The sequence below is a fragment of the Mesorhizobium sp. M0496 genome, assembly GCF_040321205.1.
Lineage (GTDB): Bacteria > Pseudomonadota > Alphaproteobacteria > Rhizobiales > Rhizobiaceae > Mesorhizobium.
Genome location: NZ_JAMYRC010000001.1, coordinates 565,354 through 618,898 on the forward strand (window position 1 = coordinate 565,354; position 53,545 = coordinate 618,898).

At 61.4% G+C, this 53,545-nt stretch carries 58 protein-coding genes (1 of these 58 cut by a window edge); 33 read left to right on the forward strand and 25 right to left on the reverse strand.

All coding sequences use genetic code 11. The annotated features are described in order from the left end of the window. Nucleotides 1–663, forward strand: partial view of an isocitrate lyase/PEP mutase family protein gene (locus tag NKI73_RS02785; RefSeq protein WP_352627197.1) — the 3' portion only. 252 nt of this gene lie to the left of the window's left edge; 663 of the gene's 915 nt are visible here — the last part of the coding sequence; the start codon falls outside the window, past its left edge; the stop codon is at nucleotides 661–663. 26 nt (nucleotides 664–689) lie between these two features. Here the strand turns inward: NKI73_RS02785 and NKI73_RS02790 are convergent, their stop codons facing one another. Further along, a complete protein-coding gene (locus NKI73_RS02790) occupies nucleotides 690–911 on the reverse strand; it encodes a KTSC domain-containing protein (protein ID WP_352627198.1) in 222 nt (73 codons plus the stop codon). Nucleotides 912–1,066: 155 nt separating this feature from the next. Then, entirely contained in the window at nucleotides 1,067–2,065 is a 999-nt protein-coding gene (locus NKI73_RS02795; RefSeq protein WP_352627321.1) for an ATP-dependent DNA ligase, read from the reverse strand. Between the two features lie 283 nt (nucleotides 2,066–2,348). Between NKI73_RS02795 and NKI73_RS02800 the strand changes: the two genes are divergently transcribed. Together NKI73_RS02800 and NKI73_RS02805 are read left to right on the forward strand one after the other, a co-directional pair. Beyond that, nucleotides 2,349–2,948, forward strand: coding sequence for an alpha-ketoglutarate-dependent dioxygenase AlkB (locus NKI73_RS02800; protein ID WP_352627200.1), 600 nt, complete (start codon nucleotides 2,349–2,351; stop codon nucleotides 2,946–2,948). Between the two features lie 226 nt (nucleotides 2,949–3,174). After that, nucleotides 3,175–3,627 (forward strand): hypothetical protein, encoded by a 453-nt coding sequence (locus tag NKI73_RS02805; RefSeq protein ID WP_352627323.1) that lies wholly within the window; start codon nucleotides 3,175–3,177, stop codon nucleotides 3,625–3,627. 16 nt (nucleotides 3,628–3,643) lie between these two features. Here the strand turns inward: NKI73_RS02805 and NKI73_RS02810 are convergent, their stop codons facing one another. Next, entirely contained in the window at nucleotides 3,644–4,435 is a 792-nt protein-coding gene (locus NKI73_RS02810) for an alpha/beta fold hydrolase (protein ID WP_352627202.1), read from the reverse strand. Nucleotides 4,436–4,753: 318 nt separating this feature from the next. Between NKI73_RS02810 and NKI73_RS02815 the strand changes: the two genes are divergently transcribed. The 4 genes from NKI73_RS02815 (at nucleotide 4,754) to ku (ending at nucleotide 8,042) form a co-directional block, all read left to right on the forward strand. Then, nucleotides 4,754–5,371 carry a flavodoxin family protein gene (locus NKI73_RS02815; RefSeq protein WP_352627204.1) on the forward strand — a complete coding sequence of 206 codons (618 nt, stop codon included), beginning with the start codon at nucleotides 4,754–4,756 and terminating at the stop codon, nucleotides 5,369–5,371. Nucleotides 5,372–5,502: 131 nt separating this feature from the next. Then, nucleotides 5,503–5,667, forward strand: coding sequence for a DUF3309 family protein (locus NKI73_RS02820; RefSeq protein WP_352627205.1), 165 nt, complete (start codon nucleotides 5,503–5,505; stop codon nucleotides 5,665–5,667). A 116-nt stretch (nucleotides 5,668–5,783) separates the two neighbouring features. Next, nucleotides 5,784–7,043, forward strand: a complete 1,260-nt coding sequence (locus tag NKI73_RS02825) for an Nramp family divalent metal transporter (protein WP_352627207.1) — start codon at nucleotides 5,784–5,786, stop codon at nucleotides 7,041–7,043. Nucleotides 7,044–7,208: 165 nt separating this feature from the next. Next, the gene (gene ku, locus NKI73_RS02830; protein ID WP_352627209.1) at nucleotides 7,209–8,042 is read left to right on the forward strand and encodes a non-homologous end joining protein Ku; all 834 of its coding nucleotides are present in this window, start codon (nucleotides 7,209–7,211) and stop codon (nucleotides 8,040–8,042) included. Nucleotides 8,043–8,175: 133 nt separating this feature from the next. Here ku and NKI73_RS02835 read toward each other — a convergent pair whose 3' ends face one another. The 3 genes from NKI73_RS02835 to NKI73_RS02845 all read right to left on the reverse strand — a co-directional run bounded on the left by NKI73_RS02835 (nucleotide 8,176) and on the right by NKI73_RS02845 (nucleotide 10,054). Next, nucleotides 8,176–8,805, reverse strand: a complete 630-nt coding sequence (locus tag NKI73_RS02835; protein WP_502909535.1) for a DUF1236 domain-containing protein — start codon at nucleotides 8,803–8,805, stop codon at nucleotides 8,176–8,178. A 147-nt stretch (nucleotides 8,806–8,952) separates the two neighbouring features. Then, nucleotides 8,953–9,651, reverse strand: a complete 699-nt coding sequence (locus tag NKI73_RS02840; RefSeq protein WP_352627327.1) for an MgtC/SapB family protein — start codon at nucleotides 9,649–9,651, stop codon at nucleotides 8,953–8,955. Between the two features lie 142 nt (nucleotides 9,652–9,793). After that, on the reverse strand, nucleotides 9,794–10,054 hold the full coding sequence (locus NKI73_RS02845; protein ID WP_352627210.1) for a hypothetical protein: 261 nt from the start codon (nucleotides 10,052–10,054) through the stop codon (nucleotides 9,794–9,796). Nucleotides 10,055–10,354: 300 nt separating this feature from the next. Between NKI73_RS02845 and NKI73_RS02850 the strand changes: the two genes are divergently transcribed. From NKI73_RS02850 to NKI73_RS02865, 4 genes are all read left to right on the forward strand, one after another. Beyond that, nucleotides 10,355–10,549 (forward strand): DUF2934 domain-containing protein, encoded by a 195-nt coding sequence (locus NKI73_RS02850; RefSeq protein ID WP_352627212.1) that lies wholly within the window; start codon nucleotides 10,355–10,357, stop codon nucleotides 10,547–10,549. Nucleotides 10,550–10,625: 76 nt separating this feature from the next. Further along, nucleotides 10,626–10,811, forward strand: coding sequence for a hypothetical protein (locus tag NKI73_RS02855; RefSeq protein WP_352627213.1), 186 nt, complete (start codon nucleotides 10,626–10,628; stop codon nucleotides 10,809–10,811). Then, a complete protein-coding gene (locus NKI73_RS02860) occupies nucleotides 10,808–11,704 on the forward strand; it encodes an alpha/beta fold hydrolase (protein WP_352627215.1) in 897 nt (298 codons plus the stop codon). The genes NKI73_RS02855 and NKI73_RS02860 overlap by 4 nt, the downstream gene beginning before the upstream one ends. A 131-nt stretch (nucleotides 11,705–11,835) precedes the next feature. After that, the gene (locus NKI73_RS02865; RefSeq protein ID WP_352627217.1) at nucleotides 11,836–12,240 is read left to right on the forward strand and encodes a DUF427 domain-containing protein; all 405 of its coding nucleotides are present in this window, start codon (nucleotides 11,836–11,838) and stop codon (nucleotides 12,238–12,240) included. 27 nt (nucleotides 12,241–12,267) lie between these two features. Here NKI73_RS02865 and NKI73_RS02870 read toward each other — a convergent pair whose 3' ends face one another. Continuing rightward, nucleotides 12,268–12,687 carry an HD domain-containing protein gene (locus tag NKI73_RS02870; RefSeq protein WP_352627218.1) on the reverse strand — a complete coding sequence of 140 codons (420 nt, stop codon included), beginning with the start codon at nucleotides 12,685–12,687 and terminating at the stop codon, nucleotides 12,268–12,270. Nucleotides 12,688–12,990: 303 nt separating this feature from the next. On the opposite strand from NKI73_RS02870, the gene NKI73_RS02875 reads away from it, so the two are divergent. Beyond that, the gene (locus NKI73_RS02875; protein ID WP_352627219.1) at nucleotides 12,991–13,599 is read left to right on the forward strand and encodes a cysteine hydrolase family protein; all 609 of its coding nucleotides are present in this window, start codon (nucleotides 12,991–12,993) and stop codon (nucleotides 13,597–13,599) included. Nucleotides 13,600–13,694: 95 nt separating this feature from the next. Next, complete coding sequence (locus NKI73_RS02880; RefSeq protein WP_352627220.1) at nucleotides 13,695–14,951, forward strand: DUF763 domain-containing protein; 1,257 nt, start codon at nucleotides 13,695–13,697, stop codon at nucleotides 14,949–14,951. Nucleotides 14,952–14,989: 38 nt separating this feature from the next. Here NKI73_RS02880 and NKI73_RS02885 read toward each other — a convergent pair whose 3' ends face one another. The 5 genes from NKI73_RS02885 to NKI73_RS02905 all read right to left on the reverse strand — a co-directional run bounded on the left by NKI73_RS02885 (nucleotide 14,990) and on the right by NKI73_RS02905 (nucleotide 19,245). Further along, on the reverse strand, nucleotides 14,990–15,433 hold the full coding sequence (locus NKI73_RS02885; RefSeq protein WP_352627221.1) for a PPC domain-containing DNA-binding protein: 444 nt from the start codon (nucleotides 15,431–15,433) through the stop codon (nucleotides 14,990–14,992). Nucleotides 15,434–15,486: 53 nt separating this feature from the next. Then, complete coding sequence (locus NKI73_RS02890) at nucleotides 15,487–15,804, reverse strand: plasmid stabilization protein (RefSeq protein ID WP_352627223.1); 318 nt, start codon at nucleotides 15,802–15,804, stop codon at nucleotides 15,487–15,489. Between the two features lie 330 nt (nucleotides 15,805–16,134). After that, a complete protein-coding gene (locus NKI73_RS02895; protein WP_352627225.1) occupies nucleotides 16,135–17,721 on the reverse strand; it encodes a DHA2 family efflux MFS transporter permease subunit in 1,587 nt (528 codons plus the stop codon). Nucleotides 17,722–17,729: 8 nt separating this feature from the next. Continuing rightward, nucleotides 17,730–18,725 (reverse strand): HlyD family secretion protein, encoded by a 996-nt coding sequence (locus NKI73_RS02900; RefSeq protein WP_352627227.1) that lies wholly within the window; start codon nucleotides 18,723–18,725, stop codon nucleotides 17,730–17,732. Nucleotides 18,726–19,062: 337 nt separating this feature from the next. Beyond that, nucleotides 19,063–19,245 carry a hypothetical protein gene (locus tag NKI73_RS02905; protein ID WP_352627229.1) on the reverse strand — a complete coding sequence of 61 codons (183 nt, stop codon included), beginning with the start codon at nucleotides 19,243–19,245 and terminating at the stop codon, nucleotides 19,063–19,065. Nucleotides 19,246–19,410: 165 nt separating this feature from the next. Between NKI73_RS02905 and NKI73_RS02910 the strand changes: the two genes are divergently transcribed. The 3 genes from NKI73_RS02910 to NKI73_RS02920 are packed head-to-tail and all read left to right on the forward strand — an operon-like array spanning nucleotide 19,411 to nucleotide 23,335. Then, nucleotides 19,411–20,028 carry a (2Fe-2S)-binding protein gene (locus NKI73_RS02910; RefSeq protein ID WP_352627231.1) on the forward strand — a complete coding sequence of 206 codons (618 nt, stop codon included), beginning with the start codon at nucleotides 19,411–19,413 and terminating at the stop codon, nucleotides 20,026–20,028. 1 nt (nucleotide 20,029) lies between these two features. Then, complete coding sequence (locus tag NKI73_RS02915; protein ID WP_352627233.1) at nucleotides 20,030–21,052, forward strand: FAD binding domain-containing protein; 1,023 nt, start codon at nucleotides 20,030–20,032, stop codon at nucleotides 21,050–21,052. A gap of 3 nt (nucleotides 21,053–21,055) precedes the next feature. Continuing rightward, entirely contained in the window at nucleotides 21,056–23,335 is a 2,280-nt protein-coding gene (locus tag NKI73_RS02920) for a xanthine dehydrogenase family protein molybdopterin-binding subunit (protein WP_352627235.1), read from the forward strand. A gap of 16 nt (nucleotides 23,336–23,351) precedes the next feature. Here the strand turns inward: NKI73_RS02920 and NKI73_RS02925 are convergent, their stop codons facing one another. Continuing rightward, entirely contained in the window at nucleotides 23,352–25,064 is a 1,713-nt protein-coding gene (locus NKI73_RS02925) for an HAD family hydrolase (protein WP_352627237.1), read from the reverse strand. Between the two features lie 239 nt (nucleotides 25,065–25,303). On the opposite strand from NKI73_RS02925, the gene NKI73_RS02930 reads away from it, so the two are divergent. Next, nucleotides 25,304–25,810, forward strand: coding sequence for a YciE/YciF ferroxidase family protein (locus NKI73_RS02930; protein WP_352627239.1), 507 nt, complete (start codon nucleotides 25,304–25,306; stop codon nucleotides 25,808–25,810). Between the two features lie 255 nt (nucleotides 25,811–26,065). Here NKI73_RS02930 and NKI73_RS02935 read toward each other — a convergent pair whose 3' ends face one another. Then, entirely contained in the window at nucleotides 26,066–27,037 is a 972-nt protein-coding gene (locus NKI73_RS02935; protein ID WP_352627241.1) for an SDR family oxidoreductase, read from the reverse strand. A 282-nt stretch (nucleotides 27,038–27,319) separates the two neighbouring features. Here NKI73_RS02935 and NKI73_RS02940 point away from each other — a divergent pair, with 282 nt between their 5' ends. The 3 genes from NKI73_RS02940 (at nucleotide 27,320) to NKI73_RS02950 (ending at nucleotide 29,969) form a co-directional block, all read left to right on the forward strand. Continuing rightward, entirely contained in the window at nucleotides 27,320–27,541 is a 222-nt protein-coding gene (locus NKI73_RS02940; RefSeq protein ID WP_352627242.1) for a hypothetical protein, read from the forward strand. 217 nt (nucleotides 27,542–27,758) lie between these two features. Further along, a complete protein-coding gene (locus tag NKI73_RS02945) occupies nucleotides 27,759–28,547 on the forward strand; it encodes a GGDEF domain-containing protein (protein ID WP_352627244.1) in 789 nt (262 codons plus the stop codon). A gap of 195 nt (nucleotides 28,548–28,742) precedes the next feature. Continuing rightward, a complete protein-coding gene (locus tag NKI73_RS02950) occupies nucleotides 28,743–29,969 on the forward strand; it encodes an anion transporter (protein ID WP_352627246.1) in 1,227 nt (408 codons plus the stop codon). Here the strand turns inward: NKI73_RS02950 and NKI73_RS02955 are convergent. Further along, nucleotides 29,966–30,553, reverse strand: coding sequence for a TetR/AcrR family transcriptional regulator (locus NKI73_RS02955; protein WP_352627248.1), 588 nt, complete (start codon nucleotides 30,551–30,553; stop codon nucleotides 29,966–29,968). The genes NKI73_RS02950 and NKI73_RS02955 overlap by 4 nt on opposite strands. 88 nt (nucleotides 30,554–30,641) lie before the next feature. Between NKI73_RS02955 and NKI73_RS02960 the strand changes: the two genes are divergently transcribed. Further along, a complete protein-coding gene (locus tag NKI73_RS02960) occupies nucleotides 30,642–31,523 on the forward strand; it encodes a crotonase/enoyl-CoA hydratase family protein (RefSeq protein ID WP_352627249.1) in 882 nt (293 codons plus the stop codon). On the opposite strand, the gene NKI73_RS02965 is transcribed toward NKI73_RS02960, so the two are convergent. The 4 genes from NKI73_RS02965 to NKI73_RS02980 form a co-directional block, all read right to left on the reverse strand. Next, the gene (locus tag NKI73_RS02965; protein ID WP_352627251.1) at nucleotides 31,484–31,792 is read right to left on the reverse strand and encodes a cupredoxin domain-containing protein; all 309 of its coding nucleotides are present in this window, start codon (nucleotides 31,790–31,792) and stop codon (nucleotides 31,484–31,486) included. The two genes, NKI73_RS02960 and NKI73_RS02965, sit on opposite strands and share 40 nt — an antisense overlap. Nucleotides 31,793–31,803: 11 nt before the next feature. After that, a complete protein-coding gene (locus NKI73_RS02970; protein WP_352627253.1) occupies nucleotides 31,804–32,328 on the reverse strand; it encodes a DUF4142 domain-containing protein in 525 nt (174 codons plus the stop codon). Between the two features lie 116 nt (nucleotides 32,329–32,444). Continuing rightward, nucleotides 32,445–33,119: an RNA polymerase sigma factor gene (locus tag NKI73_RS02975; RefSeq protein ID WP_352627255.1), complete on the reverse strand. Its 675-nt coding sequence runs from the start codon at nucleotides 33,117–33,119 to the stop codon at nucleotides 32,445–32,447. 105 nt (nucleotides 33,120–33,224) lie between these two features. Next, the gene (locus NKI73_RS02980; RefSeq protein WP_352627257.1) at nucleotides 33,225–34,313 is read right to left on the reverse strand and encodes an HPP family protein; all 1,089 of its coding nucleotides are present in this window, start codon (nucleotides 34,311–34,313) and stop codon (nucleotides 33,225–33,227) included. Here NKI73_RS02980 and NKI73_RS02985 point away from each other — a divergent pair. Then, a complete protein-coding gene (locus NKI73_RS02985; protein WP_352627258.1) occupies nucleotides 34,312–34,437 on the forward strand; it encodes a hypothetical protein in 126 nt (41 codons plus the stop codon). The two genes, NKI73_RS02980 and NKI73_RS02985, sit on opposite strands and share 2 nt — an antisense overlap. Nucleotides 34,438–34,564: 127 nt before the next feature. On the opposite strand, the gene NKI73_RS02990 is transcribed toward NKI73_RS02985, so the two are convergent. Further along, nucleotides 34,565–35,749 carry a cystathionine beta-lyase gene (locus NKI73_RS02990; protein WP_352627260.1) on the reverse strand — a complete coding sequence of 395 codons (1,185 nt, stop codon included), beginning with the start codon at nucleotides 35,747–35,749 and terminating at the stop codon, nucleotides 34,565–34,567. Nucleotides 35,750–36,353: 604 nt separating this feature from the next. On the opposite strand from NKI73_RS02990, the gene NKI73_RS02995 reads away from it, so the two are divergent. The 7 genes from NKI73_RS02995 to NKI73_RS03025 all read left to right on the forward strand — a co-directional run bounded on the left by NKI73_RS02995 (nucleotide 36,354) and on the right by NKI73_RS03025 (nucleotide 43,375). Continuing rightward, a complete protein-coding gene (locus NKI73_RS02995; RefSeq protein WP_352627261.1) occupies nucleotides 36,354–36,989 on the forward strand; it encodes a DUF1326 domain-containing protein in 636 nt (211 codons plus the stop codon). Between the two features lie 9 nt (nucleotides 36,990–36,998). Beyond that, on the forward strand, nucleotides 36,999–37,874 hold the full coding sequence (locus NKI73_RS03000; RefSeq protein ID WP_352627263.1) for a DUF2182 domain-containing protein: 876 nt from the start codon (nucleotides 36,999–37,001) through the stop codon (nucleotides 37,872–37,874). Nucleotides 37,875–38,317: 443 nt separating this feature from the next. Continuing rightward, nucleotides 38,318–39,346 carry an amino acid ABC transporter substrate-binding protein gene (locus NKI73_RS03005; RefSeq protein WP_352627264.1) on the forward strand — a complete coding sequence of 343 codons (1,029 nt, stop codon included), beginning with the start codon at nucleotides 38,318–38,320 and terminating at the stop codon, nucleotides 39,344–39,346. A 63-nt stretch (nucleotides 39,347–39,409) separates the two neighbouring features. Further along, complete coding sequence (locus tag NKI73_RS03010) at nucleotides 39,410–40,597, forward strand: amino acid ABC transporter permease (protein WP_352627266.1); 1,188 nt, start codon at nucleotides 39,410–39,412, stop codon at nucleotides 40,595–40,597. Nucleotides 40,598–40,606: 9 nt separating this feature from the next. Beyond that, a complete protein-coding gene (locus tag NKI73_RS03015; RefSeq protein ID WP_352627267.1) occupies nucleotides 40,607–41,764 on the forward strand; it encodes an amino acid ABC transporter permease in 1,158 nt (385 codons plus the stop codon). Between the two features lie 78 nt (nucleotides 41,765–41,842). Beyond that, nucleotides 41,843–42,592: an amino acid ABC transporter ATP-binding protein gene (locus NKI73_RS03020; RefSeq protein ID WP_031260969.1), complete on the forward strand. Its 750-nt coding sequence runs from the start codon at nucleotides 41,843–41,845 to the stop codon at nucleotides 42,590–42,592. Between the two features lie 114 nt (nucleotides 42,593–42,706). Beyond that, nucleotides 42,707–43,375 (forward strand): TIGR02117 family protein, encoded by a 669-nt coding sequence (locus NKI73_RS03025; RefSeq protein WP_352627269.1) that lies wholly within the window; start codon nucleotides 42,707–42,709, stop codon nucleotides 43,373–43,375. A 214-nt stretch (nucleotides 43,376–43,589) separates the two neighbouring features. Here the strand turns inward: NKI73_RS03025 and NKI73_RS03030 are convergent, their stop codons facing one another. Together NKI73_RS03030 and NKI73_RS03035 are read right to left on the reverse strand one after the other, a co-directional pair. Beyond that, nucleotides 43,590–44,831, reverse strand: a complete 1,242-nt coding sequence (locus NKI73_RS03030; protein ID WP_352627270.1) for an FAD-dependent monooxygenase — start codon at nucleotides 44,829–44,831, stop codon at nucleotides 43,590–43,592. 19 nt (nucleotides 44,832–44,850) lie between these two features. Then, nucleotides 44,851–45,096, reverse strand: coding sequence for a zinc-finger domain-containing protein (locus tag NKI73_RS03035; RefSeq protein WP_023761953.1), 246 nt, complete (start codon nucleotides 45,094–45,096; stop codon nucleotides 44,851–44,853). Between the two features lie 244 nt (nucleotides 45,097–45,340). On the opposite strand from NKI73_RS03035, the gene NKI73_RS03040 reads away from it, so the two are divergent. The 3 genes from NKI73_RS03040 (at nucleotide 45,341) to NKI73_RS03050 (ending at nucleotide 50,239) form a co-directional block, all read left to right on the forward strand. Beyond that, nucleotides 45,341–47,542 (forward strand): RNA degradosome polyphosphate kinase, encoded by a 2,202-nt coding sequence (locus tag NKI73_RS03040; protein ID WP_352627271.1) that lies wholly within the window; start codon nucleotides 45,341–45,343, stop codon nucleotides 47,540–47,542. Continuing rightward, on the forward strand, nucleotides 47,542–49,077 hold the full coding sequence (gene ppx, locus NKI73_RS03045; protein ID WP_352627273.1) for an exopolyphosphatase: 1,536 nt from the start codon (nucleotides 47,542–47,544) through the stop codon (nucleotides 49,075–49,077). Before NKI73_RS03040 ends, ppx begins: the two co-directional genes overlap by 1 nt. A gap of 88 nt (nucleotides 49,078–49,165) precedes the next feature. After that, a complete protein-coding gene (locus NKI73_RS03050) occupies nucleotides 49,166–50,239 on the forward strand; it encodes a serine hydrolase domain-containing protein (protein WP_352627274.1) in 1,074 nt (357 codons plus the stop codon). 305 nt (nucleotides 50,240–50,544) lie between these two features. Here the strand turns inward: NKI73_RS03050 and NKI73_RS03055 are convergent, their stop codons facing one another. The 3 genes from NKI73_RS03055 to fumC form a co-directional block, all read right to left on the reverse strand. Next, a complete protein-coding gene (locus tag NKI73_RS03055) occupies nucleotides 50,545–50,949 on the reverse strand; it encodes a DoxX family protein (protein WP_352627276.1) in 405 nt (134 codons plus the stop codon). 157 nt (nucleotides 50,950–51,106) lie between these two features. Further along, complete coding sequence (locus tag NKI73_RS03060; RefSeq protein WP_352627277.1) at nucleotides 51,107–51,526, reverse strand: DoxX family protein; 420 nt, start codon at nucleotides 51,524–51,526, stop codon at nucleotides 51,107–51,109. A gap of 180 nt (nucleotides 51,527–51,706) precedes the next feature. Next, nucleotides 51,707–53,104 carry a class II fumarate hydratase gene (gene fumC / locus NKI73_RS03065; protein WP_352627279.1) on the reverse strand — a complete coding sequence of 466 codons (1,398 nt, stop codon included), beginning with the start codon at nucleotides 53,102–53,104 and terminating at the stop codon, nucleotides 51,707–51,709. A gap of 208 nt (nucleotides 53,105–53,312) precedes the next feature. Here fumC and NKI73_RS03070 point away from each other — a divergent pair. After that, nucleotides 53,313–53,545, forward strand: a 233-nt coding sequence (locus tag NKI73_RS03070; RefSeq protein WP_352627280.1) for a transposase family protein, incomplete at its 3' end; no start/stop codon positions are given.

A 53,545-nucleotide genomic window follows, 5' to 3' on the forward strand; every position in this document is an offset into this window, starting at 1 on the left:
GACGGCTATGGCGACGTCAAGAACGTGACGCGCACCGTCAGGAGCTACGAGGCGATCGGTGCCTCGGCTCTGTTCATCGAGGACCAGAAGCCACCCAAACGCTGCGGCCACATGGCTGGCAAGGAGGTCGTTGCGCCGGAATTCATGGAGCAAAAGATACGCGCCGCCGTCGCGGCACGCGCCGACCCGGATTTCTTCCTGCTTGCCCGCACCGATGCGCGGCAGCCGCACGGGCTGCGCGATGCGATCGACCGCGGCAAGCGCTATCTCGATGCCGGCGCCGACGGTGTCTACGTCGAGGGGCCGACCAGCGTGGAGGAGCTGATCCAGGTCGGCGAGGCGTTCAGAAACGTTCCACTGGCCACCAGCATCCTGGAGCGCGGCGGCAAGACGCCTTGGCAATCGCCTGCCGAGTTGCATGAAATGGGCTACGACATGATCCTTTATCCGACGACGCTTTTGTTCCGCGCTGTCCATGCCCTGCAGCAGGCGCTCCACGATTTGCGGCAAGGCAAGCCGCTGGTGCCGGAAGCAAGCGTCGACCTCGCGGGCTTCGAGGACATCGTGCGCATGTCTGAATGGGCCGGTATCGAGAACCGTTTCATGGGTCAATCTCACGACGGCATGATAAAGAAAATCAAGCAGAAGCTGTCAGGAGAGTGACCCTGCACGGCCCGCGATCGAGCACTTCATTTCCCGACGGCCCGCCGTTCCCCAAAGCGGCGATATTTGTGATGATCACGAATGAATTCATTGAAGAAACGGCCTTTGGATGAGGCCTTTCTGAAAGCGGCGTAGGTTGCCGGGGCCACGTCCTCATAGTCATAGCGGATACCGCTCGGCACGAACCAGACGGAGAGGATCCTGGTCGCGGGGTCGTAGTTCGTGTTGCGGATCACAGTCGACGGCATGTCGGCACCCGATGTCACTCGGACAAAACCCGCTGGGGATTGTCCGGTTCCACTCCTGCCACGCCTCACCACTACCGCTATCTGTCACGCGGATTGCTGAATATGGGCAGAGATGTGCCGGTACCGAAATCGTGAAAGAGCGAACGCAGGAGAGGCTATTTGATCTGCTCGAACGTACATTGCCGTGGTGCCTTGTCCGGTCGCCAGCGCAGCAGCTTGGTACCATGGCGGAACCGGTCGCTGGTAACATGATCGAAGCGAACCTCAACCACAAGTTCGGGTCTCAGCGGTTCCCACTCTCCGCTGCGCTCGGTACTCCAACGGCTCGGCCCACCGGGCGCCTTGCCGGTGAACCCAGGCTCGGCCCGTAGCCCCTCCAGCCTTCTCGTGAGCGCTGCCCTGTCATTGTTGCCGATAGTCGAGGTGAAGCCGACATGGTCGAGCTTGCCGTCATCATTGTAGAGACCGAGGAGCAGCGAGCCGACGTCACGACTGCCAGCGAGGTAGCGGAAACCCCCGACGACGCAATCGGCGCTACGCAGCCGCTTTACCTTTACCATTGCACGTTGGCCGGGCAGATAATGACCCTCGAGCAATTTGGCGACGATGCCGTCGGTCGACCCATGTCCGGCTCCCCTTAGCCACTGTGCTGCGGTGGCGTTGTCATGCGTGCACTTCGACAGACGAAGATCCGGATTGTCCGAGGAGGTCACGAAATCCTCGATCGCCCGCCTCCTCTCGGCAAGTGGTCTGTCCGTGATGATCCGACCGCCGGGTTCGGCAAGCACGTCGAAGAGGATCAGCTTGGCGGGCGTTTCCAAGCTCAGCCTACGGATTCTGCTCTGCGCAGGGTGAAGACGCATCTGTAACGCTTCGAAGGAGAGCGTGCCATCGACCTCGATGACGATCTCGCCGTCGATGACGAAATGCCCACTCTTGAGGTCGCGTACCGCCGCGATGATCTCAGGAAAATAGCGGCCGAGCGGCTTTCCGGACTTGGCGCGCAAGTCCACGGCATTGCCATTCTTGAATACCAGGCAGCGAAATCCATCCCATTTGGGTTCGTACTGCCAGGGCCCATTTTTTTCGGGGATCGCGTCGGCAATCTTCGCCTCCATTGGACGGATGTCGAGCGGCAGTGGAAAGATGTTCATTGATCTCTGGTCCCGAGGACGCGATGCCAAAACCTCAACCGTCTTGCGGCCGCTCCGTTCCGTTGGATAACGCAGGTGACGGAGCTCGGAGTGCCGCCTGTTGAAGCACACGGAGTTTTCCGATTGCCGCCGGGAATGCCGGCATTGTCATGGCGAGATTTCAGACGATCAGAAATTCGCTCAAGCTGGATGAGCGAGGCCCGACCGTTCTGGAAGATTTCGACAACGCCGTTGGAAACAATCTGGAGGTTGCCGGATAGGTTCGCTTCACCATCTAAGGACCATGCCGTCGCTCAAATCCAAGACTGCCGCTCCCGCGCGCCAAGCCGATCTCTTCGGTGCCACCGACGATCTGCCGGAGGGTTTCTTCTATCGGCCCGACTTGATCACACCGGAAGAAGAAACCGAACTCGCCCGGCACCTGGAAGGCCTGCCTTTTCAAGCGTTTGATTTTCATGGCCATCCGGCAAACCGACGCGTCGTCGGTTTTGGCTTGCGCTACGATTACGAGCGGCGTGAAGTCGTGGAGGCGCCCCCGATACCTGATTTTCTGTTGTCTCTGCGCAAGAAGGTCGCGGTCTTGGCTAGCCGGCCAGCCGAAGCTTTCGCGCAGGTGTTGATCAACGAGTACCAGTCTGGCGCTGGCATCGGCTGGCACCGCGACAAGCCTCATTTCGAAGACGTGGCGGGTGTTTCGCTGCTGGCGCCTTGCAGTTTCCGCCTCCGGCGAAAGAACGGCACCAGATGGGATCGAAAGACCATCCTCGTCGAGCCACGGTCGGCCTATCTCATGACCGGTCCCTCGCGCACGGAATGGGAGCACAGCATCCCGCCGCTTGCCGAGCACCGCTATTCGATCACCTTGCGGACATTGCGGGCTTAAGATCCCTGTGCCTCACGCTGGCCTTTCAGAATGCTGGGGCTTTGCGACGGGCTCTCACGATGAACGCCAGCTGTTCCTCTTCAACGCTGGTGCACAGCGCGACGTGACTTCCGCAACCCACTGCGTACTCACAGGCTTGCGGGTAAATCGGGCTTGGCTGCACAATTCAAACCACCTTTCCAACCATGCCGATTGCCCTAGCTGTCTCCTCGAGAGGAAATTGGATATGGCGATCTATGGTCTGAGGGTGATCAGCTTCATTTTCGTTGCATTGGCTTTCATCCCGGCCGGCGCGCATCTCTTCGCGATGTTCAACAAGATGAAGCTCGACGGGACGAGTTATCTGGCCGCGCAACGCGCCTATGATGGCTGGAGCCTGTTTGGCATCGTGGTGCTGGGGGCGTTGCTCTCGACGGCTGCCCTGGCCGTTTTGCTTTATCGGTCAGGCGGATCGTTTGGTTTGATCGTGGTCGCCTTTCTCAGCATCGGCGCCACGCAGTTTGCCTTCTGGACGCTGACATATCCGATCAATCGGGCAACGCGGAATTGGACTATTCTGCCTGAAAACTGGGAGTTGCTCCGGCGCCAATGGGAATATTCGCATGCCATCGCCGCGGGTCTCAATGCCTTGGCGCTGCTGCTGGTTTTCATATCGGCGCTTCGCACCGCAGGGCGCTGAGCAGCATTCGCATGTGCTATCTCGGTGCAAATTCCGCCAGCGCCCTGACGAATGCCTCCGGTGCCTCGATAGGCAGAAACTCGCCGCAATTGGCGATCACATGGCCTTGCAGGTTCTTCGCACCCGATAGCCTCAAACCTTCGAGATAGTCGTCGATCGATCCGCAGTCGGCGTCACCGCGGATGTAGAGAAGTGGAACCCCGATGCTTGCCCGAACGGCATTGGCCTTGGCATCCGCTTCAAATGCGCGATACCAGTCAAAGCCGGCCCTGAGTGCCTCCGGCCTCGAATAGGCCGCGGTGAATATCTGCCGCATTTCATTCGTCACGGCACCATGCCGGCCAGCGAGCAGATCGAAGAAGAAGTCGAAATACGCACGCTGATGGCCGGTCACCAACAATTCCGGCAGCTCCGGCACCGCATGGAACGCAAAGTGCCAGATGGCCGGGTTTGCGATTACATCAGCCCATGGATGAAGGCCGGGTATGACCGTATTCATCGGCACCGCGCCAACGATGCGGTCACCGTAATAGCGCGCTGCGGCGAAGGCGATCATGCCGCCGACGTCAAAGCCGGCAACCACCATGGACCTGGCGCCAATCGCCTCGGCGGCTGAAATCACGATATCTGCCAGGACTTTCTTCTCCGCCGATGGCGGGGCACCTCGCGATCCGCCAATCTCCGGAAGGTCGAAAGCCAAAGTGAAGTATCGCTTGCCGAGTTCGTCGAGCACTCCATCGTAGATTTCTCTGGAGTGGGGCCAGCCATGGAGAAGGATCAGGGCAGGCCGAGCCGGATCGCCGGCCATGGACACCGCCAGCCGCACGCCGCCTACTTCTGGGGTCTGGACGAGCATTGTCTATCCATTCGCAAGAACTCCGGGGAAACGACGGTCGGTCGAATAGGTTGCCGCCAGGGCCAGCGTTGCTCGACGTCGCCGCCCGTTTCCAGCAGGCGTCATTGGATGGCAAAAACCTGGGAATTCTCGTGCCAGGTCGAGTGGCCCGTCCACGGAACAAGCCTTTACCCTCAGCGTTAAATGCCAAGCAATCCCGCAACAAGTTGCATAAACGCGCCGCCGCGTGGCAGCCGCGGCAGTTGGCTGGCATAATGCAGGAGATCTCACATGCCACTTACGGCCTTCGCCCTCAATTGCTCGCTGAAAGCTTCCAACGACAGAGAAAAATCCTCCACGGACCGGTTGCTTGCCGATGTCCTGGCGGCGCTGGTGCCGTACGGCGTCAAAGGCGAGATCCTGCGTTCGGTCGATCACGATATCAAGCCGGGTGTGCTTTCCGATATGGGCAAGGGCGATGATTGGCCGAAACTCAGGAAGAAGATACTGGCGGCCGACATCTTCGTGCTCGGCCTGCCAATCTGGCTCGGCCAGCCCTCGAGCGTGGCCAGGCGCGTTCTGGAGCGAATGGATGCATTTCTGGAGGAGACCGACGACAAAGGGCGCATGCCGGCGGCAGGAAAGGTGGCTTTGGTAGCCATCGTCGGCAACGAGGACGGGGCGCATCACTGCCACGCCGAATGTTTTCAAGCACTGAACGACGTTGGCTTCACCATTCCCGCCAATAGCGGGGTCTATTGGGTTGGCGAAGCCATGGGTGATGTCAATTATGTCGACTTGCCGGAAACACCGGAAAAGGTCTCCGGCACGATTGAAATGGCTGCATCCAACGCCGCCCATCTCGCTGGATTGTTGAAAGGCCAGGGCTATCCAGGCGTCGCAGGGTGAGTTTGTTCAAGGCATGTTGAAACTGTCAAGAACCGACCCGGGAACAGGAAGGCTTGTGGCGAGTTCATAGTCTTAGCAGGCGGGCGCCGCTGCGTTTCGCAACGGAGGTAAGCTGCAGACGGGAGAACGTCATGAGTCTCGGCACCATTCTCATCATCATTCTGATTCTTGCATTGCTTGGCGGCTTTAGTGGACTTGGCGGCGGGCCATTCTACGGCACCGGCTATTATGGTGGCGGCGGTCTTGGTCTGGTGCTGCTTATTATCATCATCCTGGTCGTGCTCGGGCGCATCTAGCGTCACCTGACGCGAATGTCCGACCCGTCGCTTCTCAGGGAGCGGCGGGCCCTTTGTAATGCCCGGATTAAACGACAGCGAAGGAGCGAGCGCTGAACGCCGATGTTTCCGGTTGGGTGAGGGCACTCAAATCACGGTTTCTCACCGTCCTCGGGCCGGGCTTGATAACCGGAGCCTCCGACGATGATCCGAGCGGCATTGCCACCTATTCACAGGCTGGTGCGCAATTTGGCTACGGACTGACATGGACGATGCTGTTCAGTTATCCACTGATGTCCGTGATTCAGGAAATCAGCGCGCGCATTGGCCGGACCACCGGCCGGGGCATCGCCGGCAACATGCGGGTCTACTATCCAAACTGGCTGCTGCAGGCGATTGTTTTTCTTCTTCTCATCGCCAATACCATCAACATCGGCGCCGACCTTGGTGCCATGGCCGACGCGTTGCGGCTTATCGTTGGCGGCCCGCAACTGCTTTACGTCGTGCTTTTTGCGGGCATATCGGTGGTTCTTCAGATATTCTTGAAATACAGCCGCTACGTCTCGATCCTGAAATGGCTGACGGTTTCGCTGTTTGCCTATTTCGGTACCATCCTGTTCGTGCACGTGCCCTGGGCGGAAATCGCGCGCGGATTGTTCATCCCGACATTGTCGCCAGACCCGCAGTTCTGGACCACGGTCGTGGCCATTTTCGGCACGACCATCAGCCCTTATCTGTTCTTCTGGCAAGCCTCGCAGGAGGTTGAAGAAGAAAAGGCCAGTCGACGCAAGCCTCTGAAAAAGGCACCGCGGCAGTCAGCCCACGCCATTAAGCGCATTCGGCTGGATACTTATGTTGGGATGGCATTCTCGAATGTGGTGGCGCTTGCCATCATGATAACCGCAGGCGCCACACTGCATGCCGGGGGTGTCACCGACATAACATCCTCGAGCCAGGCCGCGGAAGCGCTGAAACCCGTCGCCGGCCAGTTCGCCTTCACAATCTTTGCCCTCGGCATCATCGGAACCGGGCTCCTGGCAATTCCGGTCCTTGCCGGGTCGGCCGGCTATGCGCTCGGCGAGGCGCGCAAATGGCCGATCGGGCTGGAGCGCGAACCGCTGAAGGCGAAAGCGTTCTACGCAACGATCGCGCTGGCGACGTTCCTTGGTGCGTGTCTCGATTTTATGCCTGTCAATCCGATCAAAGCCCTCTACTGGAGTGCGGTGGTCAACGGCGTGGTCGCGGTCCCGGTAATGGTGGTGACGATGCTGATGACGGCGCGACGCGACGTGATGGGGAATGCTGTTGTGCCGATGGCTATGCGCCTGGTGGGCTGGGTAGCGACAGGCATCATGACGTTGGCGGCGGCGGTCATGATTTTCCAATTGTTTTACTAGCAGGCGTTCATGTGCGGCAGGGCAACCGTGATGTGGCGGAACTCGTCGACGCTCGAGGTGCCGAGCCTCCGGTCGCTGTCGAAGTGAGGACGGGTCCGCAATCAAACCAGGAACCATTCGCGGCACCACTCGTTCAGAATCCATTGGCAAATTGTGAGGATTGCAATGGTTGCGCCGCGTGCTGCCTGGAAAGGCTTCCTGAAGGTCGGATCGGTTTCATGCGGGGTCAAGATCATCGGTGCCGTCACCGAGGCCGAAAGAATTCACTTCAGGATCCTGAACCGCAAGGACGGATTGCCGGTCAGGAGCGCTTATGTCGACGACGGAACCGGCGAAACGGTCGAAGCCGAAGACCAGCTGAAAGGCTATGAGACCGGAAAAGGCGACTTCGTCCGGATCGAGCCGGCTGAAATCAAGAAGCTCAAGCTGGTGTCGCAGCATACGCTCGAGGTTGGCGGCTTCGTGCCGACTGATGACATCGATGCCCGGTATCTCGAAAAACCCTATTACCTTGTTCCTGCCGATGCCGCATCCGCGGAAGCGTATGCTGTGATCCGGGATGCAATGGCACACAAAAAGGTGGCCGCCCGCTCCTGCGTGGTGCTGTACCAGCGCGGCAGGGAAGTGCTGATCCAGGCAGAAGGCAAGGGCATGCTTTTGACCGAGCTGCGCAATCACAACGAGATGATTTCAGCGCAGTCGGTATTCAAGGGCCTGAAGGACCGTAAGGTCGATCCGGAGATGCTGGAAATCGCCCAGCTTCTGATCGACAAGAAACCCGCCAAATTCGACCCGTCGAAATTCGAAGACACCTATGAAAACGCGCTCATCGCGATGATCGAGGCAAAGCGCAAGGGCAAGAAGCCGCCGAAGCCGACGCCAGAACCCAAGACCAACGTCGTCAATCTCGCCGACATTTTGCGCAAGAGCCTCGCGCAGGAGGGTGGCAAACCCACCACCAAGGCGAAGTCGACCGCGGCGAAGCGCAAGAGTGCATAGGACTTTCACCCATCACGCGTCATCATGGTGAGGGCGTCCTTCGTGCCCGGGGGCGATAGGAGATTCTCGCCAGCGCTCTCAGTGGGGCGGCCACCCCGACATGGGCGGGGCGGACCGCCAGTGGCAGGAATTGTTAGGTCAAAATCAGCACGATCTTGAGCGTATCCGGATCGACGATGACAATCCGACCGTCGGCAAGCAGGAAATATTCATAAGTTTCGTAAGCCGGGACGATTTTGACGATGCGAGCCGGCAAACGATGCAGCCTGATTTTGTGCCGTGGAATTTCCACGCCTATGGAAATGTCGAAATCGACATTGGCCACCGTTTCGATCTTCGTCTCCCTGATCACTTGGGTGATCTGGGTTTTCTGTTCAACCGTGACATTGTTGATCGAGCCGGTCGACGTCGTATCCTGTGCAGGAGTTTTGCCCTGGGCCTGCTCATCGGTCTGGACCTTGGCCTTGCCCTGCGCCTGCTGGTCCGTGGTGGCGCCAGCCTTGCCCTGGGCCTGCTCGTCGGTCTTGACCTTGGCTTTGCCCTGCGCCTGCTGGTCCGTGGTGGCGCCGGCCTTGCCCTGGGCCTGCTCGTCGGTCTGGACCTTGGCCTTCCCCTGCGCCTGCTCGCCCATCTTCGAGCCGGTCTGGCAGTTAGCCTTCCCGGATGCACAGTTGGTATCGGCTCCTGATTGGTTTTCGGCTGGCTGTTGTGTCTGAGCCATCGCCATCCCGCAGCCGAGACCGATCGCCAACATGCTGGTCATGAGAACGTGTTTCATAGGAAATCTCCTGTGAAAAGTTCGTCCCTTCGTTGGGTAAACTTGAACCAAAAAACTTTGTTCCGAGATGGCGATGCGTGACTGCCAAAAACGACAAAGGCCGAGCGCTCTTCGAACCGAAGGAAATTCCATTCAGTGCGCCGGCTCGCTGACCAGGCTGAATCTCTTGACTTCGCAGTGCTGATCCAAGAGCGAAAGCAAATCCGTCGGCGGGCCGCTACGGTCCGGTCGCGTCCAGCCAATTTCAAATGAGAATACAGGGTCGTGGTGATCCGGACGCTCCATTCCGACCAAGCGTGCCCGATAACCCAGCGGCTTGACGATTTCGCCGAGATCGCCGGTCTTTCCCTTCTTCCAGGCGATATCGAGTTCGGCGTGATGGTCGCGCGGAATGTGCACGTCGATCCATTTCAGCACGAGAAGTGTCAACAAGGTCAGCGCCGTCCCAGCCAGCCCCAAACCGTACTGGCCGCCGCCGAACGCCAGCCCGATCGCAGTCATCACCCACAATGTGGCGGCCGTCGTGACCCCGCTGACAAGGTTGCCGCGGCGAAGGATGGCGCCGCCGCCGATAAAGCCGACACCGGTCAGCACGCCAAGCGGAAAGCGCAACACGTCCATGGAGGCAAAGGAACCGGGAGTTTTGCCGCTGACTCCCAGCAGCAGATTTGCCTGAGACATTGTGAGAGCGGCGGCCAGTCCGACCAGAATGGTTGTCCGCAGCCCTGCCGCGTGACCGCGCGCTTCGCGATCCAATCCTATCAGCGCGCCGGCAAGCACAGTGAAAACCAACCGTGCCGCTATATCTTGCCAATCCGGACTAAGGGGCATCGCAATGACCTGGATTCGAACCCTCGCGGGCACTCAATCCGCAGTCCCACGTTAGGTTCCCGACGACGTCTTGACGGTAAGCCGTGCGATCGATTGGCAGAAGAGACAACGGCGCATGGCGTCAGCCCAGCGAGCAACGGATTTAGCGGCGCGGATACCGAATCGGAATCTGCACCACATTCTCCGATCCGGGCAGATCGAACGCCATCGCCAACTGGCGAACGGAGGCCATTTCCACGATCAGTTCTTCGATCGAAAGGTCCGGCAAACCTGTCTTCACCTTCTGCCTCACCCTGGCTGCAAGCTCATGAACCCGCACGGGAACGAAAAGCGGACTGTCATCCAGCAGCTTGCTGATTTCGATCACTACATCGGCGTCGATGTCTTTCGGCAATTCCCGCATGGGCGTCACCTTGGTCTCGAAATGCCCGTCATGTCTTTCGATCCGGGGCGATCAGGGCACTGCCCATCGGGCGATGGTGGAGGCCAGGCGTGCAGGGCGCAGATCAATAGTCAGATACATTGATCCGCCAGCGCTGGCATGTCACGAAAAAACGTCGGTACGGCAATAACCAAGCGGTTTGAGCTCGCAATCCATATGCGTCTTGTTTGAAACGCAGCGCCCGCGGCGGCTCTCTCCCGGTAGAGAGGAACAAAAAATATCGTCCGGAATTGAGATTGATAGATCGGAGGATCGAATGCCATGGACAGCAGGGAAGAGCGCATCAAACGGCGTGCCTACGAGATCTGGGAGCGGGAGGGCCGTCCGACTGGACGCGAGCAGGAGCACTGGGATCAAGCCGTGCAGGAGATAGAGGGAGAAGGTCCGGAAGCCGAACGCGGCCCCATCGTTCCTGACCCGACAGTCAGCGTCGGCTCAAAAAGCTCGAAGGATTGAAGGCTGGCCCGAGCGCCACCCAGGCAACCAAATTCGCGGAGCCCCGTTTGTCGAATATCAGCCAGAGGAGGTTTCGATGAAGAGATCCTTGTCGCTTCTGGTGTTGGCTGCGGCTCTTGCGCTCGGCGCCTGTGATAACAGCATCGAACCGACGAAAGCCAACACCGACGCCGTCAACAAGAACCCGCAGGTCGACCAGGATGCCAGACCCAAGTCGACGACTGGCGGCGACCAGCCGGTTACAGCGCCGGAGAGCAAATGAACCCCGTCTCATCTTGCGATACGCCACTGCTGCGCATCGCCTATCTCGGAGGCGGGCCAGAAAATGGGACGCCCGTTGTCCTGCTGCATGGTTGGCCGGACGACGCGACCACTTACGCGCGCATTTCGCCGGTCCTGCATGAAGCCGGCTTTCGGACGTTTTCGCCGTGGCTGCGAGGTTTTGGAAGGACATCGTTCCTGTCGGAAGAAACCATGCGATCCGGCGAAATTGCTGCAATGGCGCAGGATGTGCTGGACTTTGCCGACGCGCTTGGCCTCAGCCGCTTTGCGGTCGTCGGGCACGACTGGGGAGCACGGATCTCCTACCTCCTGGCCTCGATCTTTCCCGATCGCATCAGTTGCTGTGCCGCGCTATCGCTTGGCTGGCAACCCGGCAAGCCGGTAACGCCAGCGCCTGAACAGGCGAAAGCATTTTGGTATCAATGGTTCATGGCAACAGCGCGCGGCGCCGAGTTCGTGCGAAAGAACCGCAAGGAATTCGCCAGATTCCAATGGGACAGCTGGAGCCCATTGGGCTGGTTCGACGATGCCATTTTCGATGAAGTGGCTGCATCCTTCGAAAATCCGGATTGGCCTGATGTGACGCTGCATTCCTATCGGGTTCGCTGGGGTGAGGCGGAGCCCGATCCCCGCTACGCTGAGCTGGCCCGCCGGCAAACATCGGTCAAGATCATCACGGTGCCGACCTTGACGCTGCATGGTGGCGACGACCGTGTTGTGCTGACCGCATCGTCGGAAGGGCTGGAGGAGCATTTCACTGCGCCCTACAAACGGGTGGTCCTGGATGCGGTCGGGCACTTCCCAACACGTGAGGCCCCACACGAGGTTTCGCGACTGTTGGCGAGCTTTCTCGACAGTTACGGCAGGCAATAAAGTACTTGGCTCGGCAGTCATTCGGCTTCATCGGACAAGCTGGAACCTGATGCATCGCCGCGCATTTCGTCTCCATGGATGGCGGACCGGAACGCCGTCGCGCGATCAATCGGTAGCCAGGGAGAATTTGGATGCAAACTCCAGTCGCAACTACTGAACATCACCAACTGACCATAGAACCGTTTGCCGGCGCGGTGACGGTACGATTTTCCGATGCCATAGTCGCGGCTACGGAGCATGCGAAGATACTCAGGGAAGAGGGACATGAGCCGGTGTTCTATATCCCTTTCGAAGACATCTATTTCGAGCTTTTCGAAAAGACAAACACGACAAGCAGTTCACCGCTGAAGGGAACCGCGAGCTATTGGCGTGTCCATGCTGTCGGTGGTTCGGCCGATGACTTCATGTGGACATACGAGACGCCGGATACGGCAGCGCGGGCCATTGCACGTCATGGCGCTTTCGATCCGGAAAAGGCGCGCATCGATATCGACCCGGTGGAGGACAAACGTCACACGCCACATGTCAGGGAATAGTATCGTTGGACCTCTGGCGGGCATTTGCTAGCGCTCGGAGAATTCCTCGTCGAGGATGCGCAAGGCTTCTTCGTATTTGGCTGTCGAGGCCCCAATTTGCCGTGACTGCCAGATGTTGTCTTCGAGGTCAGCGCGTTTTACCGGCAGCGCCAGCGGATTCGATGCAGCCCGCCGCACGAACGTGAAATAGTCCTCGCCGTCTCTGCGCGACATGGCATCGACCGCAGAAGCAATCGACGGTCCAAAGCCGGTCTCTTCCAGCTTGGCCCGAGACCAGCCTTCGCCTTTTTCCAGGACATCATGCAGATAGGCGACGACTTTCTGATCCATCGTCTCGACAGCGTCGACGACACGTCGGCAATGCTCGATATAGGGTTGCCCGGTCTTGTCGCGCTGCGATGCGTGAACCTCTTCCGCAATCTTGGCCGCTCGATAGAAAATGCTCATCGCCGCTGTCCCGGCCGCTTGTCTAAATGCTAATAAATGGCAGCCATCGGAATTTCTTGCGAGCTCATCTCCAAATCGCTGCCGAGGCCATTGTTCCTTGTCTCAAGGATTTCGTCGGAGCGCCGTTCGCCTCACGGATGCGCTCTACCCGCGAATGGCGTCGATCCATGAGGCGGAAACGTCGATGGCTGATGTCGGTTCCTGAAGCGACGAGGAACGAGTGCCGGCACGGGACGTTCTGATCCATGCCTCCGACAGCAAGGAAAAGCTCGTGAAAGAATCCGACCGGGTACGGATTTCCTGATGTCGATGCCGGGTCTTACATACGGGCCTCTGGGCGACCGCTGCATGCATGTCTGTGTTGACATGCAGCGGCTGTTTGCCGAGCCGTCACAATGGGCAACCCCCTGGATCACTCGCGTCCTGCCTCGCATCGAGAGCTTGGTCGAAAGGAGGGCGCAGCAGACGGTCTTCACGCGCTTCCTGCCTGCCCAGAAGCCGGGGCAGGGTGTCGGCACATGGAAACGCTACTATGAGCGCTGGACCTCGATGACGATCGAAAATATCGGCGACGAAATGGTCGAACTGTTGCCGGCATTGGCCGCTTATTGCCCGCCGGCCGCGGTCATCGACAAGCACATCTACTCGCCCTGGTTTGAGGGCCGGCTCAGGGCTTTTCTGACGGAGCGCGATATCGATACGCTGGTCATCACCGGCGGCGAAACCGACGTATGCGTTCTGGCCACGGTGCTCGGCGCAATCGATTTCGGGTATCGCGTGGTTCTCGTTACGGACGCGCTGTGCAGTTCTTCCGACGCGGCGCATGACGCGCTGCTGACCGTTTATCACCGGCGATTTGCGCAGCAGGTCGAAACGGTCGAGATGGAGATGGTTCTCTCGCATTGGACTTGATGTCGCCGGGCGTCAGCCAGCCAGAAGCAGCGAGTGCTTCTTCGTGCGGTCTGGGGTACCTATCTATCGAGGGAACGGCAGGCATAGGAACAGACGTGGCGCAACGATCGGGAAGTGCTGATCTTCCACTTCACGGTGGACGCGTGCCGAAATGGCTTGGCGACCGCATGACGCGCCTGGGCGCCGTGATGTGCGAGGCGATCATTCATCACTACGGTCGCAACGAGTTGCTGCGCCGGCTGGCGCACCCGTTCTGGTTCCAATCCTTTGGCGCCGTCATGGGCATGGACTGGCACTCGTCCGGCATCACGACCAGCGTCGTCGGCGCCTTGAAACGCGGTCTGACGCCGCTCTCCGGCGAACTTGGCATTCATGTCTGCGGCGGCCGCGGCACGCATTCGCGCAAAACCCCGCATGAACTTGCAATCATCGGCGAGCGTGTTGGTTTTGACGGAGCGGGCCTGGCAACCGTCAGCCGGCTTGTCGCCAAAGTGGACAGCGCCGCCGTCCAGGATGGCTTCGATCTTTATCTGCACGGGTTCATCGTTACCGATGACGGCGACTGGGTCGTGGTCCAGCAAGGCATGAACGGCGACAGCAAGGTGGCGCGCCGCTATCATTGGCTGTCCGAAGGTTTGAAGAGTTTCGTCGATCAGCCGCACACCGCCATTGAGGGCGCCAACCAAGGCGAGATCGTCAATCTGACCGACCGGCGCGCCGAAGCTTCGCGCCAGGGACAGTTGGATCTGTTGCAGGATCTTGGGCCGGATCGCATCCTCAAGGAGTTCGCCGCATTGGAGCGCGGTGCGGCACCGGCAGCGCAACAGCTGTTGCTGCCGCATCTGATCATGCCAGCACATCACGATGTGCGCGAAAGCGATGTCATCATGCGTCGGCTGCATGGAAACATGGCGGCCGCCGCCGAACGTGGCCCTGAGGATTTTTCCGAGCTCCTTCTGGTCCCAGGTGTTGGCGCGCGCACGGGGCGCGCGCTGGCTCTCGTCGCCGAAGTGGTGCATGGCGCGCCATGCCGGTTTTCCGATCCCGGCCGTTTCTCCCTGGCACATGGCGGCAAGGACAGGCACCCATTTCCCGTGCCGCTAAAGGTCTATGATGAGACCATCGGCGTGCTGAAGTCCGCCGTGCAAAAGGCGAAACTTGGTCATGAAGAAGAAATCGGCGCCTTGAGGCGATTGGACGACCAGTCGCGACAGGTCGAGCGATACGTCACCGGCCCCAGCCTGAAGGAAATTGTCGCCGGAGAATTCGACCAGTCGCATCTGCTTGGCGGTCGCAGTGTTTTTGGTTGGGAAGCCGCACCGGACAAGGTGCCGGCGGAGAAGAAGGCGTGACAAGATCGCCTTGAGCGAGCCCAGGCCGGTTTTGGGCTTCACGAGTCCAGATCGATCAAAGCGACGCCGAGTTCGGGACGCTTGCGGCGGCGCAGGTGACCGGGCGCTTCCACCAGGGTGATTTCAAGCGTTGGCCGAACGATGCCGTCGAGCAGATGTCCACCCCGGGTGGTGCCGTCGCTCAATCCGAGCACCGCGTGGATGTGCAGGCTAGGCTTGCCATCGTCGCCGAGCGCTACGTCGCCGATCGCGCTCAGGACCTCGCATTGTTCGTCGATCGGGATTTTGCGATAGGTCTTCGCATTCGGATCAAACCAGCCCACGGTGGCTCTTTCGAAAGCCCCGATGGCGGTCAAGGACGCACTGCCGACTTTCTGGTCGACCGCAAAGGCGGTCAGCGCGGCGAACGCTTCCTCGCCGGGGTCGAGCACCACGACGAATGTCCTTTGTCCGCTGATCTCGTTGACGAGCTGCGATTTCATGCCGGCACTCCCCGTCGCGTTGAGCCTTGTCGGTCTGAGCGGCTTCGTCCAGGTCAATGAACTCGGTGCTCGGCATTCCGCTTCCGTGTTGCTGCAGCTTTCTTTGCCGATTCCGATCGGCTGGCGGCTGACCGTGACGCGGATGCCTGGCCCCCGCTTTTGCCGCCCCTATGCGCCGCGGGATTGCCGGTATGTTTGCCGCGCCCGGAGCCGCCTTCTTTCTTGCCGCCGGCATCGTCCTTGTTGACGGTCGCCCATGCCCGCCTTTCGGCTTCCTGGTCGGAGACCCCGCGCTTCTCATAGCCTTCCGCAATATGATCGGCTTTGCGTTCCTGCTTGTCGGTGTATTTCGACTTGTCGCCTCGTGGCATGACTGTTTCTCCTGTTCTGTAGAGTCTGAGCGGAAACGGAAAGACAGCGCGGGAGTTCCAATCGGAAATTTGGAAACAACCCGATCTCACGAAACTGCCCGGTCATGGCAAGCGGAGATTTCTGCGGACCGGGCGGGACAGATGCTTTTTGCCATTCCTTGGCCAGAATATGAAACCGGGAAAACTATCCTGTTCACCATACCGCCGTGCCCGGTTGACGCGGTCCACAGCACTGGAGACAACGCCGGCCCCCAAACGAACGTTCCGGCGAGCTCCAGTGGGGCGAGGAGTTCCAATCGGAAATTCGCAACATGCACGCAAGGCGTGGAACTATCGCCCGCCGGGCTTGGGTTTGGGAGACCGCAGCAGCAAGGCGAGAGGAACAAACAGGGCGGCCGCGATTGCGCAGTACCGAAAGACGTCGACATAGGCGAGCAGCGACGCCTGGCGCGCGATCAACTGCCCAATCCAGCCGATCGCCTGCTGCTTTGCTTCGACCATCGGTGAGCCCTGAGCGACAAAGTGCTCGGTCACCTGACGCAGCACCTGCTGATAGGCAGGTGACGATTGCGCGGTATGGGCGACAAGGTTCGATTGATGCAGCTGCGCGTTTTGAGCGATCACGGTGTTGGACAATGACACGCCGATGCTGCCGCCGATGTTGCGGGCAACGTTGATCAGCGCCGACGCCTGGTTGGTCTGCTGCGGAGCGAGACCGACGTAAGCCGCTGTCGAAATGGGGATGAACAGGAACGGCAGGCCGATCATCAGGAAGATGCGCGCAAAGGCAAAGAAGCGGAAGCTGGCATCCGGGGTGAGCGACGTCATATGCCACAGGGCGACCACCACAACCGACATGCCCATCATGATCAAATATTTGGGCTGAACGAAGCCGGCGGCAAATCCGGAAATCGGCATCAGCATCAGCATGGCGATACCGCCCGGCATCATCGAAAGGCCCGACAGGGTCGCCGTGTAGTCGAAGGCGGTCTGTTGCAGCTGCGGCATCAGCTGCGTGGTGCTGAACAGCACGGCGCCGACCGCCATCATCACCAGAAATGACGTGCCGAACTGACGGCTGAACAGCAGGCGGATATCGACGATCGGATCGCGGTGGCTGAACTCCCATGGGATGAGCAGCAGGAACGAGATCGCCGAAATCACTGCAAAAGTTGTGATGAAACCCGATGCGAACCAGTCGTTGCGCTGACCTTCATCAAGGAAGATCTCCAGGCAGCCAAGCGCGGTTGCCACCAGGATGAACCCGACCCAGTCGATCCTGAGGCCGCCTTGCAATCGCTCCTGGCGTTCGCGTTCGAGCACGTCCGGTTCGACGACCAGCCACTGCACCAAAGCGAGCGACATGATGCCGAACGGCACGTTGATGAAGAAAATCCAGTGCCAGGAGAAATGGTCGGTCAGCCAGCCGCCGATGGTCGGCCCGACCGTCGGTGCGACGATGACGGCTATGCCGTAGAGGGCGAACGCCTGGGAACGCTTTTCGGGTGGAAAGGTGTCGGCAAGGATGGATTGTTCGCTCGGCGCCATGCCGCCGCCGCCGAGGCCCTGCAGGATCCTGAACAGGATGAGCAATTCCAGATTTGGCGCCAGTCCGCACAGCAGCGATGCGGTGGTGAAGATCGCCACGCACAGCATGTAGTAGCGCTTGCGGCCGATCACGCTGGCCAGCCAGCCGCTAACCGGGATGATCACGGAATTCGCGACCAGATAGGTGGTGATCACCCAGGTGCTTTCGTCCATCCCGGCCGCCAGGCTGCCGGCGATGTTGCGTAGCGCTACGTTGGCGATCGAGGTGTCCAGAACCAGCATGAAGGTCGCGATCGAGACGACGATCGCGATCAGCCATGGATTGCGCCCGCCAGCAGCCGACCGGCTTTCGCTTTGGGCGCCGACCATTTCGCCACTCATCGTACCTTGACCGTCGGCACCACCGACAGTCCCGGACCCAGCAGCACGCCGGGCGGTTTATCGAAGACGATCTTCACCGGCACGCGCTGCACCACCTTGACGAAGTTGCCGGTGGCGTTTTCTGCCGGCAGCAGGCTGAAGGCGGTGCCGCTGCCTGCCTGGATGCTGTCGACGCGGCCATGGAAGGATATTTCCGGATAGGCGTCGATATCGATGTCGACCGGCTGTCCCGGCCGCATCAGATCGAGCTGGGTTTCCTTGAAGTTGGCCTTCACCCAGACCTCATCGGGAACAAACATCATCAGCACCTGGCCGGGCTGGGCATATGTGCCCTTGGCAACCGAAATGCTGGTTGCCCGTCCGGCAACCGGCGCCGTGATGGCCGTGCGAGACAGCGTGGTGCGCGCCTGGTCCTGGTTGGCCTTGGCCTGATCGAGCTTGGCTTCGGCGCTCTTGGTCTGTGCCTGCAAGACCGTGACCTGGCTTTTTGCGGCAGCCAGATTGGCCTCAGCGCTGTCGAGAGCAGCCTGGTCCTGGCGCAGCGTCGACGCAGCCTGCTGTGCCTGCTGTTGGGTGGCCGTGCCGTTGGCCAGAAGTTCACGGTTGCGCTGGTCCTCGGCCTTGGCGAAATCGAGTGCTGCCTGGGCCTGTGCCATCTGCTTCTGCGCTTCGTCGATCTTTGCGTTTTGTGCTTCGATCTGAGCCCCGACATCGACAATGTCGGCCTGCGCCGAGCCCACGCCGGCATCGGCCTGTTTGAGGGCGGCCCGATAGTCGCTGTCGTCGATGCGCAACAGGACGTCGCCCGCCTTGACGGGTTGGTTGTCGGTCACCGCGAGGTCGGTGATACGTCCCGATATCTCGGCGCCGATGGTTATCGTGCGGGCGTCGATGAAGGCATCATCCGTGGATTCATACTGGCGGGCATTCAGCCACCACATGATCAGTCCCACGGCGGCCAGCAACAGCACGATCAGGATTGTAGCGGCCACGTAAGGATGCCGCCGGGGGGAACTCAGGAGGCCGGGCTGCCTTGGTTCGCCGGCCTCCTGGTCGCCGGCTTTTTTTTCACGCGGTTCGCGATCGGAAGACTTGGTCCGCGCCGCATCTTTCCTTCTTTCTGGCGAGGCCTCCGATCTGGCCTTGCTCGAAGTGCCGCGCGTATCTCCGGTTTCGGATTCTTTGGTTTGCGTTTTCGCGTCCACAGGAAACTCTCAAGCAAAGGCGCCGCCCGCTCGTGATTCAAATCAACGACAGCTGTCCACAAAGGTTCCTGACAGGGCTGGCAGAGGTAGTTTGCCTTCGGCAGGGGGAAAACGCCTTGATCAATCAGCCGACAGCGAACCTGACCACCGCGATGAGGATCACAATGCCGACCAGGCCTGCGACGAAGATGATCCGGCGTGTGCGGGTTCGCAGGATGATCTCGCCTTGCCGCGCCTGCTCAGCCGAAAAGACGGGGCCTTCATCACCATTTTGATCGCTGTGTCGATCGCTCCGATCACTGCTCATGATCGTCTCCTTCCTTGGAACCTGTCGAGGACAACCACCGCCCTGCGGCTCAAGTTCCGCATGACCGCCTCTGCAAGAGCAGCGATCACAGCGACGTGAGGAGGGAACTTTGTTTCCCGCGAGCAGTTTGGTCCGCTTGAGACCTCAGCCAGCCGGAAGCCAGCCATGTCCAATTCCACAAATCCCAGCGGCCTGAGCAGACGCTCCTTCATGACGGGCTCTGTTTCGGCAGCAGCGGCAATGCCGCTCATAGCCACGTCGACAAAAGCCGCCGAGCCGCCGACTGCCAAAGCGGCCGCGCCGCGCGATCTGTCGACGATTTCGATGCGGATCAACAAGCAGGCCTACACCCTCGCGCTCGACAATCGCACGAGCCTGCTTGACGCACTGCGCGATCATGTTGGCCTGACCGGCACCAAGAAAGGTTGCGATCACGGTCAGTGCGGCGCCTGCACCGTTCTTGTCGATGGGAAGCGGGTGCTCTCCTGCCTGAGCTTCGCCGTCATGAACCAAGGCCGCGAGGTTGCGACCGTAGAAGGCCTGGCTTCAGCTGACGGAGAGCTGCATCCGGTGCAGCAGGCCTTTGTCGACCATGACGCTTTTCAATGCGGCTACTGCACGCCGGGCCAGATCATGTCGGCCATCGGCTGCATCAACGAAGGCCATGCCGGGTCGGACAATGACATCCGCGAGTATATGAGCGGCAATCTGTGCCGATGCGCTGCCTACCCCAACATCGTCGCGGCGATCGTCCAGGCACGCGACGAGATCAGGAGGGCCTAGGATGCGTCCTTTCGTCTATGAAAGACCAACGAGCGTTTCGGTGGCGATCGCCATGGCGTCCCACCTCGACGCCAGGCATGTTGCGCCAACACAGGCCAATACCCAGTTCATCGCCGGCGGCACCAATCTGGCCGACTACATGAAGCTTGGCGTCGCGCAGCCTGAACGACTGCTCGACCTCAACAATCTTGCCGAGCCTGCCCTGCGGCAGATCAGGGTAAGCGATGATACCATCCGGTTCGGTGCGCTGGTTCGCATGGGCGAGGCAGCTGATAACAATGACGTCAGGCGCCGCTGCCCGCTCCTTGCCGAAAGCTTGAAATTCGCCGCCAGCGGCCAGCTTCGCAATATGGCGAGCCTTGCCGGCAACGTGCTGCAGCGAACGCGCTGCGAGTATTTTCGCGAAACCTCCTGGCCGTGCAACAAGCGTGAGCCCGGTTCCGGCTGCGCCGCGATGGAAGGGCTCAACCGCCAGCATGCCGTGCTCGGCACCAGCGATGCCTGCATCGCTACCTATCACGGCGATTTCGCCCAAGCCCTGATTGCTCTCGATGCGGCCGTCGAGGTGGAGGGACGGCATGGTCCACGCAAGATCCCTTTCGCCAGACTGCATCGGCTTCCCGGCGAGACGCCCAACATCGAGACGGATCTGGCCGCCGATGAAGTCATCGTCGCCATCGATGTTCCGCTCGGCGCATGGAGCCGTCGCTCGCACTACCTGAAGATACGCGATCGCGAATCCTACGCATTCGCGCTGGCCTCGGCGGCGGTTGCGCTGGACATGGATGGAGACACTGTCAGGCACGCGCGTATTGCGCTGGGTGGCGTCGCGACCGTGCCATGGCGTGCGAGGGCGGCGGAGGACGCGCTTCAAGGCAAGGTGTTGCAAGAGGATGGGGCCGAAAAGGCCGCCGCCGCCGCTTTCGCCGATGCCAAACCACGAGAACACAACGCGTTCAAGGTACCGCTCGGCAAGCGCACGCTGGTGCGAGCGTTGCTCGAAACCCGCGACATGAAGGTCTGAGCCATGAACCAAGCCGCGCCAGTTCCAAAAGAAAACCAAGGCGAACCGGTTGTCCGCATAGACGGCAGATTGAAAGTTACCGGACAGGCCAGCTATCCGGCCGACATCGCCACAGCCAATGTCGCTTTTGGTGCTCTTGCCACCAGCAGCATCGCTCGGGGCAAGGTTTCCAAACTCCATACGGACGACGCCAGGGCCGTGCCCGGAGTGCTGGACATCATGACCTTTGGCGACATGGACAAGACCGATACGCCGAAATTTGGCAACACTGGTGCAAGCTCCATAGCACCCCTGCACGACAAGACAATTTTCCATGACGGCCAGATCATCGCGATGGTTGTTGCCGAGACATTCGAGGCGGCGGAAGAAGCGGCGATGTTGATCGGTGCCGATTACGAAGACGACCCGCCCAGCGCCAGCTTCGATTCCAAAGGCGCGAAGGTGGAACCGGCGGCCGGCAAGAGCCCGATGTTGAAGGAGGATGTCAAAGCCGGCGACTTCGACACTGCCTATGCATCCGCTGCCGTCAAGATCGACCAGAAATACTCGACGCCGACCCAACATCACAATCCGATCGAACTGTTCTCGACCACGGCGATGTGGCAAGGCGATCAGCTCACTGTCCATGAGCCAAGCCAGAATGTCACCGGCTGGAAAATCGAACTCGCCCGGCAGTTGAAGATCGATCCAGCCAATGTGCGGATTGTCAGCCCTTACGTAGGTGGCGCCTTCGGCTCCAAGGGGCCGATGACCGCTCGCACGGCAATTGTCGCGGTTGCGGCGCAGCGTGTTGGACGGCCGGTACGCTGCGTCGTCAACCGCATGCAGGCTTTCAACACCCAGACCTATCGCGCCGAGACTCGGCATCGAATTCGCATAGGCGCCGGCAAGGACGGCCGCATCACGGCGTTCGGACATGAGGGCTGGGAGGTGACATCACGCCCTGACTCTTATGTCGTCGGCGGCACGTCAGCCACCGGCCGCATGTACAACTATGGCTCGGTGCTCACTCACGTCTCGCTCGTCCATGCCGATCGCAACACACCGGGCTACATGCGCTCGCCGCCCGAGACGCCCTATGTCTACGCGCTCGAAAACGCCATGGACGAAATGGCCGTGGCGCTCGGCATGGATCCCGTCGAGTTTCGGCGTGTCAACGAGCCTGAAAAAGAGCCGATCGGCGGCAAGCCGTTCTCCAGCCGGTCGCTGGTCAAATGCTACGACCAGGCTGCGCAAGCCTTCGGCTGGTCGAAGCGCGATACCGCGGTTGGGTCGATGCGCGACGGCGACTGGCTGGTCGGCATGGGTTGCGCGACCGCCATCTACCCAACGGCCAGCGCGCCATGCGCGGCCCGTGTCCGCCTGACGGCCGATGGCCAGGTTCGCGTTCAGTGCGGCTCGCATGAGATCGGCACCGGTGTGCGCACCGTGGCAGGCCAGATGGCGGCAGAACGTCTTGGGATAGGGATGGACAAGGTCAGCGTCGAGATGGGCGACAGCGCCTTGCCGCCAGCGCCGGTCTCGGGCGGCTCGATTTCGACTGCCAGCGTCTGCTCGGCGGTTCTGAAGGCCTGTGACGCCGTGCGCGGAAAACTTTTCGCGGCAGCCGTTGCTGGAGACGGGCCATTGGCTGGTTCCGGCAATGCGAAGCTGGAAATGGAGCAAGAGAAGATCGTGGCCAGCGGCGGCAAATCCGCCAAGCTGTCGGATGTCTTCAAGGCGATGCAGATCGGTGCGATAGAAGAATATGCCGAATTTGCGCCAAAGGGTTCGACGCCGGAAGCACTGAAGAAACTTTATGCCGGGCAGGCGGAATTCCACGGCGGCGATCAGGACAAGGATTCGGTGAAATATGCCTTTGGCGCCGAGTTCGTCGAAGTCCGCATCAACAGTTACACACGCGAGATCCGGGTGCCGCGCATCGTCGGTGCCTTTGCCGCGGGGCGTATCATGAACACGCGCACCGCGCGCAGCCAACTGATGGGTGGCATGATCTGGGGTATTGGCCAGGCCCTTCACGAGGCGACGGAAATCGACCGGCGCAACGCCCGCTATGTCAATCGTGACCTGCAGGATTATCTGGTGCCGGTCAACGCGGACATCAAACAGGTCGACGTCATCCTTGTTCCGGAGGTCGATCTGGACGTCAATCCAGCCGGCGTCAAGGGATTGGGCGAACTTGGCAATGTCGGGACGGCGGCGGCTGTCGCGAGCGCCGTGTACCATGCCACTGGCAAGCGCATTCGCGATCTGCCGATCAGGATAGACCAACTGATCATTTGAGGTTTTTGAACACTGGCTATTCCTCCGGCGCCGTGGCGGGTGCCGTATATCGCCGCCGGACCGCGTCGAGCACGCGCTTGCGGCTTTCCTCGGCTGAAAGCGTTTCGTCCTTTTCCGCCCCGGCCGTTTCCCGTGCCAGCTCCTTGTCCCTGATCTGCTGGCGGAACCATTTGGAGTAGTCGCCGGCGCGCAGGTGAAACTCCCAGGTCCTGTCGTCTATGCCCTCAGCCATCTGGACGAAAATCATCAGATTGTGGGCCCTGAGATTCATCGCGTCGTCGGGACCGTGGAAATAGAAGCTGCCCGCCTCATCGAGTTGCCCCTCGGCATATTTGCGGCTGTGCCGCTTGAGCGATTGGCGTGGCTCGATCACCTTGACCATAGCGAGTTTCTTGCGTTTCTGCGGTCGCCAGAACAATACGAGTTCACCCTTGGGCGAGGAAATTTCCTTTGGCGGCTCGATGCCGGTCTCTTTGCAAAAGACCTTCACGACGTCCTTCGCCTTGGGGCCAAGCGCAATGATGGCCGTCACCAGGCGCAAGGCGTCGGTCGAGATCGCTTCCGGGTGAACAGTGATCAGGATCGTGCCCGGCAATTCCAGTGACAGGACCGTCCGGGTATCATCGCGCCGCTTGGGCAGGAGATGGTGTGCTTCGTCGATGACGAGCCAATGCGGTCTCGCGGTGCGACGGCGGAAACTGCTGAGGCCAGGCAGCAGGTCGGCAAAGAAATCCGGCCGCTCATTGACGCGCAGGGCCAGTCCATTGACGACGATGTTGCTATCGGCCTTGGCGATCAGATCCAGCACTTGCGCCTTTGTCGGCGCGCTGGAGCCGTCTCCTAGCCGAACGGCGTCTTCTAGACCGTCATAGTCGCCCTCGGGATCGAACACGCAGAACTGAAACCGGCTCTCGACGAAGCGCTCCGTCAGCGCGGTGGCCAGGGTGGATTTGCCGATGCCCGAACTGCCGGCGATGAGGACCGTATCGGTTGGCGACAAATAGATCTCGTCGCCGCCGGCTGATCCGAGAACGATGCCGTCATGGCGCCTCGGCACGATCTCATGATCGCGCTTGATCAGCTTGTCGACCAGTTCCTCCACGCCCTTCCCACGGGCGCCACGCATGACCAGATCGGCGGTGGTCTTGACCGCGGGAATTGCATTGTCGACGGCGACGCTGCAGCCACATGCCTGCAGGAAGGCATGGTCGTTCTCGGCGTCGCCGACACCCACCACATTGTGTGGTGACAACCGAAGATCCTGCAGTGCCGCGGTCAGTCCGGTGGCTTTGTTGATGCCGCTCGGCAGGATCATCACCGCGCCCTTGTTGAAGATGATTTCCAGCTCCAGCCCCAGTTTCTTGATGACCTCGAGCACGGTGGCCTGATGGGGCTCCCAGGTAGCGACGATCGATCGCCCGATCGAAAGCGGCTTGACGCCGTGCTTCTTCAGCTTGGCGACGAATTTGGGTTCCGGCGATGGCGAAATCACCCGTTCTTCCTCGCTGGCCGGTGTGTAGATCAGCGCTCCATTCTCGGCGACGACCTTGTCGAACAGGCCGATTTCGGGAAAGACGCGCTTCAAATCGGGCAGTTCGCGCCCGGTGACCAGAACCAGCTTGCGGCCACTTTTCTTGAACTGCTCAAGGGCAACGAGCGTTTTCGTGGCGACGATTCCGTCATGAGCCAGTGTGCCGTCATAGTCCGTCGCCAACGCAATGAAATACATTCTGCCGACCTTTCACAGTTCCGGTTCGCGTTCCGGTTAGAACGTGTGATCGAGACAAAGGCTCCCACCGGAAGTGGATCGCAGGGTTTCGAAAGAGGGATGACGGTTTCGCCCCGGAAATCAGGAACTCCTCCGGTACCGGCACGTTGACCAGCAAGCCGGGATTTAGTCCCGGCTTTCGCGGGTGGCGGGCAAAGCCGCCGCCTTAGTCAACCTTCAGAGCAATGAAAGGTAAGGCCATGGGCTTCTTTTCGAAGGATATCAAAACACTCGACGATCTCTTCGTGCACACGCTGCGCGACATCTATTACGCCGAAAGGCAGATCGAGAAAGCGCTGCCGAAGATGATCGGCAAGGCAACCGACCCGCAATTGAAAGCCGGATTCGAAAAACACCTTGAGCAGACCAGGGGCCATGTCGAGCGCGTAGAGCAGGTGTTCGAGTTGCATGGCGTCAAGGCCAAGGAGGTCAACTGCCCGGCGATCGACGGCATTCTCGAGGAAGCCGACGACGTAAGCGGCGACGTCGACGACAAGGACGTTCTCGATGCGGCGCTGATAGCCTCGGCACAGGCCGTCGAGCATTACGAGATGACCCGCTATGGCACGCTCATCGCCTGGGCCAAGCAGCTTGGCCGCAGCGATTGCGCCAACGTGCTGGCCAAGAACCTGAAGGAAGAACAGGCGACCGATCGCAAGCTCACCGAAATGGCGGAGAGCAAGATCAACCTGCAGGCAGCCGAATGAGGCTACTCAAGTCGGCCAGCCAGCGCACCGGCTGGCTGGCCGATCCAAAATAGCCAACTAGCGCGCCGGGTCGACTCCCAAGGCCGCCGATTGCTGCCTCAGTGTCTCGTTATCGTCGTGCGGCACGTGTCGGGCAGGTTCCGCAATTTCCCTGCAGATACGGTACGCTACATAGGCAAGCGTCACTGTGAAAAGCAGACGAACCATCCATCTCGCTCCCTGGTCATCATATGTTCAATTTCGGCTGTTCTCATGTCAGTAGCCGCCGATCACCGGCAATATCTCGCCGGTGATGTAGCTCGAGCACTGCGGCGAGGCGAGGAATACATAGGCGGGTGCGAGTTCTTCCGGCTGTGCAGGCCGTTTCATCGGCGTGTCCGCACCGAATTTCGAGACGTCGTCGGCTTCCTTGTCCGACGGGTTGAGCGGCGTCCACACCGGGCCTGGCGCAACTGCGTTCACCCGGATGCCCTTGCCGATAAGGTTGCCCGAAAGCGCGCGCGTAAATGCGTGAATGCCGCCCTTGGTCATCGAATAGTCGATGAGTTGCCTTGAACCGTCGATGCCGGTTACGGAACCGGTGTTGATGACCGCCGAGCCCGGTTTCATGTGTGGCACGGCTTCCTGCGCCATATGAAAATAGCCGTAGAGATTGGTCTTCAGCGTCGTGTCGAAGTGTGCCTCCGTCAGATCGCCGAAGTCGCTGGAATGGATCTGGAAAGCAGCGTTGTTGACCAGCACATCGATGCGACCGAATTTCTGCACCGTGACCGCCACCGCGTTATGGCAATGCTCGCGTTCACTGACATCGGCTTTTATCAGAATACAGCGCCGCCCCTCTTTTTCGACGGCGGCCTTGGTCACTTCGGCGTCCTTGTCCTCGGCCAGATAGACGATCGCAATGTCCGCGCCCTCGCGGGCAAACAGGACAGCCACCGAGCGGCCGATGCCGGAATCGCCGCCCGTGATGAGCGCTACCTTGTCGTCGAGTTTTTTCGACCCCAGGTAATAGGGCGCATCGTAGAGGGGAGCGGGCTCGATTGCCCATTCATGCCCCGGCTTGGGCTGATGTTGCTCGGGAAAGGGCGGCTCCGGATATCTACGGGCGCCGGCTTGCATTGCGTGTTGGATCTTGCCTTTGCCCCTGGCTTTGTCCTTGGCATCAATGCCGCGCTGGATATGCCGTTGCTTGGCGGCTTCACCCGATGTCTGCGACTTCATCTGCATGGTTGCCTCCTCGGCTTGAAGAAGGAACAACGCATGATGGACAAAAAAGTTTGCGCAAAGGATCCGGGTTGTCGAAAGGGCTCGGCTCAGCCTTTTTGGCAAGGCATGAGCGATGACGTCGTCTCCGACCTTCGCGCAACCGCCCCGCGCCGTCGTATTATTTCGTGACTCAGCCTTTTCGGAACCTTCCCTCGCACGGCGCGTTCTGGCGCCTGTATTCGCAAAGCCTCATACAAAAAGCGGATCGGTGGGAGGCAAACCCGGGTGGGGAGGAGTGTTGCCATGTCGAAGCGAGAAATAGGAATATCTTCGGCCTTGGATCGGCGTATCGCTGACCTCAAGGCCAGGATGCAGGATAACCGGATCACGGAATATGAAATGAAGACCTTTCAGAAAGTGGCTTCCATCATGGGAGGCGGCGAAGGCTCCCTACGTCTTGAAGCCGACGACCTGATCGCGGCATCATTTGTCGTCGACACGCTGAGTGAATCAACGCTCAACTGACGGCGGACGGCCTGGCTTCGAGCGCCACCTGCCCTTGCTCAGCCAACAGCTTGGTCCAAACCTTCAAGCTGGGACACAGGACAGCCGCTTTTCGGCGGCTGTCCCTTCGGCGGCTTTTTACCGCGCCATGCCGCCCGATATCGAATTGGAGGGAAAGTCTTATCAATTTGTTTGCGTTGGTTCGTCATAGTAGCGGCGGCTAACGGAGTTGAACGCGATGAAGCTCGATCTATCGCCGACGAGCTGGGGCAGGGTGATCGCTGTCACCATGGTCGGTACGGCATTCTTCATTGCCGTGGCGTTCTTCGTCGATTCTTTCAACTTCCCCTATCTTTCGCCCGCGGCAGTGTGGCGGGCGCAGATGACCGACCTGATGCTGCCTTTGGTGCTGGGCGGGTCGTTTCTGTTTTTCCTCATGTGGAAGATCCGCCAGCTGGCCATCGCGCAGCGCGACCTCAGCGTTATTGCCGCGACCGACAGCCTGACGGCGGTGCTGAACCGCGGTGCCTTCTCGATGCTGGTCGAGGCCTATCTCGAGCAGACCCGCAAGCAGGAGCAGACCCGTTCGGGGGCGCTGCTGATCATCGACGCCGACCACTTCAAGTCGATCAACGACCGCCTGGGCCATGACTGCGGCGATCAGGCACTCAAGCTGATAGCACAGGCGATCAAGGGGCAACTGCGTGGCGGCGACATTGTTGGCCGCATCGGCGGTGAAGAATTCGGCGTATTTCTTCCCGGCGTGGATCCCTCGCAATCCTGGGTGGTTGCCGAGAGCATCCGCCGGCGCATCAGGGAGACGGACTTCTCGCCCGGTGGCAGGCCTTGCCCCCTGTCCGTCAGCATCGGCGGCACGAGCTTTACCGGCCCGACCACCTATGAGGAAATCTTCTCCGCCGCCGACAGACGGCTTTACACGGCTAAGTCGAACGGGCGCGATCAAGTCAGCTTCGATCCGGCGGGGGCTGCTCCGGCGCCTCTGCCCAGCGTCGCCACGGTGCATTGACAAAGGTCTGATCAAAAGCGGTCATTGCAACCTTGGACCGTCGCGTCCTGTAGGCACGAGAACCTTGGGCACTCCCGCAACACGCTGATTTGTACAAGCTGTTGCGCGGAGGGCGCTTTCGCTTTGCCGACATCACGCTAAAGGTAGTGTCCGGTGCCCATCGGGGCTGGATGGATCGGGCAGGGCCTTCTTCGCATGACATTGATAGGCGCGGCGGCACTGCTGATCCTGGTCCTGACTTACGCCGGTGTCGCCGTTGGCCGCATCCCCGGCCTGCGCCTCGACCGGGCAGGGATCGCGCTGCTCGGCGGGGCCGCGATGATCGCCGTCGGCGCGCTCAGCATGGAGGATGCCTACCGGGCGATCAATTTCGACACCATCACGCTTTTGCTCGGCATGATGATCGTGGTGGCCCATCTGAAAGTGTCGGGCGCCTTTCGCGGCCTTGGCGCTATCGCCATCGAGCACGCGCACGCGCCCTTCATGCTTTTGGTGATGGTGACGCTGTTGACCGGCGTGCTGTCTGCCTTCCTGGTCAACGACGCCATCTGCCTTGTCATGGCGCCGATCGTCGTCCACGTCACCCGCATCATCAAGCGCAACCCGATCCCCTATCTGATCGCCACCGCCACCGCGTCGAATTGCGGCAGCGTCGCCACCATCACCGGCAATCCGCAAAACATGGTCATCGGTGCGCTGTCGGGCATTTCCTATCCAGCCTTTTCGGCGGCACTCGCTCCGGTCGCTCTGTTCGGCCTCGTCGCGGTCGTTGTCATCATCCGCATCGTCTACCGGGCCGAATTCGCCCGCACGGTGCAACTGATGCCCGAGGTCTCGCGTGGCCGCATGCATAAGAGGCAGGTGCTGAAGGCGGTGGTGGTCTGCATCGGACTGGCAATCGCCTTCTTCGCCGGCGTGCCTGTCGCCAAGGCAGCACTCATCGGCGGCGCGATCCTCTTGCTCACCCGTGCCATCAAGCCGGAACGTATCTACCGCGAAATTGACGGTCCGCTGCTGTTCATGTTCGCCGGTCTGTTCGTGGTGGTCGCCGGCGCCGAAAAGACGCTGCTGACATCAGACATGATCGCCTCGGCAAAGAACCTTGGGCTGGACGATGTCTGGCGCCTGTCCGGCTTCACCGCGGTGCTCTCCAACATCATGAGCAATGTTCCGGCCGTGCTGGCGCTGCGGCCATTCATACCCGGCCTCGAAAACCCCGAGCGCGCCTGGCTGGTCGTCGCGATGAGTTCGACGCTGGCCGGCAATTTCACGCTGCTGGGTTCGGTCGCCAACCTGATCGTCGCCGAACAGGCACGGGCCGCCGGTACGCCGCTGTCATTCGGCGCCTTCTTCAAGGTCGGCTTGCCGCTGACGCTGCTGACGCTTGGCGCGGGCACGGCATGGTTGGCGTTGGGATTCTAGACCTGGCTGCTTGAAGTTCGCGCCCGCACAAGCGTCGCCGCGGCGCGGCCGGCCGCCTCGATATAATCGGGGTTGCGGTGGATCAGCATGATCGAAAAGGAGCCGTCGATCAGGAGCACGACCTCGCGTGCCAAGGCTTGCGGCTCCTCGACGCCGCGATCGGACAATGCGCCAGCCAGCCATGTTTCGAAATTTGACTTGTGCCGCGACCCGACCTTGATCGCTGGGTGTCCGGGCATCGAGGCGAGTTCCGCGGCCGTGCGCAGGAAGCCGCATCCTTTCCATTTCGGATGGCGAGCGGCCCTCGCCAGATTGCTGAAGATCGCCTCGACCTTGCGATCCGCGCCGCCCTCGGCGGCATCGAACCAGCCGGCCATACGCTTCAGGTTGGGTTGGTCGCGGCCATCGAGATAGGCGGCGATGAGGTCGTCCTTGCTCTTGAAATGGTAGTAGAGCGTCCGCTTGGTGAGACCCGCCTCCTCGGCAACGGCATCGACGCTGACGCGACCGATTCCTTCGGCATAGAAGAGCTTGGTCGCGGCATCGACGATGCGTTTGCGGGTGGGGCTCTGTGCGTCGGGCATGAGCTTAAGTATACCGACTAGTGAATATACACAAGCGGGAAAGGGCATAGTCTTCCGGTTCATGAGCATTATGGAGAAGGAAGAGCCAATGACCGATCTTGTCCTCAACGAGACCAGGGATGGGATTGCCATCCTTACCCTCAACCGGCCGGAGAAACTCAACGCGCTGAACTATGCCCTGATCGATCGCCTGCTTGCGATCCTCGACGACATCGAAGTCGATGACGGCGTTCGGGCGGTCATTCTTACCGGGGCAGGGGAGCGCGCGTTTTCGGCGGGCGGCGACATCCACGAGTTCTCGGCCAGCGTGGCGCTTGGCGTCGACGTCGCGATGCGTGACTTCGTCATGCGCGGACAGCGGCTGACAGCGAGGCTGGAAGCCTTCCGCAAACCCGTCATCGCCGCCGTCAACGGCGTTGCCTTTGGCGGCGGCTGCGAAATCACCGAGGCTGTGCCGCTGGCCATCGCCAGTGACCGTGCCCTTTTCGCCAAGCCGGAAATCAACCTGGCGATGCCGCCGACCTTTGGCGGAACGCAGCGTTTGCCCAGGCTCGCCGGGCGCAAGCGGGCGCTCGAACTGCTGTTGACGGGCGACTGGTTTCCGCCGCCGCGGGCGCTTGAGCTGGGTCTCGTCAACGAAGTCGTGCCACATGCCGAGTTGATGCCGGCTGCGATCGGCCTGGCAAGGAGTATCCTGCGGCACTCCGATCTGGCGATCGCCAGCATCCTCACGGCGGTGGCGCGCGGCCTCGATCAGAGCATCGCGGAAGGCCTGCAGGTCGAAGCCTCGCAATTCGCCCGCATGGCCTCGACAGCCGATTTGCGCGAAGGGCTCGATGCCTGGATCCAGCGGCGCGAGCCCCGCTATGACGGCTCATGGACGCATATCGCGCGCCCCGACGAGGCCAGGCGGACCTCGTTGGCGCTGGATCAGGGCGCCACCACCAAGCGGCCTTTCATGTTGGGGTGAAAGCGGCAGAAATAGTCGACCGATTCAGCCGCCTTCAATGTCAGGCTTGCGGATTTCTTCGACGGGATCATCACCTCCCAGCCACCTTTCACGGTGGCCGTGTGGGCGAACACATCCTTGTTCACCCACTCGATCGTATCGCCGACCTTCGCCTCGACGGTGGCCGGCGAGAACACCAGTTTGTCGATGGTGACCTGGATGGTTTCAGCTTGCGCCGGAACGATACCGACGACCAGCATCAACGCAATCCACGGAGGGCGTTTCGGCATGCACCCGGTCCTTACTTCAGCATGCCGGCGACGTGTTCGGCATGCTGCTCATGGCCCTGGAAAATCTTTAGCCCGGTTTCCAGCAGGCTCTTCAATTCGGCATTCTGCGCCGACGGGATGAGCAGCGTTTCAAGCGCTCCGTCGACCTGCTTGTGATAGGCCACCTCGTTGTCGACATAAGCCTTGTCGAAGGCCGCGCCCTTGAGCTTGGCGAGTTTCGCCCGCTCCTCCGCCGCCGCTTTGGTCAACGCCTTGCTGGTAGCGTTGTCTTCCGGCGTGACCTTGAGTTTCTTAACCAGATCGAGCGCCTGCACGTTCACCGCCTCATGGTCGCGCACCATGTCCTTGGCGAAGGCGAGCACCTCCTTGTTCTTCGACTTTTTGAGCGCTTGCTTGGCCGCCTCGACGTCGATCACGCCGGCCGTGTAGGCGATGTGTGCGATCTGCGGGTCGGTCGGCTTGTCGGCGGCTTGTGCGAACGGGGCAGTGCCAAGCAGCAGCATGGCGGCGAGCGCGGCGGTGTGTCGGATAGACATGGCATCTCCTTCGTCCGGGCATTTGAAATCGCTCCGGACAGTGTTTTTCGGTTGACGATCATTGGATGCGGGACGGCGGCAAACGTTCCCGCCAAAAGCAACTGAATCCGCCGGGGTCAGCTCTCCAGCCCGAGCCGCCGCATGACCGCGCCGGTCAGCCTTTCGCAACGCCGGCCGGCGAAGGGAAAGGCATCGAGCAGCACCGGCCCGATCTGGTCGTCCAGCGCCTTGCGCACCAGGGCACGGGCCCGGTGCAGCCTTGTCTTGACGGTTTGCGGCCGCACGCTGAGAAGATCGGCGGTCTCTTCGATGCTCAGCCCCTCGATTACCCGCGCCACGAACACCGTCCGGTAGACATCGGGAAGGCTGTCGGTGGCCCGTTCGACCAGCTGGAGGATCTGCCGTTGCGCCATCGTCCGTTCCGGATCGTCGCTGGGGTTGAGAGGAAACCGGATAATCTCGGCTTGCGGATTTTCCGGCATTGCCACCGTTCGGCGCCTCTTGCGCAGGCGGCCGAGCGCCTCGTTGATGACGATGCGCGACAACCATGTGGCCAGCGAAGAGTCGCCGCGAAAGGCATCGAGATGGGCGAAGGCCCTGACATAGGCCTCCTGCACGATGTCCTCGGCCTCGCTGTCATTGCGCACGACGCCGCGCGCGATCCTGTAGAGCCGTTGATTGTGCGTCTTGATGATGGTGCGGAAGGCATCGCCGTCGCGCGCCAGCGCCCGTCGTACGAGCTGCATGTCGCCTGGTGCGGCAGAAGGTACGGCCGTCAAGACAGCAGGCATGGCCAGTTTCCTCAACCCAACCTCCGGACCGGAACCTCGATTGAGAGATTGGACGCTGTTGCCGGCAAAAGGTTCCCGAAGATTTTTCGCCTGGTCCCGCGGCGACTAACCTACCGCGTCCAATGAGGACTTGTCAGCAACCTGCAGGCGCGCCGTGGCCGCCAGGAGATCGGTCTGGGTGATCAGCCCAAGAATCCGCTTGTCGTCGTCGACGATGATGACGGCATGGCTGCGGCCGTCAGTGAGCACGGGCAGCAGCCCCATGGCGGCGAAACCGGCGGCGGCGGTCGCCGCGGGCGATATCACGGATCCAACCGCGCCGGAGGCCTGCGTCAATTCCCGCAATCCCACGGTGCCTGCCAGCCTTGCCTCCGCGTTGACGACCGGCAAGGTACGGATGTTGTGGTCAAGCAGCAACTGGCGCGCCGCATCGGTGGAGGTGTGCGCGTCGACCGAGATCACATCGCGCGACATGATGTCCTCGCACAGAACGGTCTTGTGCGCACGCACCATCGCCTGCAATTCGACTTGCCGCAGCAGGCGGTCGAGATCGTTGCGATCGATATCGAACGTCTCGTCGAGTGCGCCAAGCGCGGCATCGATGTCTTCGGACCGAAAGCCGACGCGCGACTGCGCCGGCGGATCGCCGGTGCCGTGGCTGTTCGTCGGTGCTGCAGCCGGTACATGCGGATAATTGCGCCGGGCCAGTCTGTGGAAGCCGTAGCCGAGCGCCACAAGCAGGATCGAATTCAGCGCCACCGGTACGAATGGAAACAGGAAGCCGGCGCTGATGACGGCCGGCCCTCCCAGCACCGCGGTCAGGGCGGCCGCTCCGCCCGGCGGATGTAGACAACGCGTGAACGACATGGCGGCGATGGCCAGTGCCACCGCTATGCCGGCGGCAAGGGCGGTTTCGTGGATGAAATGCGCCACGATCACGCCGACCAGTGCCGATATCGTGTTGCCGCCGATGATCGACCATGGCTGCGCCAGCGGGCTGGCCGGCACCGCGAACAGGAGCACGGCGGACGCCCCCATCGGCGCCACCAGCAGCGGTACATGCGGGCCGTTGCCGAGCACAAGGCTGGCGATCACGCCGGTGAGCGCAATGCCGATCGTCGCGCCGATACAGGCAACGAGGCGCTCGCGAAGCGTCGCGCCGGCAAGAATGGGAACAAAGAGGCGAAAAGCCATGACGTCGAAAACTCTGCCGGTATTCCAGGGGGAAGTAGAAACCGCGATGATCGCACCGCAATGGCGCGGTATCGCGGAATTTGAAAGCCAAATTGATCCGCGATGCCGCGGTTTGTGGGAATAGAATTCCACGACCTTGTCGCAATGCTCGCCGCGGTGCCGGTCTGGCTCCGCAGGCGAAGTGGCGGTTCACCAGTCTTTCGGCATGCTTGCGCTGGTCCGATGAATCACTTTGGCGGTGCCTTGATCGTTCAGGCAGCCGCCGCGGCGGTCAGGCCGCGCGAAATGTCGGCCTTCAGGTCGTCGACATCCTCGAGGCCGATCTGCAGGCGGATCAACGGACCCTCATAGGGGGCTTTCGCAACAACGCGGTCGCCAAGCCAGACCGGCACCGCGAGGCTCTCATAGCCGCCCCAGGAATAGCCGAGGCCGAAAATCTGAAGCGCGTCGAGGAAGGCGTGCTGCTGCTTCTGGCCGCCACCGGCGAGCACGATGGAAAAGATGCCGCTGGAGCCGGAGAAGTCGCGCTTCCACAAATCGTGGTCAGGGTGGCTGGGAAGGGCAGGGTGGAGCACGCGTGCCACGCCTTTCTGGCCTTCGAGCCAGGAGGCGATGGCGAGTGTGCTGCGCTGATGGTGCTCCAGGCGCACGCCCATGGTGCGCAGGCCGCGCAGCACCTGGTAGACATCGTCGGGCCCGGCGCAGCAGCCAAGCGTGCAGAAGCTCTCATAAAGATGCTTCCAGCAGCTCTCATTGGCCGACACCGTGCCAAGCAGTACGTCGGAATGGCCAGCCGGGTATTTCGTCGCCGCATGGATCGAGATGTCGACGCCATGGTCGAGCGGACGGAAATACAGCGGTGTCGCCCAGGTATTGTCCATCATGACGATGGCGCCCGCGGCATGCGCCGCTTTGACGATGGCCGGGATGTCCTGCACCTCGAACGTGTTGGACGCCGGCGATTCCGTGAACACCACCTTGGTGTTGGGCTTGATCAACGCCGCGATGCCGGCGCCGACCTCGGGGGCGTAATACTCGACCTCGATCCCCAGCCGCTTCAGCATCGTGTCGGCGAAGTTGCGGGTCGGGTGATAGACCGAATCGACGATCAGCAGATGGTCGCCCGCCGACACGAAGGCGAGCAGCGGCACGGTCACCGCCGCAAGGCCCGACGGCACCACGATCGTGCCGGCCGAGCCTTCCAGTGCGTCTATGGCCTGGGCCAGGGCATCGGTCGTCGGTGTGCCGCGCGTGCCGTAAGTGTATTTCTGGCTGCGTGCCGCCATCGACGCCGCGTCACGAAAGAGCACGGTCGAGGCATGCACCACTGGCGGATTGACGAAGCCGAAATAGTCATGCGGATTGTTGCCCGAATGGGCAAGCCGCGTGTTGATGCCCACCCCACCGCTAAAGTGCTCGCTGCCGTCTTTCGCCATTCTACGTCGCCTTGTTTGCCAAGCCGCTAGCCATAGTGCGGCGTCATGGACCGTGCAACAGCCGCCGTCCGCCAGGGGACGGACTTCGAATATGCCAATTCGTCGCGGCAAAAGGTGGCGATTGGGGTGTGGTGCGACCCCGGCGGTGCGTTGCCGGCAGTTGCGCCGTTCTCCGCCGACAGGGCTACGAACTGGGGTTAACGGGTTCCTTCGAAGCCTTCGCCGGCGCGTAGGCTGACGGAAACGAAAAACCCGCCTGTGCGGCGGGTGGCTGGCGCAAATCAGCACCATAAACGAATATGTACCATAGCTGAGGGCACGAAGTCAAGAAAAAATTCCTATTGTGAAAAGCTGCTGGCGCAAAAGCCACCGACACCGCCGAACTGGCTGTCGTCAGGTCTTTTGTTAATCTGAGTTCGGTGCCCGGTCTCCGCCAATCGGCCTATTGTGGGTGGCTGCGAAAAATATATAATCGATTTCTAATATTAATCGCCGGATTGCTTCGATCAGATGCTGCCGGATGGTTGTTGCCGGTTGACCTTCTGGTCCTCCACGATCCGGATCGCGCTCACGAAGCGTGAGCGCGGCAAGGGGAGGGAAAGTCATGCCCGACGTCAAATGGACAATGAAGGCGCGCGAATTCACCAACTGCAACTGCGCCTATGGCTGCCCGTGCCAGTTCAACGCCATGCCGACATACGGTTTCTGTGAAGCGGTTGCTGGCATGGAAATCGAGAGTGGCCATCACGGCGACACCAAGCTCGACGGATTGCGGTTCGTCGGGATTTTCCGCTGGCCCGGCGCCATACACCAGGGCAGGGGCGAAGCCGCTGTGGTTATCGACGAGAGGGCGACCGAGGCCCAGCGTGGTGCGCTGCTTCGCATATTGGGCGGTCTGGATACCGAACCAGGTGCGACGATATTCCAGGTCTTTTCGACCACGCTGGAGAAATTCCACGATCCGATCTTTGCCCCGATCGAATTCAAGGTCGATGTCGGCGCGCGAACCGCGCGGCTGCACGTCAACGGCGTAACCGACGGCCATGGCGAGCCGATCAAGAATCCGGTCACCGGCGCGGAACACCGGGCGCGCATCGACCTGCCGCACGGCTTCGAATACGCGATCGCCGAAGTCGGGCGTGGCTGGACCAAGACGACGGGCCCAATCAAGTTCGAACTGGCCGATTCGCACAGCCATTTCGCCAATCTGCATCTCACGCAGAGCGGCGTCGTGCATTGACCTGATCCAATGACCGACACGGCCCTCGAGGCGGTGCTGCGGCGCGACCGCGCGGTCGTAACGGCCGCGCTCGTGGTGATCGCCGTGCTCGCCTGGGCCTATGTGCTGTGGCTCGCCGCCGACATGGTCATGCCCGGTTCCCCCGTCCCGGGCAGCGCAGGCGGCGACATGACCGAAATGGACATGTCGAACATGGACTCGTCTCCCATGGATACGGGCGGGATGGATATGGGCGCCACGATGGCGCCCGGTTTCCGGGCCTGGGTATCGGCCGATTTCGCTTTCATCTTTACAATGTGGGCGGTGATGATGGTCGGCATGATGACGCCTTCGGTCGCGCCGATGTTGCTGCTCTATGCCGGCGTCGGGCGCAAGGCGCGGGCGGATGGCCGTCCTATCGCTTCGACGGGATGGTTCTTTGCCGGCTATCTCACTGTGTGGGTCGTGTTCAGCATTGTGGCGACCGCTGCGCAATGGTTTCTCGCCCGTCTCGCCTTGCTCGATCCCTCGATGGCGACAGACAGCGCGATCCTCGGCGGCCTCGTCCTGATCGCCGCTGGCCTCTATCAATGGACGCCGATGAAGGGCGTCTGCCTGCGCCAATGTCAGGCGCCGATCGCGTTCCTGGCCAGCCATGGCGGTTTCCGTTCCGCCCCGCTCGGCGCGCTTCGGCTCGGCATCGACCACGGCGTCTATTGTCTGGGTTGCTGCTGGGCACTGATGGCTCTGCTCTTCGTCGGCGGCGTCATGAACGTGCTGTGGATCGCCGGCATCGCCGTCCTTGTTCTCCTTGAGAAGACTGTACCGACCAGGCAGTTGATACCACGGGTTTCCGGCGCGCTGATGGCTACGATCGGCGCTTGGCTCGTCTTTCAAGCTCTTTGAGAACAGTTGTTGCCTCCGGGGCGATATTGCCCGGCAACCGGCCGACAACGTCGGATGATAGTCTTCCGGCATGACAATTCATCGCGCACCGGGCCAACAACCGCCGAGGTGCCGCCTGGGATGGATTTTCGCTGCAGCGGACCCGCATTGGCCCGGCATTGGCATTGAATGAGTTTTGCCGCTTTTATTTGCTCTGCTGGTCAAATCGCGGGCGCGTTTGTCTGCTATTTCAGGCATTTGCGCCAATCGGTTTTCAAACTCTTTCGGTTTCGGTCATTTCCCTTGACCTCACGGGAATTATCGCCTTCGATGACATTCGTGAATGGGAGGCGGCGCGTCGGTTACGACGCGGGGTTCCGGAAATGGGCCGGAATGGGAACTGCATTCACACGGGAAAAAAATCAGGGTTTGCCCTGAAAAACAGAGAAAAGGGTCTGTGGGTCATGAAACATATTGCTATCGGCATTCTTGGCGCCGCCACGCTTGGGTTGATGGCGTCGGCCGCCTCGGCAACCACGCTCGATACCGTCAAGGCGAAGGGCTTCATCCAGTGTGGCGTCTCGACCGGCCTGGCCGGCTTCTCGGCGCCGGACGACAAGGGTGACTGGCAAGGCATCGACGCGGATTTCTGCCGCGCTGTCGCGGCCGCCGTCTTTGGTGACGGCACCAAGGTCAAGTTCACCCCGCTCAGCGCCAAGGAGCGGTTCACCGCGCTGCAGTCCGGCGAGATCGACATCCTGTCGCGCAACACCACCTGGACGATCAACCGCGACACGGCACTTGGCCTGAATTTCATCGGCGTCACCTACTATGACGGCCAGGGTTTCATGATCAATGCCAAGAAGCTGCCCGGCGTCAATTCCGCGTTGCAGCTTTCCGGCGCCGCCGTCTGCGTGCAGAGTGGCACGACCACCGAGCTCAATCTGGCCGACTATTTCAAGGCCAACAAGATGGAGTACAACCCGGTCGTCTTCGAGAAGCTGGAAGAGGTCAACGCCGCCTATGACGCCGGCCGTTGCGACGTCTACACCACCGACCAGTCGGGCCTTTATGGCATCCGCCTGACGCTGGGATCGCCGGCCGATCACGTCGTGCTGCCCGAGATCATCTCGAAGGAGCCGCTCGGACCGGCCGTGCGCCAGGGCGACGACCAGTGGTATCACATCGTCAAGTGGACCTATTTCGCACTGTTGCAGGCTGAAGAGCTTGGCATCACCAAGGCCAATGTCGACGAAATGAAGAACTCGCCCAGCCCGGAGATCAAGCGCGTGCTCGGCCAGGAAGCCGATACCAAGATCGGTACCGATCTCGGCGTCTCCAATGACTGGGTCGTCAACATCGTCAAGGCCGTCGGCAATTATGGCGAAATGTTCGAACGCAATGTCGGTTCGGGCAGCCCGCTGAAGATCGCGCGCGGCATCAACGCGCTGTGGACCAAGGGTGGCCTGCAGTACGCTCCGCCGATCCGCTGATCGAAATGTGATCCGGAAGGCAGGTCGTCTGCCTTCCGGTTTCTCTTTCCAGGGGACGGTCGAATGGCATCGCAGGAAGTTCTTCGCGAGGAGCCCAGCCGAGGTTCCTTCATCAACGATCCAAGAGTCCGGGGCATATTCTTCCAGGCGGTGGTCGTCGTCGTGCTGGTGGCGGGCGTCTGGTGGATTGCCCACAACGTCATCGACAATCTGACGCGCCTGCACATCGCTTCAGGCTTCGGCTTCCTCAAGGGCCGCGCTGGCTTCGACATCAGCGAGAGCGCCATCGCCTATTCATCGGATTCGACCTATGGCCGCGCCATTCTGGTCGGCTTCCTCAACACTGTGATCGTTGCCGTCGTCGGCATCATCACCGCGACAATCATCGGCTTCATCGTCGGCATCGGCCGGCTTTCGCAGAACTGGCTGATCAGGAAGATCTGCACGGTCTATGTCGAGGTCTTCCGCAACATCCCGCCATTGCTGGTCATCTTCTTCTGGTATTCCGGCGTGCTGGCCGTGCTGCCGGCACCACGCGACAGCATCAATTTGCCATTCGGCTCCTTCCTCAACCAGCGCGGCTTCTATTTTCCACGCGCCGTCTGGGGCGACGGCTCCTGGCTGATCTTCGTCGCTCTGCTTGTCGGCATCGCCATGGCGTGGTTCGTCGCGCGCAAGGCGCGGCAACGGCAGATGGCGACCGGACAGCAATTTCCAGTGTTGTGGACAGCCCTGGCGCTGATCGTCGGGCTGCCGCTGCTCGCCTATGCGCTGAGCGGCTTCCCCTTGAGTTTCGATTACCCCAAGCAATCGACCTTCAACCTGACCGGCGGCTTCCAGGTCAGGCCGGAGTTCCTGTCGCTGTATCTGGCGCTATCCTGCTATACCGCCGCCTTCATTGCCGAGATCGTACGCGCCGGCATCAGGGGCGTCAGCAAAGGCCAGACGGAAGCTGCCGGCGCGTTGGGGTTGCGGCCTGGGTCGATCCTGCGGCTGGTCGTCGTGCCGCAGGCCATGCGCATCGTCATTCCGCCGCTGACCAGCCAGTATCTCAACCTGACCAAGAACTCGTCGCTCGCAATTGCCATCGGCTATCCGGACCTGACGGCGACCGCCGGCACAGTGCTGAACCAGACCGGCCAGGCTGTCGAGGGCGTGGTGATCATGATGGTGATCTATCTGGCCATCAGCCTCCTGACCTCGCTTGTGATGAACTGGTTCAACGCCAAGATGGCGCTGGTGGAGAGGTGAGGTAAGGACATGCAGGAAAATGATATGTCCTGGGTGCGCACCGAAATGGTGCTGGCGCAGCCGGCGCCCGCCAGTGTCACTGGCCTCGGTGCGTGGGTGCGCAAGAACCTGATCGCTTCTACCGGCGACACCATTTTGACAATCGTCGGCATCGCACTGGTGGCGATGATCCTGCCGCAAATCATCAGCTGGGCGTTCATCAACGCCGTGTGGACCGGACCAGACCGGACCGTATGCGCAACGGTGGCGCAAGGCGGCATCCGGCCGGATGGCTGGACCGGCGCCTGCTGGGCTTTCGTCAATGCCAAATTCGGCCAGTTCATGGTCGGGCGCTATCCTATCGAGGAGCGCTGGCGGCCGATTCTGGTCGCCATCCTGTTCGTGGCGCTGCTGGTGCCGATGCTTATCCCGAAGGTGCCGCGTAAAGGGCTGAATGCGATTCTGCTGTTCTTCGTGCTGCCGGTCGTCGCCTTCGTCCTACTTGTCGGCGGCATGTTCGGCCTGCCGCATGTCGAAACCTCGATGTGGGGGGGGCTGCTGGTAACGCTCAGCCTGTCGTTCGTCGGTATTGCCGTGTCGCTGCCGCTTGGCATCGTGCTGGCGCTCGGCCGCCGTTCCAGGATGCCGATCATCAAGACGCTGTGCGTCGTCTTCATCGAGACGGTGCGCGGCATCCCGCTGATCACCGTGTTGTTCTTTGCCAGTGTGATGCTGCCGCTGTTCCTGCCGGCCGGCGTCAGCTTCGACAAGTTCCTGCGGGCGCTGATCGGCGTGTCGCTGTTTGCCGCCGCCTATATGGCCGAAGTGGTGCGCGGCGGCCTGCAAGCGATCCCCAAGGGCCAGTATGAAGGTGCGGATTCGCTCGGCCTCGGCTATTGGCAGAAGATGTATTTCATCGTCATGCCGCAGGCGCTGAAACTGGTCATCCCGGGCATCGTCAACACCTTCATCGGCATGTTCAAGGACACCAGCCTGGTCATCATCATCTCGATGTTCGATCTGCTCGGCATCGTCAAACAGAACTTCTCCGATGCAAACTGGGCAACCGCGCAGACGGCCAGGTCCGGCCTGATCTTCGCGGCCTTCGTCTTCTGGCTGTTCTGCTTCGGCATGTCGCGCTATTCAATGTTCACCGAACGCCGGCTCGACACCGGCCACAAACGCTAAACAAAAGAACAAGGGGACCCTGTCATGGCCACCGAAAATGCCGTCAGCGCGGAAGAGATCAAGGTCAACGCCGCCAAGATGCAGATTTCCACCACCGATGTCGCCATCGACATCATCGCCATGCACAAATGGTATGGCGAGTTCCATGTGCTCAAGGACATCAATCTGAAAGTGATGCGCGGCGAGCGTATCGTCATCTGCGGCCCTTCGGGCTCCGGCAAATCGACGATGATCCGCTGCATCAACCGTCTGGAAGAGCACCAGAAGGGCAAGATCATCGTCGACGGCAAGGAATTGACCAACGATCTCAAGAAGATCGACGAGGTGCGCCGCGAGGTCGGCATGGTGTTCCAGCACTTCAACCTGTTCCCGCATCTGACCATCCTGGAGAACTGCACGCTGGCGCCGATCTGGGTGCGCAAGACACCGAAGAAGCAGGCCGAGGAAATCGCCATGCATTTCCTCAAGCGCGTCAAGATCCCGGAACAGGCCCACAAATATCCCGGCCAGCTGTCCGGCGGCCAGCAGCAGCGCGTGGCCATCGCCCGCTCGCTGTGCATGAACCCGCGCATCATGCTGTTCGATGAGCCGACCTCGGCGCTCGATCCGGAAATGATCAAGGAAGTGCTGGAGACGATGGTCGGGCTCGCCGAAGAAGGCATGACCATGCTGTGCGTCACCCATGAGATGGGCTTTGCCCGCAAGGTCGCCAACCGCGTGATCTTCATGGATCAGGGCCAGATCGTCGAGCAGAACACGCCGGCCGAGTTCTTCGACCACCCGCGCCACGAGCGCACAAAGCTGTTCCTGTCGCAGATCCTGCACTAGTCTTCCGATGATCACAAAGAGCCCGGCTGAAACAGTGCCGGGCTTTTTTGCGTATGGATGAGCAGAAGGCGGGCGGCTCGTGGCGCCGGGACGCGTTTGCAGGGGCCGCCAATCATGAAAAGGCTGGAACGTTTTCTAGGTCTTCTGCTGATCGTCATTGCGCTCGCTGTGACGATGGGCGCTCTCGTTCCGCGGCCGCTGTGGCGGCCGGCCGCCGCAGCACCCGCCGACACGCACCGCATCCTGGTGCTGAAGAACCCGATCCACACGGACATCGCCATCCCGGTCGACGATACCGTGCGCCAGCGCTTCCACTTCCTGGTCGACGCCGGCATACCGGCCGACAGTCCGCAGGTCCGCTACATCGTCTTTGGCTGGGGCGGCCGCGCCTTCTATCTGGAGACGCCGACATGGTCTGAGTTGAAGGCGGTGCCGGTGATGAAGGCACTGACCCTCGACGCGTCGGTCGTGCATGTCGATGTCGCCGGCGACATCGACGAAGGGCGTCCCAACATTGCCGGCTTCGATATCGGCGAGGAGCGCTTCGCGGCGCTGCTCGATTTCATCGATGCGAGTTTCCAGCGGGAGCCGAAGGGTCCGATCCTTGTTCCGGACGCGGCCTATTCCAGGTTCGATGGCTTCTACGAAGCCAATGGCCATTTCAACGCGCTAGTCGGCTGCAACACCTGGACCGCGGCGGCGTTGCGCACCGCCGGCCTGCGCACGGGCTGGTGGAACCCGCTGCCGGTATCGCTCGGCCTGTCGATGCGGCTGTATAATTAGCGTGGGCATTCCGCGAATTGGCAAGCGTCGCGTTCCTTCGCGCCCCCCTCTGTCCTGCCGGACATCTCCCCCACGAGGGGGGAGATTGGCGGTTTCGGCGCCCCGCTCTTTTCTACAATGTTCGAGATTGGCGAAATCGGCGGTGCCGGCCGATCTCCCCCCTCGTGGGGGAGATGTCCGGCAGGACAGAGGGGGGCGCTGTCCCGCCGGCCTGTCAACGCCTGACAACAGCCTCCGCTGACCACCCATAGAGCCAGTCCAAATCCGCCGCGAGTTTTTCCGGCGAGCGGATTTTCAGGAACAGGTTGCGCGCGATCGCCACTGGGCCCGCGGCATGCCAGGCAAGGCGGTTGATGGCGCCGCGGCGTGCGACCCTGGCGACGCGCGGCCGCCGCAGGTTCTCCCAGATTAGCAGGCTCTGTGGCGGATCGGCAGGGGAGTCGGCAATGATACCGGCAAGTGTCGCCGCATCCTCGATCGCCATCGCCGCGCCTTGCGCCGCGAACGGCGTCATCGCATGCGCGGCGTCGCCGATCAGCGCGATGCCGTCCGGCGTTGTCCAGGGTTGGTTCTGGTCGACCGTATGGAGCGGCCAGGTCAGCCACGGGCCAGTCATTTCCACCAGTCTTGCGAGGCCGGGCGCGGTGCCGCGCACTGCGCCGGCGAGGATGCCGGGGTCGGCATGGCCGGACCAGCCTTCGGCAATGCGTTCGCCCCTGATGAAGGCGACGAGATTGAAGGCGTCACCCTTGCTGACGGGATAGGCGACCATATGGAAGCCTGGGTGCAGGAAAGTGGTGACGCAGTCCGGGGCGCCGATCGCTGCGAATGCATGCCCGGCGGCACTCTGCGCGGCAATGGTCGTGCGCCAGGCCAGTTCGCCGGAAAAGCGGCTTCTTGGCGAGGCAGTCCCCTTGGCCGAATCGACAAGCCCGCGCACCGAGGACCAGACGCCATCGGCGCCGACCAGCAGGAAGCCCCCGGCCGTAATGGTTCTGCCGTCGATCTCGGCCGTCGCCGTGATGCCATGGGTGCCGGTGGCAACGCTGCCGATGCGGGCGCCGGTGGTGAGATGGATATCCGGCATCTCGGCAACGCGCGCCATCAGTGCGCTCTGCAGATCGGCCCTGTGAGCAACGAGATAGGGCGCCTGCCAGCGCGTCTCGGCGGCTTGCCCCAACGGCACGCGTGCCAGTTCGCACAGTGTCGCGGCGTCCTTCAAGACCACGGCTTCCGGCCGCACCGCTGCCGGCAGCAGCCGGTCGAGCACGCCAAGCTGGCCAAGGATGCGCGTCGCATTGGGAGAAAGCTGGAGGCCAGCGCCTACCGCCTCCAGGCGCTGCGCCTGTTCGAACACCTGCACGGAATAGCCGCGTTTGGCGAAAGCAAGCGCTGCGGTCAGCCCGGCGACGCCCGCCCCGGCGATGACGACCTGCCGGGAGCGTGTTTCGTTCATCGGGTTTGTCGCGAAGGAATCAGGCGGCCTGGTCGATATAGATGCAACCGGCCGGCAGCGTTTCCGTAGCCTTCAGCTTGGGCGAATAGCGGTACAGCGTCGAGCAATACGGGCAGACTTTTTCGTTGTCGTCGCCCATGTCGAGAAACACATGCGGGTGATCGAAAGGCGGGTTGGCGCCCGTGCACATGAATTCCTTGACGCCGATGTCGATAGCCGGGTAGCCCGCATCGTTCTGGAAATGGGGAATGGAACCGCCTGCCATCGTCGTCTCCTTAACGCAGTCTCTTCTGCATCTGGATCATAACAGGCCTCTTTGCAAGTTCGATGAAATGAAACTGTCGCAAAAGCCTGTCAGAGGATAAGTTAAGCCGGTTAACGCATGACCCGGAAAACCGACTTCGGTTTTCGGAAAGGATCATGCGTCGCCTTGGAGTGGTAGAGCGTCCTTTGCGAGTCCTGGAGGACGTGCGGCGCCCTAGCCGGCAGACGGTGTGGAAGAGCGGAATATGAACGAATTGAAGCCGGTGCAGAGCGAATTCATCAACGTCGAGGCGGCAAGCCCGGAAGGCGGCAATCCCGATCGTTTCGTCAATCGCGAGTTTTCCTGGCTGCAGTTCAACCGGCGCGTTCTCGAAGAATCGCTGAACCTCAATCATCCGCTGCTCGAGCGTGTCCGCTTCCTGTCGATCTCGGCCGCCAATCTCGACGAGTTCTTCATGGTGCGCGTCGCCGGGCTCGCCGGCCAGGTGCGCGAAGGCATCGTGCTGAAAAGCCCTGACGGGCGCACTCCCGAACAGCAGCTGGAACAACTGCTGCGCGAGGTCGAGCGGCTGCAGGAAGACCAGCAGAAGAGCCTGTCTGAACTCACGGTGCTGCTCAACAAGGAGGGCATCGAGACCATCACCCGCGATGCGCTGACCAAGGACGAGAAAATCTGGCTGGAAGACCATTTCCAGGAGCAGGTGTTTCCAGTGCTGACCCCGCTGTCGATCGACCCGGCGCACCCGTTCCCGTTCATCCCCAATCTCGGCTTCTCGATGGCGCTGCAATTGCGCCATCGCAAGAACGGCGAAGAGATGAGCGCGCTGCTGCGCCTGCCGGTGGCGCTGAAGCGCTTCATCCGTCTGCCGGACCGCAAACGCCATGTCCGCTTCATCCCGCTGGAAGAGGCGGTCGGCCTTTATATCGGCAAGCTCTTTCCCGGCTACGAGGTCAAGGGCTCCGGCACATTCCGCATCATCCGGGATAGCGATATCGAGGTCGAGGAGGAGTCGGAAGATCTCGTGCGCCTGTTCGAGACGGCGCTGAAGCGCCGCCGCCGCGGTTCGGTGATCCGGATCGAGTTCGACATACTGATGCCGGCGGAACTACGCGACTTCGTCGCCGGCGAGCTTGGTGTCTCGTCAAGCCGCATCAGCGTCTTGACCGGTCCGCTGGCGCTCAGCCAGATTTCCGAAATCGTCGCCGTTCCCCGCGACGATCTCAAATTCACCCCCTACAATCCGCGCTTTCCCGAGCGTATCCGCGAGCATGGCGGCGACTGTTTTGCCGCCATCCGCGAGAAGGACATCGTCGTCCATCATCCGTATGAATCCTTCGATGTGGTGGTGCAGTTCCTGCGCCAGGCGATGGCCGACCCGGAAGTGGTGGCGATCAAGCAGACGCTTTACCGCACCTCCAATGACAGCCCGATCGTGCGCGCGCTGGTCGACGCGGCCGAGGCCGGCAAGTCGGTCACAGCGCTGGTCGAACTCAAGGCGCGCTTCGACGAGGAAGCCAACATCCGCTGGGCGCGCGACCTGGAGCGTGCCGGCGTGCAGGTCGTGTTCGGCTTTCTCGAACTGAAGACACATGCGAAAATGTCGCTGGTGGTGCGGCGCGAGGACGGCAAATTGCGCAACTATGTGCATCTTGGCACCGGCAACTACCATCCGGTGACCGCGCGCATCTACACCGACCTGTCCTTCTTCACCACCGATCCGACGATTGCGCGCGATGTCGCCCAGCTCTTCAATTTCATCACCGGCTATGCCGAACCGACGGATGAAATGCGCCTGGCGATCTCGCCGTTCACGCTGAGAAGCCGCATCTTGAAGCATATTGCCGACGAGATTGCCTATGCTGTGGAAGGCAAGCCGGCGCGCATCTGGATGAAGATGAACGCGCTCGTCGATCCGATCATCATCGACGCGCTCTACGATGCCAGCCGCGCCGGCGTCGAGATCGACCTTGTCGTGCGCGGCATCTGCTGCCTGCGGCCGCAGGTTCCGGGCCTGTCGGAAAACATCCGTGTCAAATCGATCGTCGGCCGCTTTCTCGAGCACAGCCGCATCTATTGCTTCGGCAACGGCCACGGCCTGCCGTCGGACGAGGCGATCGTCTACATCTCTTCGGCGGACCTCATGCCGCGCAATCTCGACCGCCGCGTCGAGACCATGGTGCCGATCACCAATCCAACTGTGCATGAACAGATCCTTGGCCAGATCATGCTGGGCAACATCATGGACAATCAGCAAAGTTTCGACGTATTGGCTGATGGAACCTCCCGGCGCGTGGTGCTGGAAGAGGGTGAGGAACCGTTCAACGCGCAGGAATATTTCATGACCAATCCGAGCCTGTCGGGACGGGGTGACGCGCTGAAGTCGCATGCGCCCAAACGCATTGCGCAGTTCAAGCGCCGCAAGAAGAACGCCGCAGCGTCCGGCTGATGCTGTCTGATTCCCAGGGCCGGTTGCAGGACCGCCGACCGCTGTCCATCATCGACATCGGATCGAATTCGATCCGTCTCGTCGTCTATGAGGGGCTGGCGCGTTCGCCGACCATGCTGTTCAACGAAAAGATGCTGGCCGGTCTCGGCCGCGGCATCGTTTCGACCGGCAAGCTCGACCCCGAGGCGGTGACCCGCTCGATGGAAGAGTTCCGCCGCTTTCGCGCGCTCTCCGACCAGGCCGGCGCCGAACAGATGTATGTGCTGGCCACCGCCGCCGCCCGCGAGGCTATCAACGGTCCCGATTTCATTCACCGCGCCGAGGACGTGCTAAAGACCGAGATCCGTGTGATCAGCGGCCGTCAGGAAGCCTATTATTCGGCGCTCGGCGTCATTTCGGGCTTCCACCCCGCCGATGGCATCGCCGGCGATCTGGGCGGCGGCAGCCTCGAACTGGTCGATGTCGACGGCGAAGCGATCGGCGACGGCATAACGCTGCCGCTGGGCGGCCTGCGCCTGCAGGACATGGCCAAGAACTCGCTGACCCAGGCGGCCAAGATCACGCGCGATGAGCTGGCGAGGGCAAAGCTGTTGAAAGGCGGGCAGGGCAGGCCCTTCTACGCCGTCGGCGGCACCTGGCGAAATCTCGCCCGGCTGCACATGGAAATGACCAACTATCCGCTCGGCGTCATGCACCACTACGAGATATCGGCCGAAAGCGCGGCGAACTTCCTCAAGCAGGTGGCCAAAGCCGAGATCGAGAAGGTCAAGGGGATCGAGGGCGTTTCCAAGAACCGCCGTTCGCTGCTGCCTTACGGCGCCATCGTGCTGCAGGAGATCATGGCGGCGATGCAGCCGTCGAAGATCATCGTCTCGGCGCTCGGCGTGCGCGAAGGCTTTCTCTATTCGTTGCTCGACGAGGCCGAGCAGAAGGCCGATCCCTTGATTTCGGCCTCGGAGGAACTCGCCCGCCTTCGCTCCCGCTCCGTCACCCATGCGCATGAACTCGTCGACTGGACCGCCAGGACCTTTGCCGCCTTCGGCATCGACGAGACCGAGGACGAGGCACGCTATCGCCACGCGGCCGCATTGCTGGCCGACATCGGCTGGCGCGCGCATCCCGAATATCGCGGCAAGCAGTCGCTCAACATCATCGCGCACGCGTCCTTCTTCGGTGTTGACCATCCCGGCCGTGCCTTCCTGGCAATGGCCAACGCCTATCGTCACGACGGCATCTTCAACGAAGCCATCGCGCCCGAAATCAAGGCGCTGGCTCCGCCGCGTTATCTGGAGCGCGCCCGCGTGCTCGCCGCGATGATGCGAGTCGTCTACCTGCTGACGGCGTCGATGCCGGGCATCATGCCCAGGCTGAAATGGGAACAGCGCGGCAACGGCGTGCTGGCGCTGGTGTTACCTGCGTCGCTGGCTGATCTCTATGGCGAGCGGCCAGCCGGACGCCTGGCGCAGCTGGCAAGGATCACCAACCGCCGGCTGGTGCTGGCCGTCGAGGGCGGCCCCAGTATCTCGGTGAAATAGGGCGTCTTGTTGAAGTAGTGGGGCATTCCTGAAGGCAAGATTGCCGCGCGACTGGGGTTGCGCGACGTCAAACACGGAGTGAACGTTCATGACTGTCGCACAGGACTCTGCGTCGTCATTCCCGGACGGAGATACGGCGCAGGCGCTCGGCTTTGATCCCACCATCCACCGCAAGCTCCTCGCTGGTATCGAATCTGGCTTGCTGCGCGATCTGCACGTCGTCCTCGCCGCCCGCGCCGGACAAGTCTTCCTGCAACACTATGCGGAAGGCGCCGATGAGGAATGGGGGCGGCCCCTCGGGCATGTCGCTTTCGACGTCGACACGCTGCACGATCTCCGCTCGGTGACGAAAAGTATCGTCAGCCTGCTTTACGGCATTGCGCTCGACAGAGGATTGGTGCCGCCGCCCGAAGCACCGCTTGTTGCACAGTTTCCCGAATATGCCGATCTCACCGCCGACCCCGCCCGCGCCAAGATCACCATCGGCCACGCGCTGACGATGACCCTTGGCATGGAGTGGGACGAGAACCGTCCCTACAGCGATCCACTGAACAGCGAGATCGCGATGGAGCTTGCCCCCGATCGCTATCGCTTCGTCCTCGAACGACCGATCATCGTGGAAGCCGGGAGCCGTTGGATCTATTCGGGTGGCAGCGTGGCGCTCGTTGGCGCCATCATCGAGAGAAGCAGCGGCAAATCGCTGCCGGACTTCGCGCGTGAAGCACTCTTCGAGCCGCTCGGCATTGGGCGTTTCCACTGGTCGGCCGGCAACGATGGCGTCGCCTCGGCAGCCTCGGGGCTCAGGCTCACTGCACCCGATCTGCTCAAGATCGGCCAGATGCTCCTTCGCAAGGGCGAGTGGAACGGCCGGCGCATCGTCTCGGAAGGCTGGATCGAGGCTTCATTCACGCCGGCGATCTCGACGACGGATGGCCTTGGCTATGGCCGGCTATGGTTCATCGGCGACGCGCCCGCGCCGGCGTTCAACGCCCTGCGGCCCTGGCATGCCGGCTTCGGCAATGGCGGACAGCGGCTCTGGCTGATGCCCGAGGCGGGTATCGCGGCCGTAGTCTATGCGGGCAAGTACAATGCCTGGGATGCCTGGGTAACGCCGACCCGCGTCTGGCGTGAGATCATTCTCGCCAATCTCCAGCGCGCCTGACAAGGGCGGGCGTCCCGGAAGTTCTTCAGGCCCCGGTGCTGCGCCCGTCGACCGACCGGCTTCCCCCAATCCGTCGCTGCTTCGCAGCGCCACCTTTCCCCCCTTCGGAGGGAAAGGAAGGGAGCCTCGTTGGAACAGCGCTGGCGGCAAAAGGCTCGCGCCCTTCCTCTACCCCGTCGATCGGGGGAGAGGTGGCTCGGCGAAGCCGAGACGGAGTGGGGGTCGACCTAGCTCGGGCGTCGAGGGTTCAACCCGGGGCGATATATCTGGTTGGTTCCGGGCCTGCCTTTAGATTTAAGACGATATCAAACTGCACCACGTCCGTCGACCGACCATGCGCCGGCGCCGGCCATCGCCAGCGCCAGGAAGCCGCCTGATATGGCGATGTCCTTCATCAGCATCTGCTGGTGCAGGAAGGCGAGCATCGCGTCGCCGCCGCCCTGGCCGTAATGGCCGATGAAACCGGCGGCGATGCAGAAGACGGCGAGCAGCAGCGCCGTGATCCGGGTCTGGAAACCGACCAGGATGAGCAATCCGGCGATGAGTTCGAACAGTCCCGTGCCCCAGGCGGCAAGCGTCGGCAGCGGCAGGCCGAGGCCGGCGAAATAGCCTGTCGTGCCGGCGATATCGCTCAACGCGTGAAAACCGGAGGGCACGAACAGGGCGGCGAGCAGCAGCCGGGAAAGCAGAAGCAGCGCGTTGCGGGGCATGCGTTCACCTCCGTTGTCGGCCGCCGGTTGGCCTCGTCCGATGCCCCTGATCCTAGCAGAAATTCCGGCCGGCAGATGGGCGGGCACATACCGACAACGAAAAAGCGGCGCGGAAATTCCGCGCCGCTTTTTTGTCCAGCTATTTGCCGGGCTTGGCTCAGCCGCGCTTGGCGTCGACCGAATAGGAGCCGGCGCCCGAGGAAGCCAGTACGAGGAAACCGCCGGCAATCGCCAGATTCTTCAGGAAGTTGATCATCTGCATCTGGTCGGCCCAGCCGGTGTGGGCGACCAACGCGGTGGCAACGGTGAAGATCGCGAGCACCCAGGCGACAATCCGGGTCTGGAAGCCGACGAGGATGGCGACACCACCGAGAAGCTCGATCAAGCCGACGATGATGGCCGTCACGGTCGGCAAGGGCAGGCCGAGGCTGCCGAAATAGCCGGCTGTGCCGGCGATGGCGGTGAGCTTGCCGAAACCTGAAAGCAGGAAGATGACCGCGAGCAGGACGCGACCGAGGAGGATGGTGGTCGAGGCATTGGATGCGCTGGAACCGGCGACTGAAGTGTTGGTGGACATGGTGACTCTCTCCGGGAAGGGGTTGATACCGGTGAGATAGAGCACGCGGACTGTTCACCAAAGCCGCCAGACTGGCGACACATTGTTCACAGCACTTACATTTCCGTGATCGGACGACCTGCGCAAAATTCGCGTCGGGCCCGGTTGCGACAGGAGTAAATTCTCCCCTCGCGAAATGTCCTACCCCGGATGCGTCATGTCCTCCGGACGCACCAGCCGGTCATAGTCCGCTTCGCTGACCAGCCCGGTGGCGAGGGCTTCCTCGCGCAGCGTGGTGCCTTTCTTGTGCGCGGTCTTGGCGATCTTGGCGGCATTGTCGTAGCCGATGGTCGGCGCCAGCGCCGTCACCAGCATCAGCGAGCGGTCGAGTGCCGCCTTGATGTTGTCTTCCCGCGCTTCGATGCCGACGACGCAATTGTCGGTGAAGGAGACCGAGGCGTCGGAGAGCAGCTGCACCGACTGGAGGAAGTTGTAGGCCATCAGCGGGTTGTAGACGTTGAGCTCGAAATGGCCCTGGCTGCCGGCGAAGGTCAGCGCCGCATTGTTGCCGAACACCTGTACGCAGACCTGCGTCAGCGCCTCGCACTGGGTCGGATTGACCTTGCCCGGCATGATCGACGAGCCCGGTTCGTTTTCCGGCAGCGACAGTTCGCCGAGGCCCGAACGCGGGCCGGAACCGAGGAAGCGGATGTCGTTGGCGATCTTGAACAGCGCCGCGGCCGCCGCGTTGATGGCGCCGTGCGAAAACACCATGGAATCATGCGCCGCCAGCGCCTCGAACTTGTTCGGCGCGGTGACGAAGGCGATGCCGGTAATAGTGGCGATGCGATCCGCCACCCGTTCGGCAAAGCCGACCGGCGCGTTGAGGCCGGTGCCGACGGCGGTGCCGCCCTGCGCCAGTTCCTGCAGGCCGGGTAGTGTCAGCTCGATGCGCTTGATCGACGAGGCGACCTGCGCGGCATAGCCCGAAAATTCCTGGCCAAGCGTGAGGGGGGTGGCATCCTGCGTGTGCGTGCGGCCGATCTTGATGATGTGCGCGAAGGCCTTGGTCTTGGCCTCAAGTGCCTTGTGCAGATGTTTCAGCGCCGGCAGCAGATCGTGCACGATGCGCTCGGCGCAAGCGATGTGCATGGCTGTCGGATAGGTGTCGTTCGACGATTGGCTCATATTGACGTGGTCGTTGGGATGCACCGGCTTCTTCGAACCCATGACGCCGCCCAGCATCTCGATCGCCCGGTTGGAGATCACCTCATTGGCGTTCATGTTGGATTGGGTCCCCGAGCCGGTCTGCCAGACCACCAGCGGGAAATGCTCATTGAGTTTGCCGTCGATGACCTCTTGCGCCGCCTCGACTATGGTCTTGCCGATCGCAGGATCAAGCCGCTGAAGCTCCATATTGGCTTCGGCCGCCGCCCGCTTGACGATGCCCAGCGCGCGCACGATCGAAGCCGGCTGCTTTTCCCAGCCGATCTTGAAATTGCCTAGAGAACGCTGCGCCTGCGCGCCCCAATAGCGATCGGCGGCGACTTCGATCGGGCCGAATGTGTCGGTTTCGGTTCTGGTCTTTGCAGCGGTCACGGGTCTCTCCTTGTCGAAGTCGGCAACGGCGTATCGCGTTGCACAAACGGCTTCAAGCGGAGATTACGGGCGGTAAGGATGCAAATCGGTTGATATGCTGGTGATCTCCCCCCTTGCGGGCAGGGGAATCGCATATGAGTAAGAGTAAGTCTTGCGTTGAGTGGAAAGGTTGATTCTTTAGGTGCCTTCTCTTTGAAGAGGAGACCCAATGCCGTTTCTGCTTTCGATTTTGCGTGAAATTCGGGATCCGCGTGACATCAACGCGCGTCATGATCTGGCGGAGCTTCTGTTCTTGGCTCTGCTTGCGACCCTGTGTGGGGCCAAGAGCTGTGTTGACATTGCCGATTTTGTTGAGGGGCGGGAAGACGAGCTGAGAGAGATCGTGGCGCTGGAGCATGGTTGCCCGAGCCACGACACGTTCAGCCGGGTGTTTCGACTTCT

Excerpts from the sequence above, each read along its gene's own strand:
- NKI73_RS02790 (WP_352627198.1), bottom strand. The coding sequence starts at position 911 with ATGCCGTCGACTGTGATCCGCAACACGAACTACGACCCCGCGACCAGG.
- NKI73_RS02795 (WP_352627321.1), bottom strand. The coding sequence starts at position 2,065 with ATGAACATCTTTCCACTGCCGCTCGACATCCGTCCAATGGAGGCGAAG.
- NKI73_RS02800 (WP_352627200.1), top strand. The coding sequence starts at position 2,349 with ATGCCGTCGCTCAAATCCAAGACTGCCGCTCCCGCGCGCCAAGCCGAT.
- NKI73_RS02805 (WP_352627323.1), top strand. The coding sequence starts at position 3,175 with ATGGCGATCTATGGTCTGAGGGTGATCAGCTTCATTTTCGTTGCATTG.
- NKI73_RS02810 (WP_352627202.1), bottom strand. The coding sequence starts at position 4,435 with ATGGCCGGCGATCCGGCTCGGCCTGCCCTGATCCTTCTCCATGGCTGG.
- NKI73_RS02815 (WP_352627204.1), top strand. The coding sequence starts at position 4,754 with ATGCCACTTACGGCCTTCGCCCTCAATTGCTCGCTGAAAGCTTCCAAC.
- NKI73_RS02820 (WP_352627205.1), top strand. The coding sequence starts at position 5,503 with ATGAGTCTCGGCACCATTCTCATCATCATTCTGATTCTTGCATTGCTT.
- ku (WP_352627209.1), top strand. The coding sequence starts at position 7,209 with ATGGTTGCGCCGCGTGCTGCCTGGAAAGGCTTCCTGAAGGTCGGATCG.
- NKI73_RS02835 (WP_502909535.1), bottom strand. The coding sequence starts at position 8,805 with ATGACCAGCATGTTGGCGATCGGTCTCGGCTGCGGGATGGCGATGGCT.
- NKI73_RS02840 (WP_352627327.1), bottom strand. The coding sequence starts at position 9,651 with ATGCCCCTTAGTCCGGATTGGCAAGATATAGCGGCACGGTTGGTTTTC.
- NKI73_RS02845 (WP_352627210.1), bottom strand. The coding sequence starts at position 10,054 with ATGCGGGAATTGCCGAAAGACATCGACGCCGATGTAGTGATCGAAATC.
- NKI73_RS02850 (WP_352627212.1), top strand. The coding sequence starts at position 10,355 with ATGGACAGCAGGGAAGAGCGCATCAAACGGCGTGCCTACGAGATCTGG.
- NKI73_RS02855 (WP_352627213.1), top strand. The coding sequence starts at position 10,626 with ATGAAGAGATCCTTGTCGCTTCTGGTGTTGGCTGCGGCTCTTGCGCTC.
- NKI73_RS02860 (WP_352627215.1), top strand. The coding sequence starts at position 10,808 with ATGAACCCCGTCTCATCTTGCGATACGCCACTGCTGCGCATCGCCTAT.
- NKI73_RS02865 (WP_352627217.1), top strand. The coding sequence starts at position 11,836 with ATGCAAACTCCAGTCGCAACTACTGAACATCACCAACTGACCATAGAA.
- NKI73_RS02870 (WP_352627218.1), bottom strand. The coding sequence starts at position 12,687 with ATGAGCATTTTCTATCGAGCGGCCAAGATTGCGGAAGAGGTTCACGCA.
- NKI73_RS02875 (WP_352627219.1), top strand. The coding sequence starts at position 12,991 with ATGTCGATGCCGGGTCTTACATACGGGCCTCTGGGCGACCGCTGCATG.
- NKI73_RS02885 (WP_352627221.1), bottom strand. The coding sequence starts at position 15,433 with ATGAAATCGCAGCTCGTCAACGAGATCAGCGGACAAAGGACATTCGTC.
- NKI73_RS02890 (WP_352627223.1), bottom strand. The coding sequence starts at position 15,804 with ATGCCACGAGGCGACAAGTCGAAATACACCGACAAGCAGGAACGCAAA.
- NKI73_RS02895 (WP_352627225.1), bottom strand. The coding sequence starts at position 17,721 with ATGGTCGGCGCCCAAAGCGAAAGCCGGTCGGCTGCTGGCGGGCGCAAT.
- NKI73_RS02905 (WP_352627229.1), bottom strand. The coding sequence starts at position 19,245 with ATGAGCAGTGATCGGAGCGATCGACACAGCGATCAAAATGGTGATGAA.
- NKI73_RS02910 (WP_352627231.1), top strand. The coding sequence starts at position 19,411 with ATGTCCAATTCCACAAATCCCAGCGGCCTGAGCAGACGCTCCTTCATG.
- NKI73_RS02915 (WP_352627233.1), top strand. The coding sequence starts at position 20,030 with ATGCGTCCTTTCGTCTATGAAAGACCAACGAGCGTTTCGGTGGCGATC.
- NKI73_RS02920 (WP_352627235.1), top strand. The coding sequence starts at position 21,056 with ATGAACCAAGCCGCGCCAGTTCCAAAAGAAAACCAAGGCGAACCGGTT.
- NKI73_RS02925 (WP_352627237.1), bottom strand. The coding sequence starts at position 25,064 with ATGTATTTCATTGCGTTGGCGACGGACTATGACGGCACACTGGCTCAT.
- NKI73_RS02930 (WP_352627239.1), top strand. The coding sequence starts at position 25,304 with ATGGGCTTCTTTTCGAAGGATATCAAAACACTCGACGATCTCTTCGTG.
- NKI73_RS02935 (WP_352627241.1), bottom strand. The coding sequence starts at position 27,037 with ATGCAGATGAAGTCGCAGACATCGGGTGAAGCCGCCAAGCAACGGCAT.
- NKI73_RS02940 (WP_352627242.1), top strand. The coding sequence starts at position 27,320 with ATGTCGAAGCGAGAAATAGGAATATCTTCGGCCTTGGATCGGCGTATC.
- NKI73_RS02945 (WP_352627244.1), top strand. The coding sequence starts at position 27,759 with ATGAAGCTCGATCTATCGCCGACGAGCTGGGGCAGGGTGATCGCTGTC.
- NKI73_RS02950 (WP_352627246.1), top strand. The coding sequence starts at position 28,743 with ATGACATTGATAGGCGCGGCGGCACTGCTGATCCTGGTCCTGACTTAC.
- NKI73_RS02955 (WP_352627248.1), bottom strand. The coding sequence starts at position 30,553 with ATGCCCGACGCACAGAGCCCCACCCGCAAACGCATCGTCGATGCCGCG.
- NKI73_RS02960 (WP_352627249.1), top strand. The coding sequence starts at position 30,642 with ATGACCGATCTTGTCCTCAACGAGACCAGGGATGGGATTGCCATCCTT.
- NKI73_RS02965 (WP_352627251.1), bottom strand. The coding sequence starts at position 31,792 with ATGCCGAAACGCCCTCCGTGGATTGCGTTGATGCTGGTCGTCGGTATC.
- NKI73_RS02970 (WP_352627253.1), bottom strand. The coding sequence starts at position 32,328 with ATGTCTATCCGACACACCGCCGCGCTCGCCGCCATGCTGCTGCTTGGC.
- NKI73_RS02975 (WP_352627255.1), bottom strand. The coding sequence starts at position 33,119 with ATGCCTGCTGTCTTGACGGCCGTACCTTCTGCCGCACCAGGCGACATG.
- NKI73_RS02985 (WP_352627258.1), top strand. The coding sequence starts at position 34,312 with ATGACGTCGAAAACTCTGCCGGTATTCCAGGGGGAAGTAGAAACCGCG.
- NKI73_RS02980 (WP_352627257.1), bottom strand. The coding sequence starts at position 34,313 with ATGGCTTTTCGCCTCTTTGTTCCCATTCTTGCCGGCGCGACGCTTCGC.
- NKI73_RS02990 (WP_352627260.1), bottom strand. The coding sequence starts at position 35,749 with ATGGCGAAAGACGGCAGCGAGCACTTTAGCGGTGGGGTGGGCATCAAC.
- NKI73_RS02995 (WP_352627261.1), top strand. The coding sequence starts at position 36,354 with ATGCCCGACGTCAAATGGACAATGAAGGCGCGCGAATTCACCAACTGC.
- NKI73_RS03000 (WP_352627263.1), top strand. The coding sequence starts at position 36,999 with ATGACCGACACGGCCCTCGAGGCGGTGCTGCGGCGCGACCGCGCGGTC.
- NKI73_RS03005 (WP_352627264.1), top strand. The coding sequence starts at position 38,318 with ATGAAACATATTGCTATCGGCATTCTTGGCGCCGCCACGCTTGGGTTG.
- NKI73_RS03010 (WP_352627266.1), top strand. The coding sequence starts at position 39,410 with ATGGCATCGCAGGAAGTTCTTCGCGAGGAGCCCAGCCGAGGTTCCTTC.
- NKI73_RS03015 (WP_352627267.1), top strand. The coding sequence starts at position 40,607 with ATGCAGGAAAATGATATGTCCTGGGTGCGCACCGAAATGGTGCTGGCG.
- NKI73_RS03020 (WP_031260969.1), top strand. The coding sequence starts at position 41,843 with ATGCAGATTTCCACCACCGATGTCGCCATCGACATCATCGCCATGCAC.
- NKI73_RS03025 (WP_352627269.1), top strand. The coding sequence starts at position 42,707 with ATGAAAAGGCTGGAACGTTTTCTAGGTCTTCTGCTGATCGTCATTGCG.
- NKI73_RS03030 (WP_352627270.1), bottom strand. The coding sequence starts at position 44,831 with ATGAACGAAACACGCTCCCGGCAGGTCGTCATCGCCGGGGCGGGCGTC.
- NKI73_RS03035 (WP_023761953.1), bottom strand. The coding sequence starts at position 45,096 with ATGGCAGGCGGTTCCATTCCCCATTTCCAGAACGATGCGGGCTACCCG.
- NKI73_RS03040 (WP_352627271.1), top strand. The coding sequence starts at position 45,341 with ATGAACGAATTGAAGCCGGTGCAGAGCGAATTCATCAACGTCGAGGCG.
- ppx (WP_352627273.1), top strand. The coding sequence starts at position 47,542 with ATGCTGTCTGATTCCCAGGGCCGGTTGCAGGACCGCCGACCGCTGTCC.
- NKI73_RS03050 (WP_352627274.1), top strand. The coding sequence starts at position 49,166 with ATGACTGTCGCACAGGACTCTGCGTCGTCATTCCCGGACGGAGATACG.
- NKI73_RS03055 (WP_352627276.1), bottom strand. The coding sequence starts at position 50,949 with ATGCCCCGCAACGCGCTGCTTCTGCTTTCCCGGCTGCTGCTCGCCGCC.
- NKI73_RS03060 (WP_352627277.1), bottom strand. The coding sequence starts at position 51,526 with ATGTCCACCAACACTTCAGTCGCCGGTTCCAGCGCATCCAATGCCTCG.